The 57,671-nt window shown below is 57.1% G+C and carries 49 protein-coding genes and 3 tRNA genes (1 of these 52 running past the window's edge); 42 read left to right on the top strand and 10 right to left on the bottom strand.

Features of this window, described 5'->3' with window-relative positions; translation table 11 throughout:
- From pyk to Q4P78_RS07005, 3 genes are all read left to right on the top strand, one after another.
- Window positions 1-99, top strand: partial view of a pyruvate kinase gene (gene pyk / locus Q4P78_RS07015; protein WP_303339650.1) — the end only. Its footprint begins 1,383 nt before the window's first position; only the last 99 of its 1,482 coding nucleotides appear in the window; its start codon lies beyond the left edge, outside the window; the stop codon is at window positions 97-99.
- 154 nt (window positions 100-253) lie between these two features.
- A tRNA-Leu gene (locus Q4P78_RS07010) sits at window positions 254-333 on the top strand.
- Window positions 334-475: 142 nt separating this feature from the next.
- Window positions 476-1,090, top strand: coding sequence for an ANTAR domain-containing response regulator (locus Q4P78_RS07005; protein WP_303339649.1), 615 nt, complete (start codon window positions 476-478; stop codon window positions 1,088-1,090).
- A gap of 117 nt (window positions 1,091-1,207) precedes the next feature.
- Here the strand turns inward: Q4P78_RS07005 and Q4P78_RS07000 are convergent, their stop codons facing one another.
- Together Q4P78_RS07000 and Q4P78_RS06995 are read right to left on the bottom strand one after the other, a co-directional pair.
- Window positions 1,208-1,447, bottom strand: coding sequence for a hypothetical protein (locus Q4P78_RS07000; protein ID WP_303339648.1), 240 nt, complete (start codon window positions 1,445-1,447; stop codon window positions 1,208-1,210).
- The gene (locus Q4P78_RS06995) at window positions 1,447-1,962 is read right to left on the bottom strand and encodes a PaaI family thioesterase (protein WP_303339647.1); all 516 of its coding nucleotides are present in this window, start codon (window positions 1,960-1,962) and stop codon (window positions 1,447-1,449) included. The genes Q4P78_RS07000 and Q4P78_RS06995 overlap by 1 nt, the downstream gene beginning before the upstream one ends.
- A gap of 331 nt (window positions 1,963-2,293) precedes the next feature.
- On the opposite strand from Q4P78_RS06995, the gene Q4P78_RS06990 reads away from it, so the two are divergent.
- The 15 genes from Q4P78_RS06990 to Q4P78_RS06920 all read left to right on the top strand — a co-directional run bounded on the left by Q4P78_RS06990 (window position 2,294) and on the right by Q4P78_RS06920 (window position 14,682).
- The gene (locus tag Q4P78_RS06990; protein ID WP_303339646.1) at window positions 2,294-3,577 is read left to right on the top strand and encodes a dicarboxylate/amino acid:cation symporter; all 1,284 of its coding nucleotides are present in this window, start codon (window positions 2,294-2,296) and stop codon (window positions 3,575-3,577) included.
- 221 nt (window positions 3,578-3,798) lie between these two features.
- Window positions 3,799-4,878: an acyltransferase gene (locus Q4P78_RS06985; RefSeq protein ID WP_303339645.1), complete on the top strand. Its 1,080-nt coding sequence runs from the start codon at window positions 3,799-3,801 to the stop codon at window positions 4,876-4,878.
- Window positions 4,879-5,103: 225 nt separating this feature from the next.
- Entirely contained in the window at window positions 5,104-5,673 is a 570-nt protein-coding gene (locus tag Q4P78_RS06980; RefSeq protein WP_303339644.1) for an NAD-dependent epimerase/dehydratase family protein, read from the top strand.
- A 21-nt stretch (window positions 5,674-5,694) separates the two neighbouring features.
- Window positions 5,695-6,171 carry an Rrf2 family transcriptional regulator gene (locus Q4P78_RS06975; protein ID WP_303339643.1) on the top strand — a complete coding sequence of 159 codons (477 nt, stop codon included), beginning with the start codon at window positions 5,695-5,697 and terminating at the stop codon, window positions 6,169-6,171.
- A gap of 111 nt (window positions 6,172-6,282) precedes the next feature.
- Window positions 6,283-6,729 carry an SRPBCC family protein gene (locus Q4P78_RS06970; RefSeq protein WP_303339642.1) on the top strand — a complete coding sequence of 149 codons (447 nt, stop codon included), beginning with the start codon at window positions 6,283-6,285 and terminating at the stop codon, window positions 6,727-6,729.
- Between the two features lie 311 nt (window positions 6,730-7,040).
- A complete protein-coding gene (gene rpsP, locus Q4P78_RS06965) occupies window positions 7,041-7,457 on the top strand; it encodes a 30S ribosomal protein S16 (protein WP_303339641.1) in 417 nt (138 codons plus the stop codon).
- 2 nt (window positions 7,458-7,459) lie between these two features.
- On the top strand, window positions 7,460-7,705 hold the full coding sequence (locus Q4P78_RS06960; protein ID WP_303339640.1) for an RNA-binding protein: 246 nt from the start codon (window positions 7,460-7,462) through the stop codon (window positions 7,703-7,705).
- Window positions 7,706-7,809: 104 nt separating this feature from the next.
- Window positions 7,810-8,475, top strand: coding sequence for a ribosome maturation factor RimM (gene rimM / locus Q4P78_RS06955; protein WP_303339639.1), 666 nt, complete (start codon window positions 7,810-7,812; stop codon window positions 8,473-8,475).
- A gap of 3 nt (window positions 8,476-8,478) precedes the next feature.
- Window positions 8,479-9,321 (top strand): tRNA (guanosine(37)-N1)-methyltransferase TrmD, encoded by an 843-nt coding sequence (gene trmD, locus Q4P78_RS06950; RefSeq protein ID WP_303339638.1) that lies wholly within the window; start codon window positions 8,479-8,481, stop codon window positions 9,319-9,321.
- Window positions 9,322-9,637: 316 nt separating this feature from the next.
- Window positions 9,638-9,838, top strand: coding sequence for a hypothetical protein (locus Q4P78_RS06945; protein WP_303339637.1), 201 nt, complete (start codon window positions 9,638-9,640; stop codon window positions 9,836-9,838).
- 33 nt (window positions 9,839-9,871) lie between these two features.
- Complete coding sequence (locus Q4P78_RS06940; RefSeq protein ID WP_303339636.1) at window positions 9,872-10,150, top strand: antibiotic biosynthesis monooxygenase; 279 nt, start codon at window positions 9,872-9,874, stop codon at window positions 10,148-10,150.
- Between the two features lie 408 nt (window positions 10,151-10,558).
- The gene (gene ettA, locus Q4P78_RS06935) at window positions 10,559-12,238 is read left to right on the top strand and encodes an energy-dependent translational throttle protein EttA (RefSeq protein ID WP_303339635.1); all 1,680 of its coding nucleotides are present in this window, start codon (window positions 10,559-10,561) and stop codon (window positions 12,236-12,238) included.
- A gap of 431 nt (window positions 12,239-12,669) precedes the next feature.
- On the top strand, window positions 12,670-13,236 hold the full coding sequence (locus Q4P78_RS06930; protein ID WP_303339634.1) for an HdeD family acid-resistance protein: 567 nt from the start codon (window positions 12,670-12,672) through the stop codon (window positions 13,234-13,236).
- Between the two features lie 152 nt (window positions 13,237-13,388).
- Complete coding sequence (locus tag Q4P78_RS06925; RefSeq protein WP_303339633.1) at window positions 13,389-14,249, top strand: aldo/keto reductase; 861 nt, start codon at window positions 13,389-13,391, stop codon at window positions 14,247-14,249.
- 7 nt (window positions 14,250-14,256) lie between these two features.
- The gene (locus tag Q4P78_RS06920) at window positions 14,257-14,682 is read left to right on the top strand and encodes an MmcQ/YjbR family DNA-binding protein (protein WP_303339632.1); all 426 of its coding nucleotides are present in this window, start codon (window positions 14,257-14,259) and stop codon (window positions 14,680-14,682) included.
- Between the two features lie 319 nt (window positions 14,683-15,001).
- On the opposite strand, the gene Q4P78_RS06915 is transcribed toward Q4P78_RS06920, so the two are convergent.
- Window positions 15,002-15,973 (bottom strand): acyl-CoA thioesterase II, encoded by a 972-nt coding sequence (locus Q4P78_RS06915; protein WP_303339631.1) that lies wholly within the window; start codon window positions 15,971-15,973, stop codon window positions 15,002-15,004.
- Between the two features lie 155 nt (window positions 15,974-16,128).
- On the opposite strand from Q4P78_RS06915, the gene Q4P78_RS06910 reads away from it, so the two are divergent.
- Together Q4P78_RS06910 and Q4P78_RS06905 are read left to right on the top strand one after the other, a co-directional pair.
- The gene (locus tag Q4P78_RS06910) at window positions 16,129-16,860 is read left to right on the top strand and encodes a transcriptional regulator (RefSeq protein WP_303339630.1); all 732 of its coding nucleotides are present in this window, start codon (window positions 16,129-16,131) and stop codon (window positions 16,858-16,860) included.
- A 27-nt stretch (window positions 16,861-16,887) separates the two neighbouring features.
- Window positions 16,888-17,379 (top strand): cyanoglobin, encoded by a 492-nt coding sequence (locus Q4P78_RS06905; RefSeq protein WP_303339629.1) that lies wholly within the window; start codon window positions 16,888-16,890, stop codon window positions 17,377-17,379.
- Window positions 17,380-17,495: 116 nt separating this feature from the next.
- Here the strand turns inward: Q4P78_RS06905 and Q4P78_RS06900 are convergent, their stop codons facing one another.
- Together Q4P78_RS06900 and pepN are read right to left on the bottom strand one after the other, a co-directional pair.
- Window positions 17,496-18,530 (bottom strand): GDSL-type esterase/lipase family protein, encoded by a 1,035-nt coding sequence (locus Q4P78_RS06900; protein WP_303339628.1) that lies wholly within the window; start codon window positions 18,528-18,530, stop codon window positions 17,496-17,498.
- A gap of 246 nt (window positions 18,531-18,776) precedes the next feature.
- Window positions 18,777-21,326 (bottom strand): aminopeptidase N, encoded by a 2,550-nt coding sequence (gene pepN, locus Q4P78_RS06895; RefSeq protein ID WP_303339627.1) that lies wholly within the window; start codon window positions 21,324-21,326, stop codon window positions 18,777-18,779.
- Between the two features lie 280 nt (window positions 21,327-21,606).
- Here pepN and Q4P78_RS06890 point away from each other — a divergent pair, with 280 nt between their 5' ends.
- The 8 genes from Q4P78_RS06890 (at window position 21,607) to Q4P78_RS06855 (ending at window position 33,828) form a co-directional block, all read left to right on the top strand.
- Entirely contained in the window at window positions 21,607-22,095 is a 489-nt protein-coding gene (locus tag Q4P78_RS06890) for a ribose-5-phosphate isomerase (protein ID WP_303339626.1), read from the top strand.
- 88 nt (window positions 22,096-22,183) lie between these two features.
- Window positions 22,184-23,095 (top strand): Fpg/Nei family DNA glycosylase, encoded by a 912-nt coding sequence (locus tag Q4P78_RS06885; RefSeq protein WP_303339625.1) that lies wholly within the window; start codon window positions 22,184-22,186, stop codon window positions 23,093-23,095.
- Window positions 23,096-23,149: 54 nt separating this feature from the next.
- Window positions 23,150-23,220: transfer RNA gene (locus Q4P78_RS06880), tRNA-Gly, on the top strand.
- A gap of 180 nt (window positions 23,221-23,400) precedes the next feature.
- Window positions 23,401-23,475: transfer RNA gene (locus Q4P78_RS06875), tRNA-Pro, on the top strand.
- A 95-nt stretch (window positions 23,476-23,570) separates the two neighbouring features.
- Window positions 23,571-24,860 carry a trigger factor gene (gene tig, locus Q4P78_RS06870; protein ID WP_303339624.1) on the top strand — a complete coding sequence of 430 codons (1,290 nt, stop codon included), beginning with the start codon at window positions 23,571-23,573 and terminating at the stop codon, window positions 24,858-24,860.
- Window positions 24,861-25,605: 745 nt separating this feature from the next.
- The gene (gene ileS, locus Q4P78_RS06865) at window positions 25,606-28,941 is read left to right on the top strand and encodes an isoleucine--tRNA ligase (protein WP_303339623.1); all 3,336 of its coding nucleotides are present in this window, start codon (window positions 25,606-25,608) and stop codon (window positions 28,939-28,941) included.
- 138 nt (window positions 28,942-29,079) lie between these two features.
- Complete coding sequence (locus tag Q4P78_RS06860; protein WP_303339622.1) at window positions 29,080-30,675, top strand: folylpolyglutamate synthase/dihydrofolate synthase family protein; 1,596 nt, start codon at window positions 29,080-29,082, stop codon at window positions 30,673-30,675.
- Between the two features lie 234 nt (window positions 30,676-30,909).
- A complete protein-coding gene (locus Q4P78_RS06855; protein WP_303339621.1) occupies window positions 30,910-33,828 on the top strand; it encodes a DNA methyltransferase in 2,919 nt (972 codons plus the stop codon).
- 217 nt (window positions 33,829-34,045) lie between these two features.
- Here Q4P78_RS06855 and Q4P78_RS06850 read toward each other — a convergent pair whose 3' ends face one another.
- The 3 genes from Q4P78_RS06850 to Q4P78_RS06840 all read right to left on the bottom strand — a co-directional run bounded on the left by Q4P78_RS06850 (window position 34,046) and on the right by Q4P78_RS06840 (window position 35,866).
- Window positions 34,046-34,183, bottom strand: a complete 138-nt coding sequence (locus Q4P78_RS06850) for a hypothetical protein (protein ID WP_303339620.1) — start codon at window positions 34,181-34,183, stop codon at window positions 34,046-34,048.
- 528 nt (window positions 34,184-34,711) lie between these two features.
- The gene (locus Q4P78_RS06845; protein WP_303339619.1) at window positions 34,712-35,431 is read right to left on the bottom strand and encodes a hypothetical protein; all 720 of its coding nucleotides are present in this window, start codon (window positions 35,429-35,431) and stop codon (window positions 34,712-34,714) included.
- Window positions 35,432-35,614: 183 nt separating this feature from the next.
- A complete protein-coding gene (locus Q4P78_RS06840; protein ID WP_303339618.1) occupies window positions 35,615-35,866 on the bottom strand; it encodes a nucleoside-diphosphate sugar epimerase in 252 nt (83 codons plus the stop codon).
- Window positions 35,867-36,280: 414 nt separating this feature from the next.
- Here Q4P78_RS06840 and rpsD point away from each other — a divergent pair, with 414 nt between their 5' ends.
- From rpsD to nusB, 3 genes are all read left to right on the top strand, one after another.
- Window positions 36,281-36,913, top strand: coding sequence for a 30S ribosomal protein S4 (gene rpsD / locus Q4P78_RS06835; RefSeq protein WP_303339617.1), 633 nt, complete (start codon window positions 36,281-36,283; stop codon window positions 36,911-36,913).
- A 274-nt stretch (window positions 36,914-37,187) separates the two neighbouring features.
- Window positions 37,188-37,751, top strand: a complete 564-nt coding sequence (gene efp, locus Q4P78_RS06830) for an elongation factor P (RefSeq protein WP_303339616.1) — start codon at window positions 37,188-37,190, stop codon at window positions 37,749-37,751.
- The gene (gene nusB / locus Q4P78_RS06825) at window positions 37,751-38,167 is read left to right on the top strand and encodes a transcription antitermination factor NusB (protein WP_303339615.1); all 417 of its coding nucleotides are present in this window, start codon (window positions 37,751-37,753) and stop codon (window positions 38,165-38,167) included. Before efp ends, nusB begins: the two co-directional genes overlap by 1 nt.
- 92 nt (window positions 38,168-38,259) lie before the next feature.
- Here nusB and Q4P78_RS06820 read toward each other — a convergent pair whose 3' ends face one another.
- Window positions 38,260-38,910 carry a vitamin K epoxide reductase family protein gene (locus tag Q4P78_RS06820; protein ID WP_303339614.1) on the bottom strand — a complete coding sequence of 217 codons (651 nt, stop codon included), beginning with the start codon at window positions 38,908-38,910 and terminating at the stop codon, window positions 38,260-38,262.
- A 370-nt stretch (window positions 38,911-39,280) separates the two neighbouring features.
- Here Q4P78_RS06820 and Q4P78_RS06815 point away from each other — a divergent pair, with 370 nt between their 5' ends.
- The 11 genes from Q4P78_RS06815 to mltG all read left to right on the top strand — a co-directional run bounded on the left by Q4P78_RS06815 (window position 39,281) and on the right by mltG (window position 55,455).
- On the top strand, window positions 39,281-42,850 hold the full coding sequence (locus Q4P78_RS06815) for an Rne/Rng family ribonuclease (RefSeq protein WP_303339613.1): 3,570 nt from the start codon (window positions 39,281-39,283) through the stop codon (window positions 42,848-42,850).
- A 285-nt stretch (window positions 42,851-43,135) separates the two neighbouring features.
- Window positions 43,136-44,002 carry a shikimate dehydrogenase gene (locus Q4P78_RS06810; RefSeq protein WP_303339612.1) on the top strand — a complete coding sequence of 289 codons (867 nt, stop codon included), beginning with the start codon at window positions 43,136-43,138 and terminating at the stop codon, window positions 44,000-44,002.
- A 276-nt stretch (window positions 44,003-44,278) separates the two neighbouring features.
- Entirely contained in the window at window positions 44,279-45,496 is a 1,218-nt protein-coding gene (aroC, locus tag Q4P78_RS06805; RefSeq protein ID WP_303339611.1) for a chorismate synthase, read from the top strand.
- Window positions 45,496-46,371, top strand: coding sequence for a shikimate kinase (locus Q4P78_RS06800; protein ID WP_303339610.1), 876 nt, complete (start codon window positions 45,496-45,498; stop codon window positions 46,369-46,371). Before aroC ends, Q4P78_RS06800 begins: the two co-directional genes overlap by 1 nt.
- The gene (gene aroB, locus Q4P78_RS06795) at window positions 46,358-47,605 is read left to right on the top strand and encodes a 3-dehydroquinate synthase (RefSeq protein ID WP_303339609.1); all 1,248 of its coding nucleotides are present in this window, start codon (window positions 46,358-46,360) and stop codon (window positions 47,603-47,605) included. Before Q4P78_RS06800 ends, aroB begins: the two co-directional genes overlap by 14 nt.
- A gap of 229 nt (window positions 47,606-47,834) precedes the next feature.
- Window positions 47,835-49,040 (top strand): hypothetical protein, encoded by a 1,206-nt coding sequence (locus Q4P78_RS06790; RefSeq protein ID WP_303339608.1) that lies wholly within the window; start codon window positions 47,835-47,837, stop codon window positions 49,038-49,040.
- 210 nt (window positions 49,041-49,250) lie between these two features.
- A complete protein-coding gene (locus Q4P78_RS06785) occupies window positions 49,251-49,643 on the top strand; it encodes a DUF948 domain-containing protein (protein WP_303339607.1) in 393 nt (130 codons plus the stop codon).
- Window positions 49,643-50,116, top strand: coding sequence for a peptide chain release factor 4 (locus Q4P78_RS06780; protein WP_303339606.1), 474 nt, complete (start codon window positions 49,643-49,645; stop codon window positions 50,114-50,116). The genes Q4P78_RS06785 and Q4P78_RS06780 overlap by 1 nt, the downstream gene beginning before the upstream one ends.
- 65 nt (window positions 50,117-50,181) lie before the next feature.
- Window positions 50,182-52,860, top strand: coding sequence for an alanine--tRNA ligase (alaS, locus tag Q4P78_RS06775; protein WP_303339605.1), 2,679 nt, complete (start codon window positions 50,182-50,184; stop codon window positions 52,858-52,860).
- Window positions 52,861-53,221: 361 nt separating this feature from the next.
- On the top strand, window positions 53,222-53,818 hold the full coding sequence (ruvX, locus tag Q4P78_RS06770; protein WP_303339604.1) for a Holliday junction resolvase RuvX: 597 nt from the start codon (window positions 53,222-53,224) through the stop codon (window positions 53,816-53,818).
- Window positions 53,815-55,455, top strand: coding sequence for an endolytic transglycosylase MltG (gene mltG, locus Q4P78_RS06765; protein WP_303339603.1), 1,641 nt, complete (start codon window positions 53,815-53,817; stop codon window positions 55,453-55,455). The genes ruvX and mltG overlap by 4 nt, the downstream gene beginning before the upstream one ends.
- 876 nt (window positions 55,456-56,331) lie before the next feature.
- On the opposite strand, the gene Q4P78_RS06760 is transcribed toward mltG, so the two are convergent.
- A partial coding sequence (locus tag Q4P78_RS06760) for a DUF6287 domain-containing protein (protein WP_303339602.1) occupies window positions 56,332-57,671 on the bottom strand: 1,340 nt, incomplete at its 5' end.

Below are 57,671 nucleotides of genomic sequence, written 5' to 3'. Positions count from 1 at the left end.
ATGGTGAAGGTTCACGTCATTGGTGAGCGCGACCAGTACGGCAAGAAGCTACCGGAAGAGCGCGAGCAGTTGCGCCCCTACACTGATGATGAACAGTAATCAGCTCTAGCACATATATGCTCTGATACGGCGAGCCCCGACCTTCAATGGTTGGTTGGGGCTCGCCATTCTATTACTCCTTCTGGAGCATTTGACGCTGCGGGACGCCGGCTGGTACACTGGTGGCGTACCTTGTGTACATTATTGAATACAGGCCCAAGTGGCGGAATTGGCAGACGCGCCGCACTCAAAATGCGGTTCTTCGGAGTGTGGGTTCAAGTCCCACCTTGGGCACAGCTAACCGGTAGGTTCCTTTGTGGAACCTACCGGTTTTTTGGTGAGTTCAGCGATAAAAGAGGCTAAAAAGCTGAAAATTTTCCTATGCCTGCGGTAAGATGAAATACAGAGAAACGTATAGATTCTAAGGAGAAGAGTTATGTCAGAGCAGACCACTCCTGCCGTTGAAGAGGAGCAGGTTCCCGCGCGAACCGTCATCGTTGCTGAAGATGAGGCTCTCATTCGTCTCGATATTGTCGAGAGCCTGAAGGAGCGCGGCTTTGACGTCGTCGCAGAAACCGACAACGGCAAGACCGCTATTGAGCTGGCACAGAAGCACCGCCCCGACCTGGTTCTGATGGACGTGAAGATGCCCATTATGGACGGCATCACCGCAGCAGAAGAAATCGCTAAGGAACAGATCGCTCCCGTGGTACTGCTGACCGCATTCAGCCAGAAGGAACTGGTGGATCGTGCTGTTGAGGCGGGTGCAATGGCCTATGTTGTCAAGCCCTTTACCCCCAACGACCTGTTCCCCGCCATTGAGGTTGCACTCTCGCGTTATGAGCAGATCCGCTCCCTGGAGAAGGAAGTCCACACCATCCGCGAGCAGTTCGAGACCCGCAAGCTGGTGGACCGTGCAAAGTCCCTGCTGATTACCAAGATGAACCTGACCGAGCCGGAAGCATTCCGCTGGATTCAGAAGACCTCTATGGATCGTCGCCTGTCCATGCGCGAAGTTTCCGACACCATTATTAAGCAGCTGGCTGAGTAATGATCTCTTAGTGCCCGGTTTTATATACGGCATAGCAAAGCCCCGCACCGAATCATCGGTGCGGGGCTTTGCTGTGTATAGTGCACGTGCCTGACGCTAATAGAGCGGGGCGCGTTGTTAGCGCTTGCTATTATGCTGTTCCTCATCGTATTTCACGGGCTTTGCCGTGGGGGAGGAAGACCAGAGCAGCACAATGACCGAGACCATAAAGACCGGCCACCAGTACAATCCCGCCTTATTATAGGCGGCAATAAAGCTAATAATGACCATGCCAATGGCAATGGGGGAGACAATACGCTTGGCGCGCACGATCTTGGGGTAACGCAGATGGTACGGGGTTTTGGGCTTGGACGCCATTATGCCTCCTTGGTTTCGGTGTTCTGCTCGGCAGCGGGTTCCTGAGTGGCGGAGTCCTGCGGACGGGGGATGAGCATATTGGTAATGCGCGCGCTGCAGACGGCGCGGCCGGCTTCGTCTACAATCTCAATCTGATGTACGCACAGAGTGCGGCCGAGCCTAATAGCGGTGGCGGTGCCGGTGACCAGCCCGGAGACGGCGGGGCGCAGGTGGGTTGCATTAATGTCGACTCCGACAGCTACGGAGTGCCCGGCACCGTGGGCACCGGCTGCCATAGATCCGAGGGTCTCGGCGAGGACTACGGAGGCGCCTCCGTGCAGTAGGCCGATGGGCTGGGTATTTCCGGCGACGGGCATGGTGGCGACGGCGCGTTCTGCGCTCAGTTCGGTGAATTTAATGCCCATGGTGGGGATGAGTTCGCCCAGTCCAGTGGGGAAGTAGGGCTGCATATCGGCGGGGATGCCGTGCTCGGTGAGCAGATCAATAATCTCGGATCGCAGGGGTGCTTCAGTCATAGTCTCCATTCTACTCGTCCATCTCTATAGATAGTGTTGCTTCATGAGAAATGAAGAAAGGGAAAAGACCCCTATACAGCTAAGAGATAGACACTATTGAAAGACCTCATAAACTACACCAGAACAATGTTGTAGAGACGCTCATCGGTGCGGTGTGTATCCCATTCTACGGATAGCGGTAGATAGATTGTGGCGTAGCCGATAAAATAGCGAGGATACATTCACGCGCCCACCGGCGCATAGTGAGCATGCGCCCGCCACAGACACGGGCGCATCCGACTGGCGCGGGGTACCTCCTGCGCCGAATCAACCAAGTCTCAAAAGGAGACCTATGAAATTTCTGAAAAAGATTCCGCTGCTGGGCTGGATTCTGATCTCGATCGCCCTGGGCGTGCTGGTTGGCGCTACCACCCCCGGCATGATCGGCGGTCTGAACTCGGCATTCGGCTGGTCCGTACCGACCGATCTGATCGTTCAGCTCTTTGTGTCCTTCTCGACCGTCTTTAGCGCATTCCTGTCCTTCTCCATTCCGCTGATTATTATTGGCTTTATTGTGCCCGGTATTGGCGGTCTGGCAAAGGGTGCGGGTAAGATGCTCGGCATTACCGTGGGTCTGTCCTATCTTTCCAGCGTGCTGGCGGGTTTCCTGGCGCTAACCTGCGCGCTGCTGCTCTACCCGATTATTCTCAAGGGGCAGCAGCTGGCTGATTTCGACAACCCCGAGCATGCGCTCTCTGCCGGTTATATTACCTTCACCCTGGACCCGATTATGGGCGTGATGGGTGCCCTGGTGCTCTCCTTCATTCTGGGTCTGGGCATTACCGCGCTGAAGACCAAGGCAATGCTGAATCTTTTCGTTGACTTCCAGACCATTATTGAGGGTCTGCTGGCTCGCGTGATCATTCCGCTGCTGCCGGTTCATATTCTGGGTGTGTTTGCGAATATGACCCTTGCCGGCCAGGTGGCTAAGATCCTTTCGGTCTTCGCCCTGGTGTTTGTCATGGTGATTGTTCTGCACTGGGTGACCCTACTGCTGCAGTACAGTGTTGCCGGTACCCTGACCGGTCGTAACCCCTTTAAGATGCTCAAGACCATGCTCCCGGCGTACTTTACCGCTATTGGTACCCAGTCTTCGGCAGCGACTATCCCGGTGACCGTGGATTGCGCCAAGAAGACCGGTATTGCCAAGCGCGTGGTGAACTTCGCGATTCCGCTGTGTGCAACCATTCACCTCTCCGGTTCGATGATTACCATTACCTCCTGTGCGGTGGCTGTGCTGTACATGACCGGTGGTAACCCGACCTTCGGTTCCCTGGTGCCCATGGTTCTGGTGCTGGGTGTCATGATGGTTGCTGCTCCCGGTGTTCCCGGTGGTGGCGTGATGACCGCTATCGGTCTGCTGCAGTCCATGCTGGGCTTTAACGAGGCAATGATTGCTCTGATGATTGCCCTGTACCTGGCTCAGGATTCCTTCGGTACCGCAACCAATGTCACCGGTGACGCGACCATTGCTGCTCTGACCGAGAAAGGTGCGAAGGCTCTGGGTCTGGATCCCGATAAGGATATTAGCGATGAGGATATTGAGCACGCTGAGGCTGTCTCGGTAGACCACTAAGCGGTATCTGCTCAGATGGTTACGCTGTGCTCGCATGGCGTTGAGCTAAAGGCCCCGGAGAGTTTCTTTCCGGGGTCTTTGCTATACCCCGTGTGCGGCTCTTAGCTCTAGTCTGCTGGGGTACATGAGTGCTGAGGAACACGAATAGGGAATAGGGAGCCCCCGTGACCTGCTCTGATACACTGAAGAGACTCATCTCATTCACGTACAAGGAGACCTTTATGTCTTCAGAGGTAACGTCCTCTACGCTCTATCATTCTCTGCTGGTTGACCGGAACAATTCACTGAACTTTCTCCGTTTGGTTCTGGCAGCGCTGGTGATTATTAGCCACGTTGTTCTCTTTTTCCCGACCGGCAGCGCCTCGCTCAACGAGCATGTTGACAGTCTGGGTGATTTTGCTGTGAACATGTTCTTCTGCATTTCGGGTTTTTTGATTGCCCATAGTGCTTCTCGGGCGGCTCTCTCCTCATATCTTTTGCGTCGTTCCTTGCGTATTTTCCCGGGCTATTGGGTTGCACTACTTTTTATTGCCCTGATTGCTAGCCCTATTGCCTATATGACAGGTCATTCTGTGGAGGATTGGTCCTGGGGTTCTGTGTTTGGGTATGTGACCAATAACTTCTTCTTGGCGCAGAATCAGTCGGTGACTCTGGGCGGTTTCAAAGGCGTGGATCTGTTTACCTGGAACCTGCCCTTCTGGACTCTTGCTTATGAGTTCACGGCATATCTGATGCTTATCCCGATGTTCTATATCCGTGTGATTCGTGAGCGCTTGCATATTATCCTGCCGATTCTATTCGTGGGCGTTATTGTGGGTATGCGCGCGTATATTTCCCTGCGTGGTTTCCCGGCGGATGCCTGGATTTTCTTCCGCCTTATGATGATGTTCATGGCGGGTACTCTCCTGTACTTATTCTCGAAGAAGATCAAAGCAAATCTGTGGATTGCCCTGCTCTGTGTTGCTTTGGGCTTGGGATTGCAGCTTTTCGCAACGACCTATATTTTCTACGGTGCTCAGTTGCTCTTTGCCTATGGCATTCTTGCTCTGGGATCTACGCTGAGTGTGCCGATTGGTCAGAAGAACGACATCTCGTATGGTGTGTATATCTACGGTTTCCCCGTACAGTGCATTTTGCTTCTGCTGGGTTCTGCGGTACTCGGACCGCTTGTAAACCTGGCATTGGATGTTGTGCTGACCTTTGCCCTGGCATGGTGCTCCTGGCGACTGATTGAGAAGCCCGCGATGACACGTGGTCGTTCTCTGGATCCTAAGAATCGTAAGCTAGCGAAGGCCGCTTGAGTCATCTAAATACGTGATACACAAAGGCCCCGGAGGGTTTCCCTCCGGGGCCTTTGCTATGCCTTCCTGAGAGGTGCATGCCGTGCTGTGAGGTAGGGGGAGATGTACATCATAGAAGTATCTTTTGACTTTTATTTTCCATGGATGTAGTCTTGAGTTATCTTGGGAAATAAAAATTCCTTGGATTACTGATAGTGCTCCGGGGGCAGATAGAAAAGGATTGACATGACTACCATTATCATGCTCGGCGGCAACGGCTATCTGGGACGCGAAATCAGTCGCCAATGGCTCGCCCTCGACTCTCAGGCACGCATCTACACCCTTTCTCGTAGCGGAAAGAACAGTCTGCAGGATGAGCGCATTATCAATATTGCAGCTGACCTGCAGGAAACCGAGGCAGTACTCGCCCAGCTACCCATGCAGGCTGACTACGTACTGAATCTCGTGGGTGCCCCGGCAAAAACCGAGGAGCAAGAGCAGCAGATCAACGTCATTCCCGCGCAGGCGGCAGAACGCATTGCTCGCGCAACCGGCGCCCGCGCTATCGGTTTCATTGGTGGTCTGCTCGGCCCCAAGGCGTTCCTTGAGACTAAGAAAGAACTGACCGAACAATTACGTGCTAGCGGTATCCGCGTTGAGGTCGTAGAGCCAACCCTCATCTACGGTGCTGACCGATCCGACGCGCTGGCTAAAATGGTGCCTCTCTTCAAATTTCTCGGCCTCTTTGCAGCGAATATGAAGCCCGTACTCGTGCAGGATGTTGCCGCAGAACTTATTGAGAAACTCACCCGCTAAATCCGGTACTCTGAGATAGCTATGAAGATTAATAAAAGCGCAGAACAGGGTGTGTATGTGTTGACCATGCTAGCCCTGCAATCCGGTCACACGCCCGTCAAAAGCCAGGTGCTCAGCGATATTATGGGCGTTTCGGACTCCTCCCTCAAAAAGGTGCTGGCTAAGCTCAGTGCCGCCGGGCTGGTCACCGGTAGCGCCTCCAAAACTGGTGGCTACACTCTGACTCGACCCATTGCTCAGATTACTCTCTACGATGTTTTTGCGGCATTGGGCGTGCACGATAATGCCATTGAACTCAGTGGCCTGGAGCAGCGTATTTATCCGGATGCTCAGCACACCCGCGAGAGTGCCCAGAAGGTGCGCGCCACCCTGGAGAGCGCCCTGCATGCTTTTGATGAGCAGCTCAAGACTCTCTCCCTGGGTGAGTTGGTGATTGAGCAGGCTCATAGCGTGGGTGTTGTTGACTGGGCTGCTCGCGCTAGCCAGTCGCAGGAGTAGGCTCATGATTCGTTCACTATCCTATGTGCTCATGGCTGCCCTGACCTATGCACCCTATATCTTTCCTGCCTCTGGAGGCGGAAAAACCCGTAGCCCCCAAGGGATCTAGATATGATTCAGAAAGTTGTACTCACACGCTTTATTAATGCTCCAGTGCAGCGAGTCTACGATTGGTTTTACCACTCGGAGAATTTCACCGCTTCGCCCATTGTCTTTATCTCTCGCTGGAATACCGGGCGCTGGGAGTCGGGCAGTATTCGCGATGTTGTCATGATCGCCGGATGGTATCGCGAGGAGATTACTGCCGCGGTGCCCGGCAAACATATTGACTATAGGGTGGTGCGTTCAATTCCCGCCGTGAGTCAAGAGTTCACGCGCATTCACTGTGAAGCGCAGGGGAGTGGAACTCTGGTCACCTGGACTATTGAGCTGCAGGTGCCGCTTCCCGCTATACTGCCTGCCGCGCTGGGGTCTGCGATGACGAAGGCTGGCGCTCGCATGGCGGGTATTCTCTACGGCAGCATTATGGGTGCTGCTGCCCGGGCTCTGGAAACCTAACCTCTAGCACCACAAAGCCCCGCATTCACGTACCGAATGCGGGGCTTGCTCGCACCCGGGGTGTTCCATCCGACTCTGAAAATCATGGGGGAGTAGCGGCAGGGCTTAAAATCACTGTCTTTATGGGGTAAAAGCCCGTGTGGCGCTAGCTTAAGACGGGTTAATTTGCTAATCTATCTGAGTACTCGGCGTGCGTGCGCCCCTCTCATGCACGTGGCGCTGTGTCCACAGGGATACTCGCGGATGGCCCGCCCCACGGGAGCTGAACCGAGAATTCCGCATAATACTATGAAACAGGAGTAACCACTACAGTGGCTGTTAAGATTCGTCTGAAGCGTATGGGTAAGATCCGCGATCCTCGTTACCGCGTGGTCGTGGCTGATTCTCGCGTTAAGCGTGATGGCAAGACCATCGAAGAGATTGGTCTGTACCACCCGACCGAGCACCCCTCGCGTATCGAAATCAACTCTGAGCGTGCTCAGTACTGGCTCTCTGTTGGCGCACAGCCGACCGAGCAGGTACTGGCTCTGCTGAAGCTGTCCGGTGACTGGGCTGCTTTCAAGGGTGAGAAGGCTGAAAACGCTATCAAGGCTGTTGAGGCTAAGGCTGAGTTCGTTGTTCCCGAAAAGGGTTCCGTGATCCTGCCCGAGGCAATCACCAAGGCAGAGGCTAAGGCTGAAGAGGCTGTTGAGGAAGCTGCAGAGGCAGCTGAGGAAGCAGCTGAGTAATCATGTTGGCTGACGCACTCGAACACTTGGTTCGAGGGATTGTCGAGCATCCGGACGACGTGAAGGTGCGCGTGCGCACCCAGCGTCACCGTGAAACCCTGGAAGTCCGCGTACATCCAGAAGACCTGGGTCGAGTCATCGGCCGTTCGGGTCGCACCGCCAAGAGCATCCGCACCGTTATGGACGCGGTAGCCGGCGGTGAGCAGGTTCGCATCGACATTATCGACACCGACAAAAAGCGACGCTAAACGCTTCAAAGCACCCCGACCGTAGAAATACGGGCGGGGTGCTTTTCTGCGCCCCTTCAGGATAAAATAGGGGAAGTATGTACCACACTCTATAGGGGAGATTTATGCAGGTTTTGGTTGCGCGCATCGGCAAGCCGCACGGTATTCGCGGTGAGGTCACCGTACAGCTCTACACCGACACCCCCGAAGAGCGCTTCGCGGTTGGTGAGCGCCTGAGCATTGAGAACTTCACCGCCAAGAGCCCCGCGGCTGCCATTGCGCCCGCCGGTGAGCTGACCGTGGCATCAATCCGCTGGAATAAGAAGATTCTGGTGGTGCGCTTTGAAGAAATTTCGAACCGCAATCAGGCGGAAGAGCTGCGCGATACCCGCCTAGTGTACGATGTGCCCGAATCCAGCGATGATGAAGAGGGCTTCTACGAGCAGGAGCTGCTGGACCTGCCGGTTTTCCTGGGCGAACGCCTGGATGACGATGTGCACCCTCTGATTGAGGAGAACCCCGAGGCACTGGTTGGCACCGTCAGCGGCCTGCAGACCATGCCCGCCCAGGATCTGCTGAACATTACCCTGACCGCCGAGTACGGTGGCGAAGAAATCCTGGTGCCCTTCGTGGAAGAAATTGTCCCCGAAATCGTGTTGCCCACCGAGGAAGACGCCGGATATATTATTCTCACTCCGCCTCCCGGCCTGATTGACCTCTCCCAAGCAGAATCCGCCCACAGCGACGCTGACCTGCCCGAAGGTTCGGCAGAGGAAGAAGCGGGGGAGTAGCCTGTGCGCTACGATGTGATCAGCATTTTCCCCGAGTACCTGGCACCTCTGGAACTCTCCCTACTGGGTAAGGCACGCGATAACGGCCTGGTGCAGCTGCACCTGCACAATCTGCGTGATTTCACCAGCGATAAGCACCGCACCGTAGATGACACCCCCTACGGTGGTGGCGCCGGTATGGTCATGAAGCCTGAACCCTGGGGTTTGGCGCTGGATGCTGTGCTGGAGCAGGCGGCAGCTGAGCGTGCAGCACAGGAAGCGCCCGATGCGCCCGCACTGTCTGAATCCTCTGCCGTGCCAGCACGAGACGGCCGCCCCCTGCTGGTGGTGCCTTCTCCCGCAGGTGCTGTTTTTGACCAGGCAATGGCATACGATATGGCAACCGAGGAGCATATTGTCTTCGCCCCGGCACGCTATGAGGGCATTGATGAGCGCGTCTTTGAATGGGCTGCCGGCCCCTTCCGCGTGATGCCCGTATCCCTGGGGGATTATGTGCTCTACGGCGGCGAGGTTGCGGTTATGGCAATGATCGAAGCCATTACCCGCCTGATTCCCGGCGCTATGGGCAATCCGCTCTCTCTGGAAGAAGAATCTCATACGGGCGGTTTGCTGGAGTACCCCGTGTATACCAAACCCGCCGTATGGCGTGATTTGGAAGCACCCGCCGTGCTGCTCTCGGGCAATCACGGTGCGGTGGATCGTTGGCGCCGTGACCGTCAGATTGAGCGCACCTTAGAGCGTCGCCGGGATATGTTTGATGCCTACCCGGTAGAACTCTGGGATAAGAAGGATCGTCGTTTCCTCGCAGAGCGCGGTATTCACTTCCACAAACCCAAGAAGGACTAGCTAGTTCTACTCTCAAGCCCCGGTACCTGTTCTCTAGGTATCGGGGCTTTGCTATATCTCATCTGGGCTGATGACGCCCCGGAATGGGGGATAAAAGTTACTCGTATTATGAGGTCATACAAGCACTTAGAGGGCACTTCTACCCGCTATATGACGGGTATATTGCGATTAGCTGACAATCCCCTGAAAACTGAATGGGAAAAGCCTCAAACCCTCTAAAAATACTTGAATCATGCCCTATAGGCTCCTAGAATGAGAACTACCACAAAGGTTGTGGTGCACCCCACTGCGGGTGCCATTCGAAAAGGAGCACTCCATGAGCGCCAAGAAGAATCAGGAACTGCACCTCAAGGGCGAACACCGCGATATTGACCGCCACGTTCAGCCCGCCACCGCAAGCCTGCCCATCGTGGCAGAAAACCAGAAACGCAGCCGGAACCTCAAGGGGAACCAGTGGTTCTCCAAGACCAAGTCGCATATGCACCCCGAACATCGTCACGGCTACGGAAACCGCTAAAGCACAACACAGCGCATATCAGAGGAGACGTCTATGAGCATTATTAAGATTCACAAGCTGGCAGTCGCCCCGGCAGACCACGCCGAACTCGAGAAGCGATTCGCCGCACGCATTGGCGAACACGCACCCGGGTACGAAGGCTTCGAACTCTGGCGCCCCTATGAAGAAGGCGCCGACTACTACGCCATAACCCGCTGGGCGGATGAAGAAAGCTACCGAGCATATGCTGCAGCCCGCGGCTCCAAAGACCCCTCCACCGTGGTCTCCCACGACGACGGAGTTGAGAGCTTTGAACTGGTTTTCAAAGGCTAAAAGCTTGTGATCTACGCGGGAGTTATCCCGCAGCAATCACCGAACACACTCCACAAAGTACGTGAACCACGTACACCTAACCATCATGAGGGTGGGTAAACCACCGGATAGGGATACCCACCCTCTTCCTATCACCAAGGAGATGAATACTGTGCGTATCATCAAGACCTTGAGCCGCCCCGCCCGCACCCGAGGGTAGCGGGAACAGCTAACTACGATTCTTGAAAGAGCAACGCACCGGGTAACCAGGGACACCAAGGAATCTCGCGCGAGCATATGCCGCTCACCCGAGATTCCTTGCCCCTTTTTTCGATTACACTGCCCAAAGCGGATCGAATCGTCCAGACATGAGACAGAGCACGCCCCAACCTTGAACAGGCACCTGCACATCACGGTAAAATAGAGAGCATGGCAGAATTTATTTATCAGATGATCAAAGCCCGCAAGACCGTGGGCGACAAAGTCATCCTCAACGACGTCACCATGTCGTTCTTCCCCGGCGCCAAGATCGGTATGGTCGGTCCGAACGGCGCAGGTAAGTCCACCATCCTGAAAATCATGGCGGGCCTGGACCAGCCCTCCAATGGTGAAGCACGCCTCTCCGAAGGCTACACCGTCGGTATCCTCATGCAGGAACCGCCCCTGAACGAAGAAAAGACCGTCCTGGGCAACGTTGAAGAAGGCGTAGGCGACATCAAGTCCAAGCTCGACCGTTTCAACGAAATCTCCGCTGAAATGGCACAGCCCGACGCTGACTTCGACGCGCTCATGGAAGAAATGGGCAAGCTGCAGGAAGCAATCGACGCAGCAAATGCATGGGACCTGGACTCCCAGCTGGAACAGGCAATGGAAGCCCTGCGTTGCCCCCCGGCAGATATGCCCGTCACCCACCTCTCCGGTGGTGAACGCCGCCGAGTAGCACTGTGCAAGCTGCTGCTGCAGAAGCCCGACCTGCTGCTGCTCGACGAGCCCACCAACCACCTGGACGCAGAATCCGTGCTCTGGCTCGAGCAGCACCTGCAGTCCTACGAAGGCGCAGTCATCGCGATTACTCACGACCGTTACTTCCTCGACCACGTGGCAGAATGGATCGCTGAGGTTGACCGCGGTAACCTCTACCCCTACGAAGGCAACTACTCCACCTACCTGGAGAAGAAGCGCTCCCGCCTGGAAGTTCAGGGCAAGAAGGACGCTAAGCTGGCTAAGCGCCTGAGCGAAGAACTCGACTGGGTCCGCTCCAACGCTAAGGGTCGCCAGGCAAAGTCCAAGGCACGACTGGCACGCTACGAAGAAATGGCTGCCGAAGCTGAAAAGACCCGCAAGCTTGACTTCGAAGAAATTCAGATTCCGCCCGGACCCCGCCTGGGTAATGTGGTGATTGAGGCTGAAAACCTGCAGAAGGGCTTTGATGGCCGCTCCCTGATCAACGGCCTGTCCTTCTCCCTGCCCCGCAACGGTATTGTGGGCGTGATCGGTCCCAACGGCGTGGGTAAGTCCACTCTGTTCAAGACCATCGTGGGTCTGCAGGATCTGGACGGCGGCAACCTGAAGGTTGGCGAAACCGTCAAGATCTCCTACGTTGACCAGAACCGCGATAGCATCGACCCCGAGAAGAGCCTCTGGGAGGTCGTCTCCGACGGTCTGGATTACATTCAGGTCGGCCAGGTCGAAATGCCCTCACGCGCATACGTCTCCGCATTCGGCTTCAAGGGCCCGGACCAGCAGAAGAAGGCAGGCGTGCTCTCCGGTGGTGAGCGCAACCGTCTGAACCTGGCACTGACCCTCAAGCAGGGCGGTAACCTGCTGCTGCTCGACGAGCCCACCAACGACCTCGACGTGGAAACCCTCGCATCCTTGGAAAACGCGCTGCTGGAATTCCCCGGCTGTGCCGTGGTCGTTTCCCACGACCGCTGGTTCCTCGACCGCGTAGCAACCCACATTCTCGCGTGGGAAGGCACCGAAGAGAACCCCGACCAGTGGTACTGGTTCGAGGGTAACTTCGAGTCCTATGAGAAGAACAAGGTAGAGCGATTGGGCCCTGAGGCTGCGAAGCCTCACCGTGTGGTTCATCGTAAGCTGACCCGCTAGTACTAACTGGTACTGAGGTTATGGACGAGCTGCTGAATACTATTAAAGTGTTTGGCAGCTCGTTCGTTGTACTACGTTGAGGTACCGCGCTGCGCATAGGATGCATGCTAAACGGTAGTCATGACGGGTTGCGGGATGCCATAAAGGCGTTCCGGCAGCTCGTCCCGTCCTTACGGCGCTGGGGTGCCTTCAGCCCTCTTTTAGGCTGCCTCAACTTTTATAGCGTTCAGCACCCGTTGCATCTTCCTGGAGGCAGGGGAGAGCGGCGGGTGTTTTTGTGCACCCCGGTGAGGCTTCTCAGTCTGGCAGAGTGCGGCGGATCGAGATACTTTCCACTGTGCTTAGGCAAGAGGGTTGAATAGACTCTCTGTGCAAAGGGGCAGGTCAAGCGTAGAATAGAAAAGCTAGAATAAACACAGATAAGGACGTATATGTCGACCAATATTCGTTGGTTCCCCCTGGTACTGGGCCTGCTCTTTGCGGGTTCGGCTATTTTTATGTTCGCCACCCCCGGCCTGCAGCTAGCAGCCCTGGGCTTCTTCATTTCCCTGCTGATTCTGGGTAGCGGTATCGTCAGCCTCATCGGTTATTTCACCACGCCCGCACCGGTACGTAGCGGCTGGGATTTGGCAAACGCCATTATCACCCTGCTGCTGGGTGTGGTATTGATGGGCAACACCGCCGCAGAGCAGGCAGCTCTGGTGCCCACCGTGATCGGTATCTGGCTGATTGTTGACGCTATCTTGCGCCTGATGGTCGGTCAGCGCGCCAAGTACCTGGACTACCGCGCCGGCAAGAGCATCCAATGGACCGCCTGGCTGCCCCTGATTCTGGGTGTGCTCATGGTGATTTTCCCGCTCTTCTTCGGTACTGTGGGTGTGTGGCTGGTTGCTTTCGGTTTCTTGGCCTTCGGCGTGTTCAACCTGGTAATTTTTGCCTCCTCCCTGGGCTCCAAGAAGAACTCCTCGCAGAGCCCGAGCGAAATCATCGATCTCTAAACCTAGAGAACGCACAAGCCCGGCGGGAATACTCGCCGGGCTTTGCAGCGCCCGGGCTTTTGGCCTACCCGGGCTCTATACCGAACAGCCTGGAGCACCAGCCACACACATCATGGTTGTCTAAGCCCGGACCAACCCGGTAGGGTAGAAACATGGATTATGTAACTCTCAACAACGGGGTGCAGATGCCCCAGCTGGGCTTCGGCGTCTACCAGGTGCCCGACGCAGCCGAATGCGAACGCGCCGTCACCGACGCACTTGCCGCCGGGTACCGTCTGCTGGACACCGCCGCCATCTACGGCAATGAGCAGGCGGTGGGTGCCGCCATCGCCAAGAGCGGCGTGCCGCGTGAAGATATCTTCCTCACCACTAAATTATGGGTCTCTGATTTCTCCTATGAGGGCGCCAAAGCCGGTTTTGAACGCTCCCTGCAGAAGCTGGGCACCGACTACCTGGACCTGTACCTGATTCACCAGCCCTATAGCGACTACTACGGTGCCTGGCGCGCCATGGAAGAACTCTACGAACAGGGCCGTATTCGCGCCATTGGTGTGAGTAATTTCTTCCCCGGCCGCCTGGCAGATTTGAGCGCATTCAACACGGTCACCCCGGCCGTTAACCAGATTGAACTCAACCCCTTCCACCAGCGGGCCGACGAACTGGCATATATGGCCAGCCGCGGGGTACAGGTAGAAGCCTGGGCGCCCTTTGCCGAAGGTAAAAATAACCTCTTCACTAACCCTGTACTAACCGCCATTGGTGAACGCTACGGCAAGAGTGCAGCGCAGGTGGCGTTGCGCTGGTCGCTGCAACGCGGAGCTGTGGTGATTCCCAAGACCGTTTCTGCAGAGCGCATGGCGGCCAATATTAACGTATTCGATTTTGAGCTGGATGCAGCCGATATGCAGGCTATTGCAGCCCTGGATACCGGGGAATCTCAATTTTTTGATCATGATGACCCGCACCGTGTGGAATGGATCGCCAGCTTTAGCCGTCGCAACACCGAACACTAGGGCACGGATGGTTGAAGAAGAACCCCTCACCGCCGGCACGCTACACGAGGTGGCGGCTGCCCTGGCGATGGAGCATCCCCTGGTCACTGTTGACTCGCCTTTTGGGCGCCACCCGGAGGTGACCGTCTACCGGGTGGGTGGAAAGATTTTCGCAATGACGGCCTTCCGGCCGACACCAGACGGGGCGGCTGAACCGATCGTGAATCTGAAAACCGATCCGGACGAGCTGGCGGTGCTGCTGCGTATCTACCCGAGCGTAAGCCCCGCCTGGCATATGTCGAAAAGGCATTGGATTTCGGTGGCGGCCGGCCCCGGAATGGACAGGGACGCGTTAGCTGCCCTGGTAGAAGACGCCTACCTGCGGATTATGTATGCGCTGCCCAAACATGCCCGCCCGGTGGAGTTCCGTGCGTACACGCCACCCACAGTGTAGAGGCACATTTGCAGTGTTTCTCGCGTGCTCTGGTGCGTGGTGCTGTGGCTGTATGCTATAGTGACGGTAGATAAACGGGGTGACCCCAGTGGGAGTGCTGAAATAAGGCATCCGCTAGAAACCGCTGGCACATATCCCCGTTTTTCTATGCCCGCAGGCAGGTTCTATGCTCACTATCACGGCGAAATCTGCTCTATAAACCATAGAGAAAATGCGTCTGCCAGCAGGTGAAAGAAATAGTCACCTGCGTGCAGACGCATTATTGTCGGTTCAGAGGCTATGAGCTCAGAGTGTCTACGCTATAGCGCAATGTTTGCCCCTAAGACGACGTCGGCGCGAACTCCGGCAGGCGGAACATCATCTCCTGAGCCACCGTAGCCACCAACTGCCCGTCAGCGGTAAAAATAGAACCGCGAGAAAGCATACGGCCACCTTGAGCGCTGGGCGAATCCAACACATAGAGCAGCCACTGGTCAGCCCGCGCCGGACGATGAAACCACATGGCGTGATCCAGCGACGCGCTCTTCATACCCGGCTGCAACCAGAACTTCGAATGCGCACGCAGAGCCGGCTCCAGTGGCAAATAATCCGAGGCGTACGCAATGGCCGCCTGATGGTACACCGGCGGTACCGGCGAACCATCAGGGTTGAGCAGCTCGTCAAAGGTCTTAAACCACACCACAGCCTGCGGCTCAGTCGAAGAATCATCCGGCTGAGTGTACAGGGGAGCACTCACATAGCGAATATCAATCGGGCGTTCCCACGCCACCGCCTGCGCCACCGGGTGCTGAACCTGCCCCAAATAATCACTCACACGCGGCAGAGACTCCGGATCGGGAAGACCCCGCGGCATCACCGGCAGCTGATGCTCCACGCCCGCTGCGGGCAGCTGAAAAGACGCAATTGCCGAAAAAATAGCCTGAGGATCCTCATAGACCTCCGCACCCGGCGCAAACACAGGACGCTCGCCCGGCTCCTGAAAAGCCTGCACACGACGCGTCGCAAAAGAACGACCATCATTCAAACGCTGAGAAGCATAATATAGCGGCTTCGTAATATCACCCGGACGCAAAAAATAACCGTGCACCGAGTGCAGCTGCTTACCCTCCACCGTACGCTGAGCTGCCACCAAAGCCTGCGCCAACACCTGACCACCAAAAGTACGCGGAGACTCACGCGTGAGCGTCACAGCGCTAAAACTATCATCCCCACCCAAAGAAGCAGCGGGAGTCAGATCAAGCATGCGCACCAAATTAGCGGTCGTATCAGCAGAAATATGGGGAACAGTCATGCTTCTATTGTACGCAGAGTGCGCACAAGCCATCACGCCCGCTGCGAAATACACCTGGCAAACACCCTGCGCGCGCGGTAGTCTTGAAAAGCAAACACGCAGCATCGGCGCACCCTGCCGGCACAATAGGCAGGGCGCAGCAGCGAAGGAGAACCATGGCAGAGCGCATTGAGCTCAAATACAACCCGCACGAAGGCATCGACGAACCCTACCTGATCCTGCCCGACACACCGGCAGGACGCGCCGCCGCCGCAGACTTTGCCACCTACATCTCCCGCGCCAAAGCTATCGACCCCAACGCCGCTATCCGACTGAGCGCACGCGGAAATGTTCTCGCGGCATTTGCCTGCTCCCTGGCACCCGAGGACCTCTTCGACACCACCCCGATCATTCTCGGCATGCGCGCCCTGCACCTGGGCGCCCCCTCAACCCTGGACATTGTGGTGCAAGCCCAAGCGCTCCTCGACCGCCTGGCACGCATTGAAGACTCCGGCATGGTACTCTACCTGCCGCCCGTTACTATGAACGCCCCCTGGGCAGGACAGGCAACCCCCATGACCGGCTGGCAGAAACTTGCCGACGTAGACGCCGAAGAATTCCAACGCGCCAGCCGCGAAGGCATCGCCGCGGTCGAAAAAGCACTACCCGAGAACCCCGGGCACGCGGTGCTCGCCACCGTGCGTTCGCGTATCTGGTCCTCACCCATGATCCTGGAACACCTGCCGGAACTCGACGGCATCAACGTGCCCACCGGCGCCGCTTTCGCCCTGACCGCCTTCGGGTTCATGACGGGTACTCAAAACACCCTGCCGATATATGTTGCGGGGGATCGCAGCGAATGGCTGCGTATTGCAGCACCCGGCGGCCACGTGCTGGTACGCCGCTAAAATAACGGCAGAGGAGAACAATACATCATGAGTGAACACCGCAGCGCCGAAGAAAATGCGCGCGCAAACCACCCCGGAGAACAGCACAGCATCTATGCGCAGCTGGGTGGTGAAGAATTCTTTGAGCAGCTCACCCGAGAGTTCTACCGCAGGGTGCAGCAAGACACCGAGTTTGCCGCCATGTACCCGGAAGAAGACCTCTTCCCACCGGAGCACTTGAGCGCCCAAGAACGAGAAGCCATTGATTCTCGCTATGCGGATCATTTTGAAGCATCGGCGCGCCGACTCAAGCTCTTTTTGATTCAGTATTTCGGTGGTCCCTCCACCTACCAGGAGGAGCGTGGGCACCCCCGCCTGCGCCTACGCCACAACCCCTATGTGATTGGCGTTAAAGAGCGCGATATTTGGCTCAAACATATGCGTGCTGCCATGGACACCATGGATATTCCCATGATGCTCGATGACGTAATGTGGGATTATTTCGAGCGCGCGGCGCGTGCCATGCAGAATAGCTACTAGATTTCTAGCTGCAGCACAGACTATAGGGCTGCGCAAGGAATATAGCGAAAACATATAAGAGCCCGTCTGAATGATTCAGACGGGCTCTTATGTGTTATAGAGGCGACGTACAGGCTTTAGCGTGCTGCTGTATTCTGCGCACCGCGCGCCGGAGTAGTGCGCTGAGTCGGAGCAGGTGCCTGCGTGGTGGTACGTACCGGAGCCGGAGTCGTCGTGGTAGAAGGAGTCGGGCTTGGAGTGGGAGAAGAGGTGGTCGCCTCCGGGCTCGGGGACTCACTGGGCGTCTCAGACTCGCTCGGCTCCGGGGTTGGGGACTGGGTCTCCTCAGGGCTTTCGCTCGGCTCCGGGGTAGGAGACTCCGTTTCCACCGGGGTGGGTTCAGTCGTCTCGGCGGGTGCCAGACCCAGCAGCTGCTTAATCTTACGTGCCAGGGGGTCTGCTAGCTTATGCTGCGCCTCATCAAGCAAGTGAACATTATCGATCAAATCTTCACTGCTCAGGAACAGGGACTGCCAACCGGTCACGTCAACGTACTTGACGTTCATTTCCTCGGCGACCTTCTGGGTTGCTTCGCTGTACTCTCGACGTTTAGCGTGAGTGTCATTATTCGAAGAGACCACACCCGCCAGCAGAATCGTGGAATTGGGGTAGCGTTCTTTCAGAGCCGTAATCACAGCGCGCTGAGCATTGGAGACTTCTTCAACACTATGGTTCAAGTCATTGCCGGAGGCGTTAATGTAAATTGCGCGCGGGGTGCCGGTGGGCAGTGCCCAATGCTTATTCACAATGCCTTCGTAATAGGAGTAGCAGTCCTTGGTGCTGGTCACAAAGCCCACGCCATTGCAACGGTACAGACGAGGGGTGAAACCTGCTTCCTTAATACCCAGGCTAACCCACGACTTCGCCCACACCTGGGAGTCACCAATGGTTAGAATATCTTTCTCAGTCAGAGCCTCGGTAGAGGGCGCCTGAGTCTGCTTACCTCCCGGCGGAATGGCAGTGGTAGCCGCAGTTGCGCTCGTAGACGCTAGCGGAATATCAGCCACCGGCGAAGTAGAAGCAGGACGGTAGAACAGGGTCGCGCCCATAGCAAAAACGGCAGCCGCACCAATGGCTGAACCGGCAATAATCTTGGAGTGTTTGGGATCCATAAATCAATCAGTGTGTTTGATGAGAGTGTTTCTTCTTATTCTACGCCATGGATCGCACCCATGACCATCTACCCATAATCGTACTCTGCGCGGGTCTTTGGAGGGAAGAAAACACGCCCAAAAGGCAAAACATCCTCATACCGGCATTCGAAGCCTCTCTGAGCAGGGCCTGCAGAAGGCGCAAAACCCGGGGTACTCGCAGCATCGTGCAAGCACCCCGGGTGTTGAGCTCAGCGGCTGAAGGGACTAGATATCCGCAGCCTGAACGCGCAGCGAACGTGCCACGTCATCGCGAGCCTCAGCAATCTGACGCTTCAGAGCTGCAGTGTCCTCCGGCAGAGAAGCGAGATATGCCTCGGTACGCTCCAGCAGAGCCGCAGTGTACGGAACCGGGTACATACCGCCAATAACCTGCATGGAAATCTCATGGCTGCGCGAGCGCCACACACCCTCAACCAGCTCGAAGTAGGGCTCAATGTAGGCTGCAATATTCTCCGGCTTGCCAGACTTGAAACCTGCAATGGTGTAACGCTGAATATGGTTGGACTGATCGCCCTTTACCATCACGGAATCCCAGGCTGCTGCCTTCGCCTCGGCGGAGGGGAAGGACGCGCGCGCCTGAGCTGCGTACTGAGCACCGGTGGAGGTATTGTCCTTCTCCAGCTCCGCATCAATCAGAGCGTTGTCAATGCGGTTGGCAACCGCCAGACGGCACACCAGAGCCCAGCGCAGATCGGTATCAATAGCCAGACCCTCCAGAGCCAGCTCACCCTTAAAGAGCTGCTCAACAATATCGAACTGCTCATCGGTGCGGGAAGAACGAATAAACGCCTGAACCAGCTGCAGCTGAGCATCCGAATCAGCTTCGGCTGCGGTAGCCAGCTGCCAGAGACGGTCAGCAGCACGGTTGCGGGTCTCTTCAGCAGCCTCGGGAGCCACGAAGGAGAAGAGAGTAGTTGCCAGATTACCCAGCTGGGTGCGCATAGCGGTGGAGTTGGTCTCCTTGCCGATATTGTTCAGCACCAGGTCAACATAGCTGCGGGCGGGCAGCTCGCAATCGCGCACGCTATCCCACAGGGAGCCCCAGACCACGCCGCGAGCCACGGAGGAATCAATATCACCCAGGTGAGCGATAGCGGTCTGCACCGAACGCTCATCCAGACGGACCTTCGCGTACGCCAGGTCTTCATCATTGAGCAGCAGCAGATCCGGGCGCACCTTGCCGGCTGCCTCGGGAACCTGAGTCAGTTCGCCGTCAATATCCAGCTCAATACGGTCGGTGCGGGTCAGCTTGCCGTCCACCAGGTTGTAGAAACCGAGCACCGCGCGGTGCGGGCGCAGGGTCTCATAACCCTCAGCGTAGGACTGGCGAATAGCCAGGGACTCAATGGTGCCGTTAGCGCCCTCAACCAGCTCGGTGCGCAGGGTGTTCACGCCAGCGGTCTCAAGCCACTTGGCGCTCCACGCGCGCACATCGCGGCCGCTAGCAGCCTCCAGCTCAACCAGCAGGTCATCCAGCACGGTGTTGGAGTAGGCGTGCTTATCGAAGTATGCCTTCAGCGCCGCCATGAAGTTCTCCTGTCCAACCCACGCCACCATCTGGCGCAGCACCGAAGCACCCTTTGCGTAGGTAATGCCGTCGAAGTTCACCTGAACATCCTGCAGATCGCGGATGGGTGCAACAATCGGGTGAGTGGAGGAGAGCTGATCCTGGTGGTACGCCCACGTCTTCTCGGATGCGGAGAAGGTAGCCCACGCCTCGGGAGCGAAGCGGGTGTTCTCAGCAGCAGCCAGGGTGGACATGAACTCCGCGAAGGACTCATTCAGCCACAGGTCATTCCACCATTCCATGGTCACCAGATCGCCGAACCACATGTGCGCCAGCTCGTGCAGCACGGTAATAGCGCGGCGCTCAACCATAGCTTCGGGTACCTTGGAACGGAAAATGAAGCTCTCCAGGTAGGTCACGCAGCCCGCATTTTCCATAGCGCCCGCGTTGAATTCGGGCACGAAAAGCTGATCGTACTTCTCGAAGGGGTAGGGGGTCTTGAACTGCTCTTCGTAGAATTCGAAGCCCTGACGGGTCAGCTCAAACATATCCTCGGCGTCCACAAAGGGCATGAGGGACTTGCGTGCGTACACGCCCAGGGGGATCACGCGGCCCTCGGAATTGGTCAGCTCGCTGGTGACCTTCTCATAGGGGCCGGCAACAATAGCGGTGATATAGGAGGACATGCGCGGGGTGGGCTTGAAATGCCAGGTGTTTGCCTGACCACAACCGCATTCCTTGGGCTCCACACTGGTTTCGGGCTGGTTGGAAACAACCACCCAGTGCGAGGGTACGCGCACATTGAACTGGAATTCAGCCTTCAGATCGGGCTGCTCAAAGACGGGGAATACGCGGCGGGAATCGGGCACTTCGAACTGGGAGTAGAGGTACACTTCACCGTCGGCGGGGTCAACGAACTTGTGCAGGCCCTCGCCGGTGTTGGTGTAGAACATTTCTGCTTCAATGCGCAGGGTGTTCTCAGCTGCCAGGGAAGGAATCTGGATGCGCTCGCCGTCCGCCAAATCTACCGGCAGTTCTTCGCCGTTGAGGACAATGGACTTCACGCTGGAGGTAATGGCATCTAGGAAGGTGCTTTCGCCAGCCAGCGCGTCAAAACGAATCTCGACGGTGGAGGAGAAGGTGTCCTTATCCTTGGGCAGATCCAGGTCTACGCGGTAGCTGTGCACGCGGGTAATAATGCGTGCGCGCTCGCGTGCTTCATCGCGGGTTAGGTTCAAACCGGGCATGGGTGCCTTTCGTCTGGGGTGCCGCGCCGCATATACAGGTGTATGCGGTGCGCTGTGCAGTCCCGTGGATTGATGTGTTTCTCACTATCGATTCTATCCTAGATAGCCCGCTGTTCGGGGTGCGGTGCTCTCTATGGAAAAACTGCACGGGGTGCGGGGTGTGGACAGAAACATATTTTTATGCTCTCAGCTATGAAAATGTGCACCCTGTAAGCTAAAGTTATAGCTGTGCCCGCCGTATGGTTTTTATGGCACACGCCCATTGTCTAAAGGAGTACCCATGCGCGTACATATCGCAACCGACCACGCTGGTTTGGAGCTGAGCCACTACCTGATTGAGCAGCTTGGTGCTGCAGGCTATGAGATGGTGGATCACGGCCCCGCTGAGTACGATCCGTTGGATGATTATCCGAGCTTCTGCATTAATGCGGCTCTGGGAGTCAAGCGCGACCGTGAAGCCGGTCTGGATTCTCTGGGTATTGTGCTCGGTGGCTCTGGCAATGGTGAGCAGATGGCAGCTAATAAGGTTGAGGGTATTCGTGCCGCTCTGGCGTGGAACCACGACACCGCTGCTCTGGCTCGTGAGCACAATAATGCGCAGGTCGTCGCAGTGGGCGGCCGCCAGCACTCTAAGGAAGAGGCGCTGGAAATTATTAAGACTTTTCTTTCCACACCGTGGACGGAAGAGGAGCGTCACGCCCGCCGCATTGCGCAGCTGGGTGAATATGAGCAGACCGGTGCTATCACCGGAAAGCACATTGACGCATAAATAAGGGACAGGTAGGTGGTGCGACTAACGTAAGCTAGGCGCACCACCTACTTTATTAACCGCCTTCTATCAGCAGTCAGGAGTTAGTGTGCCCGAAGGTCATTCCATTCACCGCCTCGCCCGTCAATTCAATGATGTTTTCGCCGGTGAGCGCGTGCGCGTATCCAGCCCGCAGGGTCGTTTTGAGTCGGGTGCAGCCCTGGTGGACGGTGCCACTCTTAGGGGCGCTTTTGCCCACGGCAAGCATCTCTTTATTAGCTTTGACAATGGCCTGTGGGTCAATGTTCACCTGGGTATTTACGGCTCCTGGAGCTTTGGTGGGGATGAAAGCTTTGTGGGCGCCTCCTCCATTGGCGCCCCGCGCAAAATTGGCGAAAAAGAATACGGCGCCGAGGATGCGGGGGAGTACACCGGCCCTCCCGCACCTAAGGACACCGTGCGCTGCCGTATTGTTTCTGAGCATGGCTGGGCGGATCTGGTGGGTCCGACGATTTGCCGAACCCTCAATGATGAGGAGGTGGCGGTGGTGCGTTCCAAGCTGGGACCCGACCCGCTCAACGATGACGCCAACCCGCAGGATTTCTATCGTGCCCTGGCTAAGAGCTCCCGCCCGGTGGGTGTGATTCTTATGGATCAGGCTGCCATTTCTGGTGTGGGTAATATTTTCCGTGCCGAGTCCCTCTATCGTCAGAAGGTTGATCCTTTCCTGCCGGGTAAGCAGGTGAGTGAGGATCAGGCGCGCCGCCTCTGGGAGGATAATGCCCACCTGCTGCGTATTGGTGTGCGCGTGGGTCGTATTATTACCACCGAAGCGGAGGACCGCCCCGGTGTGAGCGAGTATGAGGCGTGGCCCGATCACGCGAACTATGTGTATATGCGTCAGGGGCAGGAGTGTACCCGCTGCGGTGAGATGATCCGCATGCAAGAGGTGGCGGGGCGTAAGCTCTATTGGTGCCCGGGCTGCCAGTCTTCGAATGGTGCGAGCTCAAAGACCATATGACAGTGCACAAATTTGACAGTGCGCAAGTGGGTGGGGTATTATTATCAAGTTCACGGGGACGTAGCTTAATGGTAAAGCCTCAGTCTTCCAAACTGATTACGCGGGTTCGATTCCCGTCGTCCCCTCGTGCAAGCCCCCGATAAAGGTTCCATCGGGGGCTTATTTGTATCTTCAGCATCTGCTCTGTGCCCTCACGTGAAGACCCCTTAAGAAATAGAGCGCCTCTATTGGGCTTTTGGGCACGGGCGCGTTACACTAGATGTATCTGTGTGCACATAGCTATCTATGTGCGGGCAGTAAAGGCACGGGGCGTGGCGTAGCTTGGCTAACGCGCCTGCTTTGGGAGCAGGAGATCGCAGGTTCGAATCCTGTCGCCCCGACGTGAAAGGGGCGCCGGTACACGCCGGCGCCCTATTCCATTATTCATCACGGCTCACCACTGAGCCGTCAACGACTATCGAGGAGATCAACGGACGTGAAGACCGCCGTCGAGAAGCTCAACCCGACCCTGGCTAAGATTGAGGTCGAGGTTCCCTTCGCTGAATTCAAGCCTTACCTGGAGCGCACCTACAAGAACCTGGGCGAGCAGATGAGCGTGCCCGGTTTCCGTAAGGGTAAGCTGCCCAAGACCCTGATCGAGCAGCGCGCAGGCTTCGACTACATTGTTGAGGCATCCCTGAACGAAGCACTGAACGACTACTACGCACAGGCGCTGGGCGAGAACGACCTGTCCCCGCTGGCACGCCCCGAGCTGGACGTTCAGTCCCAGCCCACCACCGACGCTCGCGAAGCAGACGTCAAGCTGACCATCGAGGTTGTTGTTCGCCCCCAGATCATCCTGCCCGCATACGAGGGTCTGGAGATCGAGGTTGAGGCTGCAGAGGTTACCGCAGAAGATGAGGCACAGGCACTGGACGCCCTGCGCGAGCGCTTCGGCACCCTGGTTGCAGTGGATCGCCCCGCAGCTGACAAGGACTTCGTGACCATCGACATCACCGCCTCCATCGACGGTGAAGAGGTTGACGCAGCAAACGACCTGTCCTACCAGATCGGCTCCGGCACCATGCTCGAGGGCATCGACGAGGCACTGACCGGCCTGTCCGCAGGCGAGGACGCAACCTTCGAGACCAAGCTCTCCGGCGGCGACCACGCTGGCGAGCAGGCTGTTATCAAGGTCAAGGTTTCCGCTGTCAAGGAGCGCGAGCTGCCCGCAGCTGACGACGAGTTCGCACAGCTGGCATCCGAGTTCGACACCCTGGATGAGCTCAAGGAAGACATCAAGAAGCAGGTTGCTGAGGCTAAGGTTGCCGAGCAGGGCTCCAAGGCACGCGATAAGGCTCTGGAGATCCTGGTTGAGAAGACCGAGGTTCCCGTACCCGAGTCCGTCATCGAAGAGCAGATTGAGCAGCACTTCTCCGCTCCGAGCGCTGACGCTGACCACGACACCGAAGAGCACCGTGCAGAGGTTCGCGAGAACACCATTAAGGCGTTCAAGAACGAGATCATTCTGGACGACATTGCTGAGGCTCTGGAGGTTCAGGTTGACCAGGCTGAGCTGATCAACTACATCATCACCATGAGCCAGCAGTACGGCATGGACCCCAACCAGTTCGCACAGATGCTGGACGGCTCCGGTCAGGCTGGCATGCTGGTGGGCGAGGTTCGCCGCTCCAAGGCACTGGGCGAGGTGCTCAAGTCCGCTAAGGTTAAGGACACCAACGGCAAGGCTGTTGACCTGTCCAAGTTCCTGGGCGACGAGGCATAAGTCTAACGCTGTAGCGTAGAAGACGCCGTGACAGAGAAGGGGAGTTCCCCACTCTGGCACGGCGTTTTCGTTTACTCTCTCTGGTGGGGGTAAGGGCTTTATCTCATATATCCTTGTTATCTTCCGCATTCGAATTGCAGGCGTGTAAGTTAAGATCTCATAGTTGGGGCAAGCGCTAAAGATGCCTATATCTGGGTGCGGGCTTAAAACCGAACCCCATTATCTTGTGTGCGCTCTATGGGCATGTTGGTTATTCGAAAAAGTGTTTGTTCGAATATGTTTCAATAATTCCTGGCAATGCCGGAGTGTTGGGCGTGTTTCCGGGCTTCTTGAGCTTGCATAGTGCTTGCGTAAGCACTTAAAATATAGATGTTTGCAAGGACCCGGCCATCACCGGCGAGCAATTCGGAAGAACGGACCGCACCTGCGGGCTCTCATAACGCTGCGGCGGAGAGTCTTAGCGGAACAGATGTAGTCCCAGTAGAACCGGACGGATAAGCCCGAAATAGCTGTAAATAAGCGATTGATACTCGCGAAAAGCACCGCCTCCTGCACCCTCAGGGTGCGGGATGGTAGGTGCTCTTCGCCGTTTCAATAAGCAAGGTGGTACCGCGCCTTTACCCTCGCGCCATTGCGCACGATATTAGGCGTCCTTGCACCCGTTGAACCCACCGCGTTGGTGAGTGTTCCGGGTGCTTTTGTGCATCCGGGGCATAAGCTAAGCACGATCAAAGGTAAACGTACCGTGACTGAATCTATCTACCCGAAGGCAAGCGCGCTGAACGCCTCCGCTGTTCCCGCCTCGCCCTCCTTCCCCAAGCTGGAAGAAGCCGTCCTGGACTATTGGAAGAATGACGGCACCTTCAAGGCATCCGTAGACGGCCGCCCCGCCGGCGACAATGGCGAGAATGAATTCGTCTTCTACGACGGTCCCCCTTTCGCAAACGGCCTGCCGCACTACGGCCACCTGCTCACCGGCTACGCTAAGGACCTGGTGGCACGCTACCAGACCCAGCGCGGCCACAAGGTTGAGCGTCGCTTCGGTTGGGACACCCACGGTCTGCCCGCAGAGCTGGAAGCTATGAAGCAGCTGGGCATGACCGATAAGAAGGAAATCCTGGACATGGGCATCGACAACTTCAACGATGCCGCACGCGCCTCCGTGCTCAAGTACACCAATGAGTGGGAGCGCTACGTGACCCGCCAGGCACGCTGGGTTGACTTCGAAAACGACTACAAGACTCTCAATGTTGAATACATGGAGTCCGTGATTTGGGCATTCAAGCAGCTGCACGAAAAGGGCCTGACCTACCAGGGTTTCCGCGTGCTGCCCTATTGCTGGAATGACGAAACCCCCCTGAGCAACCACGAGCTGCGCATGGACGACGACGTGTACAAGGACCGTCAGGACCAGACCGTCACCGTCGCTTTTAGCATTAACTCCGATGACTCCCTGGCAAAGGACAAGGCAGTAGCTGCAGCCCTGCAGGGCGTTGAGGCACTGGCATGGACCACCACTCCCTGGACCCTGCCCACCAACCAGGCACTGGCTGTCGGCCCCGAGATTGAATACGTGGTTGTACCCGGCGCAGGCGATAAGGAAGGCCGCTCCTTCCTGCTGGCAGCCGACCTGCTGGCAGGCTACGCTAAGGACCTGGGCTACGCGGGCGAGAACCCCGCCGAGGACGCTGTAGCAGCTGTCACCGCACGCTACACCGGCTCCCAGCTGGAGGGTGTACGCTACACCCCGATCTGGGACTACTTCACCGACGCTGAGAAGTGGGGCACCGAGAACTCCTGGCAGATCCTGGTTGCCGACTATGTTTCCACCAGCGATGGTACCGGTATTGTTCACCAGGCACCCGCCTACGGTGAAGACGACCAGAAGGTCTGCGAAGGCTACGGCATTCCCGTGGTTCTGAGCGTGGACGAGGGCGCTAAGTTCCTCTCCCTCTTCGCAGAGCCCTCGCCCAGCGGCTCCACCGCCCTGGCAGAGATTGCTGGCGTGCAGGTCTTCGAGGCAAACCGCACCATTATTAACGCTCTCAAGGCTGACTCCCGTCTGATTCGTGAGAAGTCCTATGTGCACTCCTACCCGCACTGCTGGCGTTGCCGCACCCCGCTGATCTACCGCGCGATCACCTCCTGGTATGTGAAGGTGACCGAGTTCAAGGATCGCATGAGCGAGCTGAACGAGCAGATCAACTGGATCCCGGAGAACGTCAAGCACGGCCAGTTCGGCAAGTGGGTTGAAAACGCACGCGACTGGTCCATCTCCCGTAACCGTTTCTGGGGCTCGCCCATCCCCGTGTGGGTTTCGGACGACCCGAACTACCCGCGTGTGGACGTCTACGGCTCCCTGGAAGAGCTTAAGGCTGACTTCGGCCGTCTGCCTCTGAATAAGGAAGGTCAGCCGGATCTGCACCGTCCCTACATTGACGAGCTGACCCGCCCGAACCCGGACGACCCGACCGGCAAGTCCACCATGCGCCGCGTAGAAGACGTGCTGGACGTATGGTTCGACTCCGGCTCCATGCCCTACGCGCAGGTTCACTACCCCTTCGAAAACAAGGAATGGTTCGAGAACCACTACCCGGCTGACTTCATTGTGGAATACATTGGTCAGACCCGCGGCTGGTTCTACACCCTGCACATTCTGGCAACCGCGCTCTTTGACCGCCCGGCGTTCAAGAACGTGGTCAGCCACGGTATTGTGCTCGGCTCGGACGGTCAGAAGATGTCCAAGTCCCTGCGCAACTACCCGGACGTTTCCGAGGTGCTCGACCGCGACGGCTCGGACGCTATGCGCTGGTTCCTGATGTCCAGCCCCATTCTGCGCGGCGGTAACCTGATCGTCACCGAGCAGGGTATCCGCGAGGGCGTGCGTCAGGTCATGCTGCCCCTGTGGAATGTGTACCACTTCTTCGCCCTGTACACCAACGCCGCCAATAACGGTGCCGGTTACGAGGCGAAGCTGCGCTACGACTCTCAGAACGTCATGGACCGCTTCATCCTGGGTAAGACCCGCGAACTGGTCGCACAGGTCACCGAGGCAATGGATTCCTACGATATTTCCACCGCCTGCGACTACCTGCGCATCTATGCGGACGCCTTGACCAACTGGTATGTGCGCCGCAGCCGTGACCGCTTCTTCGAAGAGGATCACGACGCATTCGACACCCTGTACACCGCCCTGGTGACCGTCACCAAGGTAGCGGCATCCTTGCTGCCGCTGACCGCCGAGGAAATGTACCGCGGTCTGACCGGCGAGCGCTCCGTACACCTGGCTGATTGGCCCGTAGTTGAAGACTTCGCGGATGAATCCGAGCTGATTGCTCTGATGGAAACCGTGCGTGAGGTCTGCTCTACCGGTTCCTTCCTGCGCAAGAGCACCAAGATGCGTGTACGCCAGCCGCTGAGCCTGATGACCGTCGCCATTGCTCCCGAGCAGTACGCTTCCCTGGATGCAGCCTTCGGCGAGGGCGGCGCTGAGTACTTTGCGCAGATTGTGGCCGATGAGCTGAACCTGCGCGAGGTTAAGCTGCTCTCCTCCGAGGACGCTGACCCGGCAGAGTACGGCATCTCCCAGCAGCTGAAGGTCATCCCCCGTGAAATCGGTGGCCGTCTGGGCAAGCAGATGCAGGTGGTCATTAAGGCATCCAAGTCCGGCGACTGGTCGGTGGAGAACGATAAGGTGCTGGTGGGCCTGCAGGCTGTTGAGGGCGGCATTGAGCTGCTGCCCAACGAGTACGAGCTGGTCACCGTGGTGGACGAAAACGCCGAAGGTGCCGAGCACAATGCGGCAGCCGTTCTGCCTGGCGGTTTCGCGGTGCTGAACATTGCTCTGACCGAGGAACTGATCGCTGAGGGTATTACTCGCGACACTATCCGCGCGGTACAGCAGGCACGTAAGGACGCCGACCTGAACGTCTCCGACCGTATTGCACTGCGCATTGTGGCAGACGCGAAGACTCTGGAGGCTCTGCGCGCCCACGAGCAGCTGCTGACCGGTGATACCCTGGCAACCAGCCTGGAACTGGTGGAGGGTGAGCCCCTGGAGATTAGCGTGGCTGTTGCTTAGTCATGAGCTGGTAGAAGAGTGTGAAAACCCACGCTGACAGCTAAGAATGAACGCACCCGGTGCGTACGGCTTGACCGTATGAACCGGGTGCGTTCATCATTAAGAACAGATAGTTTTGGACCTTAACCGAAGGACACCATGAGCGAGAAGAATTTCCCCGCCATTCCCGACCCCGAAGGCGTAGCACGCGTCTACGGCGAGCTGCTGGCGCGCGCACCCGAAAATAAGATGGCGCCCCGGCTGGACGCCGTACAGCAGGCGGTGGAAATCCTGGGCGATGTGCACCGCGCAGCCCCCGTTATTCACATTACCGGCACCAACGGTAAGACCAGTACCGCCCGCATGATCGAGTCCCTGCTGCTGGCACACGATGTGCGCACCGGCCGTTTTACTAGCCCGCACCTGGAGTCCGTGACCGAGCGTATCTGCATTAATGGCCGCCCGGTTGCCGACCGCACCCTGGTGCGCATTTGGGATGAAATCGCCCCCTACCTGGCGATTGTGGACGCCCGTATGGAAGAAGCCGGCCAGCCGCGCATTACCTTCTTTGAGGCAATCACTATCCTAGCGTTCGCTATTTTTGCCGATGAGCCGGTGGATGTTGTGGTGCTCGAGGTGGGCATTGGTGGCAGCTGGGATTCGACCAATGTCGCCGACGGCACGGTGTCTGTGGTGACCCCGATCGATTTGGACCACACCGATATGCTGGGCGATACCCTGGCAGATATTGCTTCGGAGAAGTCCGGCATTATTAAGCCCGAGGGTTTCCTAATCTCCGCTGCGCAAGATCCGGAGGCAGCCGATGTGCTGCTGGCGCGTGCCCGCGAGGTGGGCGCTTCTTTCGCCTTTGAAAATGTGGAATTTGGTGTGCTGGATCGTCAACTGGCTGTGGGCGGTCAGCTGCTGAGCCTGCGCGGTTTGGCGGGGGAGTATAGCGATATTGCTCTGCCTCTGCACGGCGCTCACCAGGCGGAAAATGCTGCGTGCGCTCTGGCGGCGGTGGAGGCGTTCTTCGGTTCGAAGAAGCTCTCGGAAGAACTGGTTCGTCTGAGCTTCGGTACGGTGCGTTCGCCGGGCCGCCTGGAAGTGGTGCGCAGCGAGCCGACCGTGATTCTGGACGCCGGCCATAACCCCCACGGTGTGCGCGCCTCGGCGGTGGCGATTAAGGAAGCCTTTGATTTTGCTCATGTGCACGCCGTGGTAGGTATTTTGGGTGAGAAGGATGCCGCGGGCATGTTCGAGGCAATGCGCCAGGAGTATGTGGATTCGGTGGATTCTTCCTTCCGCCTGTACCTGGCGGCTTCGGATTCTCCTCGCGCTATCCCCGCCGAGCGTCTGGAAGAGTTGGCTCTGGATGCAGGCTTTGATGCCGAGAGCGTGACGGTGTTTGAGCACCTGGATGAGGCTGTGGCGACCGCTATGGAAAACGCGGTCTTTGATCAGGAATCTGCCGGTGTGCTGATTACCGGCTCTATTACGGTCATTGGTGAGGCACGTACCCTGCTGGGTGCTGCCGATACTGTGGAGCAGCTGGGCGTGGAGTCTGAGGAGATTCTGCCCGAGACCACCGATTCCTTTGGGGAAGAGGGGGACGAGCTGATGTCTTCGATTATGGCTGAGCTGGCTTCTGATGCTGAGCAGCCGGGCGAGCAGCACCCGCTGGAGGATACTCTGGGTCTGCCCCTGGACGATCTGGATGACGACACTGTCCCGGACGAACTGGATGAGGTCTAGCCGGTAGGTGCGTCAATTCGTATAGGTGCCCTGAATGTGAGTTCGGGGCACCTTTTGCTTTTTAACTCTCGGTATCTGGGGAAGATATGGTGCCCTGAGAAGTGGGGTGACTTAAGCGTTTAAAGTGCGGACTGTGCGATATAGAATTTGCGTTATACTGAACTTTATGCTCACACACACACACACACACACGATAGCTTCGTCAATGCTTTAACTCCGGAATTTCGCGCTCGGGTGCTGGCGCGTCTGCAGCATTTTAGCGCCGACTGGGGTGTGCGTCTGCAAGAATACACGGATCAGCGGCAGACCGGTAGCATGGAGTCGAAGGAGACCCAAACCTTCTGGAATGAGCTGCTGGCGTGTTTTGGTGTTGATCGTAAATCAAATGCCCACTATGAGCGTAGCGCTCGCCGTGCCTCCAATAGTAGTGAACGCGGCCGTATTGATATGTTCTGGCCGGGTACTGTGCTGGTGGAGCAGAAGTCTCCGGGTAAAGACCTTGAGGCTGCTCTGGCACAGGGCTTGGAGTATCTGGAAGATAGGGACAGTATCCCGGAGCGTGAACAGCCGCGCTTTGTAATTGCCTGCGATTTTGGGCGTTTTATTCTGCTTGATTGCCAGCAGCAGACGCGCGATGAGTTCGCTCTGTCTGATGTGCCGGAGCGTCTTGATTCTTTGCTCTTTTTGGCGGGTGCGCAGAGTACTCAGCACCGTATTCAGCGCGATTTGAATGCTGAGGCGTCGTTAATTATGGCTCGCCTGTATACCGCGATGGCGGGAAACGATGCTGATTCCGACCCGGAAGCTGCTGAGCCGGAGGAGTTTGACCCCTCAGATGCTGAGGCACGGACGGATGATATTTCTATTTTTCTGACTCGCCTGCTCTTTTTGCTCTTTGGTGATGATGCGGGTCTGTGGCAGCGTAACCTTTTTGAACGCTATGTTGAGCAGGAGACTTCCAGCGACGGTATTGATTTGGGTCCGAAGATTCAGGCTCTTTTTGAATGGTTGGATAAGCCGTTGGCTGCCCGTAAGCGCACGCCGAATGTGCCCGAGATTTTCCATTTATTTCCGTATGTGAATGGTTCTCTCTTTGCTGAGCGCCGCGGTATGGAATTTTTTAACCGTCAGTTGCGCGATGAGCTGCTGAAGGCATGCCGTTTTGACTGGTCTCAGATTTCTCCCGCTATTTTTGGCTCGATGTTCCAACTGGTGAAATCGAAGAAGGCACGCCGTGAAAACGGTGAGCACTATACCAGCGAAGAGAATATTTTGAAGACTTTGGAGCCTCTCTTTGTGGATGAGTTGCGCCAGCGTGCCCGTGCGCTGGTTGATTCCAGCCATGCGGAGAGCACTAAGCGTAAGAATATTATTGCTTTGTTGAGGGAGCTGCAGGGTATTCATTGTATGGATCCGGCGTGCGGTTCGGGTAATTTCCTGCTGGTGGCCTATGCTCAGGTGCGTGCTATTGAGACTGAGCTGCTGGTTGAGTTGCGCCGTCTGGATGGCTCTTTGGGGCAGATGTCGCTGGATGCTACCTTAGAGACCTATGTCTCGGTGGAGCAATTCCACGGTATTGAGCTGGGGTGGTGGCCGGCACGTATTGCCGAGGTTGCCATGTATTTGGCGGAGTTTCAGGCGGATAGGCAGCTGGCTGCTGCTATTGGTCAGCTTCCTGAACGCCTACCGCTCAAGAGCAAAGCGCATATTGTGCACGCGGATGCGCTGACGAGTGATTGGCGTGCTATTGTGCCCGCGGATGCTCAGAAGGTCTTTATTTTTGGTAATCCGCCGTTTTTGGGTCAGGCTCAAATGTCGAAGGCTCAAAAGGAATCCATGAAGGCTGTCTGGGGTAAGGACTATGACGGGTACCTGGATTTTGTGACCGGCTGGTTTAAGAAGAGCATGGATTTCTTTGTACCTGCGCCCGGCTCCGCCTATGAGGGGCAGGAGGTTGAAGGCGAGTTTGCTTTTGTATCTACAAACTCTATTACGCAGGGTCAGCCTGTTCCTGCTCTCTTCGGCCCGCTTTTTAGAGCGGGGTGGAATATTAAATTTGCCTATCGTACTTTCCCGTGGTCTTCTCAGGCTCCGGGGCAGGCAGCGGTGCATTGCGTGATTACTGGTTTTGCCCGGGGTTTGGTGAAGAATCCTCAGCTGCGGGAGTATGACTGGCAGACGGAGCAGAGTGTTCCGGTAAAGGTAAAGGCTATTAACGCTTATCTTTTGGATGCTCCGAATGTGCTGGTGACGAAGCGAATGAAACCGCTTGCTCAGCAGCTGCCGGTGGTGGAACGAGGCTCTCAGCCTACCGATGGTGGCAACCTGATTGTTGAGGTGGAACAGTACACCGAGGTAATGGCTGATCCTATTGCTGCCCGCTATGTGCGCCCTTTTACCGGGGCAAAAGAGTTGGTGCGTGGTTTGGATCGCTGGTGCCTGTGGCTGGAGGATGCAACCCCTGCGGATAGATCCAAGAGCCCTGTGTTGAAAGAGCGCATTGCCAAGGTTAAAGCTATGCGATTGGCAAGTTCAAAGGCGGCAACGCGCGAGAAGGCAGAGATTGCCCATCTCTTTGATGAGCGTCGTCAGCCGGTGCAGGATTATGTGTGTATTCCGAGTGTAGTGTCAGAGAATCGTAAGTTTTTTACAGCTGCACACTTCTCAGAAGATGTAATTTGTAGTAATTTAGCTTTTACTGCGATAGACCCCGATGGTTTCCTTTTTGGTGTGGTGAGCTCGTCTATGTTTATTACCTGGCAGAAAGCCGTAGGTGGGCGTTTAGAATCTCGCCTGCGTTTTGCCAATACCCTGGTGTGGAATAACCTACCTCTGCCCAAGGTGCCCCAGAAGCTACACGATCAAATCTGCGCGGCCGGTCAAGAGCTGCAACGGGTACGGGAGAGCCTTGCCTTCAAGTTTGGGGGTCGCGTATCTCTTGCGGATATGTACAATCCGTGGGCTATGGATCCGGAGCTTCTCAAAGCCCATCGTGCACTAGACCGTCTGGTGGATAAGGCATTCGGTGCCTCTAAAACCTGCGCGGATAATACGGAGCGTTTAACGATTCTCTTCAAACGCTACGCCGAGCTCACCGAGGAAGAACGCGCCGCCTCCGCTCACGCTAAAGGCACTCGCACAGCGAAGAAGTAGCCTCTAGATCGCATTTCTTATAGTGCGCTATGTTGGTGCGTGAAAGCTCCGGGCTTGGACTCTGTTTCTTGTGCACGGCGCAATGCTTCGGTTTCACCCCTCGATACCGGGTTTATACCCTGCGTGTCGAGGGGTGAGGTGGTTTAAAGCTGGAGAGGAGACCTGTAACCGTGGTAGCTCCTCAGATATCTCTGCTGGACTTTCGCCTAGCTATCCTCTACTTGAGTCCTAGTTCTTCTATCGCTGACTTATGGGTTTTAGCTTTCCTGTCGCCGGCAAAGAACGCATCTAGCTCTTTGCATGCTGCCAGCAGGGCATGATACTCTTCAGTATTTTCTGCGGGGTTCGAAGACATTGAAGGGGGCTCCTTAAGGGCAAAGTGTAGGTGTCATATAGCGTCATCATGGCGATATTTCATCCCTGACTCATACTCTCATTCTAAGATGAATATATAGATTCACTCACGAATGGCCGGTAGAGAATAGGGGCACCTCTATGAAAGCTCGTAAAGCGTGGATAGTCTATACGGTGATAGCACTGGGTATTCTGGTGGGCTGTTTACTCTTCTTCAGGTCTGAAACTAGCAGTACTGAGCGCTCGCCGGATACTACCTCGACATCAGCACCTACCGCGAGTGTGTCCGGAGAAGACTACTGGACTGACGAGCGTAGACGTGGTGCGGATGGAGCCATTATGCCCACCGTACGACCATAAGTATCTTCAAATTTATGGTAATGTAAGCGACTACTGCCTTTTGTATGATATAATATTTCACGAAAGCTCCGGGCTTGGACTGGGGTGCAATACTTCGAATCACCCCTCGATACCGGGTTTATACCCTGTGTATCGAGGGGTGAGGTGGTTTAAGACCAACTTTGGTCTCCTAGATAGGGGATATGCGTGGATCGGCTTTTTCCAGCTCACGTAGCCTTGCAAAGGGACCGAGAGTTTTCGGATAGTGGGTATCCAGCTTATTCAGAAGAGACAGGATGTCGTTCCTACGATGCTCAATATTGACTTTGAGTAGGTTCTCCCGATGTGAAATACGATTGCGCAACTCAAGGAGGCGGCTCACTTGCTTACCCGTTTTAACTCGTTGCTCATTACTTTGAGGATCCGTGGAAAGGTAGGGGAATCCATGGTGCAGGCAAGTAGACCATAAAGCTTGATGGTGAGGTTGTTCCCATTTGCTGCCAATGAGGTAATGCCAGAAGCCAAAGGAAATTTGACTAAGTATATCATCGTGGACCGGGTCTGAATGATGGTACGACGAGCGTGCTCGAGCGCGTGAATCTTTAAGGGACTTTTGGCCTAAAACTGCGTATAGAAGAGGGAAGCTGTTCTTCTCGAGAGTCCAATCAGCTGTGTAGCCGTAACGTTCATTTGAATCTTTGAGAACAGTGTCTATATGGTTGCGAAGGGCAACTTCTGTGTACTCCAGGGCTGTATGAAACGCTTCGCTTACATTATCTGCCCAGCGGTATAGTTTGTAAGCTTGTTCGAAATCCCTGTTGCTAGCCTCGAGATAGGGTTCAAAACGTGGCTGGCTCATGGCTTGCAGAAAAGCCTCTTGATCTAGGGGGTTCTGGGCTAGCTTACTCATCGTTATCCTTGTCGCCTTCGAGGAATTGTTCTAGTAATTATATACTATTTTATGGTAAAAGAGGATGTGTAAGATATTTGTGTCCGTGTTACAAGTACTATGTGGATGTCTTAGAGTGGCGGGTTAAATAAAAAGGCGGGGCTGTTTGTATCAGCCCCGCCCCTTGTATACGAGTAGAAGTGTTTAGTCCAAGCCGAGTTCGGCGTCGCGACGTTCACGCTCCGCCTGAGCCAGCTTAGGGTCGGTCGGCAGGTACTCCGGGCCAGAACCGGTTGCAAAAGGAATACCCAGCATAAAGATAAAGGGGGAGAGCAGTAGAAGAATGACCCAGATCAGGGTCACGCCGGTGCTAAAAAGCCCGCCGGTTAGCGCCAGGGCAGAAGCAGCAAAAACCAGGGCGGAGATGCCCATCATTGCGGTGCCGACAGCCTTCATGCTTTTCTCCTTCAAAGATCCCGACCGATAAATAGTCCCACGCCCATGTCGGGGCGTTATATATTGGTGTTAATACTCCCACCATTATACCCCGCCCATATCTTGCCCGGATATCCTGCTCGGACCTCCCACCCCGGAATGCGCTCACTTAGGCTGCACCCTTCGAGCCAGCCAGGGACATTCCATGTTGCACACTACCGGCACACACTAGCCCCAACGCTAGATTTAAGGGCGAGAAACCGGTAGACTGGGGGAGTCTGGCAATTACGTGCGCCTCAAAACGCTGCGTAATGTAGCTGACGGGACTCTGCCCTCAGCTCTCCGCCTCGCCCACTCCAAGCGCGAGGTCGCAAGGAGGCCAGCTCCGACAGATGATAAAGACTCCACACCTGTGGGGTCGATGAAAGGTAGATTGTGGCTAAGCACAACCGCACCCGCCGTACCGTTCGTCAGTCCCGTGCCCTGGGCATCGCACTGACCCCGAAGGCAGAAAAGTACCTCGAGCGTCGCCCGTACGGCCCCGGCCAGCACGGTGCAGCACGCAAGAAGGCTGACTCCAACTACGCAACCCAGCTGAAGGAAAAGCAGCGTCTGCGCGCACAGTACAACATCCGTGAAGCACAGATGCGCCGCGCATACCTGGAAGCAAAGCGTACTGAAGGTCAGACCGGTAAGAACATGATCGAGCTGCTGGAGCGTCGCCTGGACGCACTGGTTCTGCGCGCAGGTTTCGCACGCACCATTGCACAGGCTCGTCAGATGGTCGTTCACCGTCACATCATGGTTGACGGCGTTCGCGTTGACCGCCCCTCCTTCCTGGTCAAGCCCGGCCAGCTGATTCACGTTCACCCCAAGGCTGAGAAGACTGTTCCCTTCCAGGCAGCAGCAGCTGGCGATAACCAGGCAGTTCTGCCCCAGGTTCCCGCATACCTGAACGTTGAGATTGAGAAGCTGCACGCAAAGCTCGAGCGCAAGCCCGAGCGCGCTGAGATCCCCGTGATCTGCGACGAGCAGCTGGTCGTTGAGTACTACTCTCGCCTGGCATAATCTCGACTATATGTCGATACGGCGACCCGCCTTCCTCTCGATTCTTCGAGCGGAAGGCGGGTTTTCCGCTTTTAATGCGCGCTCACGCCCGCGCCACGACGCTATCGTGTACACTAGAAACTAGCCCCTCGATAGGTTCTGTGCGCCCAAAAGCGGTAGCGCGAACCGCCTCATCATGCAGGTAGCGGGGGAGAAGAACACGTATGCACCGCACGCCCCGCCCACTCCAAGCGCGGATTTCGGCTCAAGCGGTGACTCAACGAAGGAGAGCCTGATGGCATCTACCACTGATATTAAGAACGGTGCAGTCCTGAAGATTGACGGCCAGCTCTGGTCCGTTGTTGAATTCCAGCACGTGAAGCCCGGTAAGGGTGGCGCATTCGTTCGCACCAAGCTGCGCAACGTGACCTCCGGCAAGGTCGTTGACCGTACCTTCAACGCTGGCGCAAAGATCGAGACCGCAACCGTGGATCGCTCCGACTACCAGTACCTGTACCAGGACGGCGACGACTACGTGTTCATGGACATGAAGACCTACGACCAGATCACTGTTCCCGCAGCAGTGGTGGGTGACGCAGCAAACTACATGCTCGAGTCTCAGGTTGCAACCATTGCACTGAACGAGGGTACCCCGCTGTACATTGAACTGCCCGCATCCGTGGTTCTGGAAATCACCTACACCGAGCCGGGCCTGCAGGGCGACCGCTCCACCGGTGGCACCAAGCCCGCAACCGTGGAGACTGGCTACGAGATTCAGGTTCCCCTGTTCCTGGAGACCGGCACCAAGGTCAAGGTTGACACCCGCACCGGTGACTACCTCGGCCGCGTGAACGACTAATGAGCGCCTCCCGCACTAAAGCCCGCCTGCGCGCCGTTGAGGTGCTCTTTGAAGCGGAGCAAAGTAAGGACGAGATTAACGAGGTGCTTGCCCGCCGACACAAGCACACTGTAGCGCAGATTTCCGCATACGCTGAGGATATTATCCGCGGCGTGCGCGACCACGACGACGAGATTCGCGAATACATTGAAACCTATTCGCGTAACTGGTCTTGGGATCGTATGCCCGCCGTGGATCGTACCGTGCTGCGTGTGGGTACCTGGGAACTGCTGTACAACGACGACGTACCCGACGCCGTTGCTATTTCGGAGGCTGTGGGTATTGCCCGCGTGCTTTCCGGCAGCCCCGAGTCGCCCAAGTTTGTCAACGGCGTGCTCGATAAGTTGCGTCAGGTCAAGCCCACTCTGCTGGCTTAAACCGCGCTCTAAACAGCTGATAAAAGATATCGCCCCCGATACTTGCTTGAAGTATCGGGGGCGATTCTTGTAGGTTTGAGCTGCTTGGGTATCTAGGCGAAAAGCTGCACAATCACCGACATGAAGTGAATCAGTACGGTACCGAAAATAATCAGCAGCAGAATGCTAATAGTGAACCATTCCCAGTTCTTGGAAGCATCGCGCAGAGTCGCGGGGAGTCGAATCAGACCCGCCTGAATATTACGCACGCTCACCTTCACCAGCATAATCACGGTCATAATCCACACGATCATGCAGAATAGGCACAGGGCACCAATAATAAAGGTGGTCTGGAACCACAGGTACACCACAAAGCCCAGAGCGAAGGTTACGCCCGCCTGCACACACCACCAGAACCACGGCTTGAAACGAGCGCCGGCAAGCATTGCCACACCCACGGTCAGCAGGGCAGTGTATGCCATGAGGCCCACGAAGGGGTTCGGGAAGCCGAAGAAAGTCGCTGCCTGCGGGGTTCGCATTACTGTGCCGCAATTGAGTAGGGCGTTAATATCGCACACGGAGCTGTGTCCGGCATCAATGTAAATAGCCATACGCTCATAGGAGAGGATGAGCGAGGAAGCCAGGGAAATACCGGCGGTAATGACCAGCCACCAACCCAGGGTGCGGTCTATGCTGCTAAGTTCCTTGGATATGGGCGTATCCTGCGGGGTGTCTTCGATAGTGTCTAGGCTCTTGGTTGCCATGGCTTCCTTGAAGTCGGGGATATATTCGGTTGAGTCGCCTGCTGGCGGTTCTTTAATATCCTAGCGTTTTCCGTGTTTGCCTTCATCTTTAAAGGTGCATATGACTTACTATGACGCGCCGCGGTGCCGTATAATAGGGGATTGAGTGTGTGCTTTCCCGCGGATAGGCCACGCTCCCACCACCGTAGACGACCTGCCGGTACCCGGTAGAAGCCCGGATGCAGCGCATAGCGCCCGGCAGGCAGCTCGCCACCACAACACGCACCATAAAGCGTGGGTGCGCTTGTAGCACGGTGCCTGGTCAGAGACTTTTTTGAGTGCGCAATGCACACGGCACGCCCGCGGACAGTGCCCAGACGAAAGAAGAGACGTGGCAGAAGAAACCAACGCCAATAACCCCGGTCTGAATGTAGACGTTCTTGCCGACATGCTCTCGCTGGCAAGCAAGAACAACCGACCCGACACCCTCGAAGCCCTCAGCAAGCAGGCACGCGAACTGCCCGAAGAAGCAAGCGAAGAGCTCAAGACTCGCCTGCGCCCGGCAGCTCCCGCACGCCGTAAGGTTGTGCGCCCCAAGGTTGTGAAGGAAAAGACCCCTGAGCCTCCGCTGGAAGAGGCTATCGCCTCCGGCCTGTCCGCGCTGAAGGCTAAGAAGGCTATTCACGCGCCCGCGCCCAAGAAGGCGCCGGCACAGCTAGATGATGTTGCACCCGAACTGGATCAGCTCATGGAGACCGGTCTGCAGGCTGCCGCTGCGGCACCCGTTGAGGAACCGGTTGTTGAGATTGCCGAGCAGGAACCTGTGAGCGAGGTGCTGGCTCGTGTTGAGGCAGCTGTCCAGGTTCCCGCCGAAGCGCCGGTTGAAGAGGCTGCAGAGTCTGCCGCTGAGGAATCTGCTGTTGATGCGGCAGACGCACAGGCTGTAGCGGCTGAAGCTGAGGTTCAGGCAGAACTGGCTGAAGCAGCAGCAGAAGCACCCGTAGCTGAGGCTCCCGCAGCTCCCGCAGCAGAGGCCACCGCACCCGCAGAAGCAGCTGAAGAAGCACAGACTGTAGTAGAGAGCGCCTCTGAAGAGAGCACCGAGATCATTATTGACCTCGAAGCCCTGAGCGACGAAGAGTCCGAGCAGACCGAAGAAGAAGAGCCCGCAGAGCCCGTCAAGACCCTGCGCGATATCCAGGCTGAAAAGCTCGCCGAAATGCGCGCCCAGGTCGGCATGGGCTCCATGCCCCTGTTCTACTCCCCGAACCTGACCGAGCTCTCCGCAGCGGCAACCATTGAACGCGAACAGTTCAAGGCAGCCCGCCTGGAAGCAGCCCGCAAGGAGCGCATGGAGCGCCGCCGCGAAGAAGTTGCCGCCGAAGCTGAAGTAACCAGCCATCGCCGTCGCCGCCGTCGCCGCGGAACCGAAGACCTCGAAATTGAGGGTACCGAAGATAACGTCGAGACCGTGACCAAGGTGCGCGCACCGCGCATCTCCGACTCGCACGGCTCCAACACCGTTACCGGCGTGCGCGGCTCCACCCGCCTGGAAGCTAAGCGCGTGCGCCGCCGCGAATCCCGCTCCCTGGGCCGCCGCCGCCATATTGTGACCGAGGCTGAATTCCTAGCACGCCGCGAATCCGTAGACCGCCAGATGCTGGTGCGTCAGAAGGACGACCGCGTGCAGATCGGCGTGCTTGAAGACGGCGTGCTCGCTGAGCATTTCGTGTCCAAGACCCAGCAGGACTCCCTGATTGGCAATGTGTACCTGGGCAAGGTGCAGAACGTGCTGCCCTCCATGGAAGCAGCCTTCGTCGATATTGGACGCGGCCGTAACGCCGTGCTCTACGCCGGCGAAGTCAACTGGGACGTCTCCGGTCTGGACGGCGCACCCCGCAAGATTGAAAACGCCCTCAAGGCGGGCGATTCCGTGCTCGTGCAGGTCACCAAGGACCCCATTGGCCACAAGGGTGCACGCCTGACCAGCCAGGTCTCCCTGCCCGGCCGCTACCTGGTGTACGTGCCCGGTGGCTCCATGACCGGCATCTCCCGCAAGTTGCCCGATACCGAGCGTACCCGCCTGAAGAAGATCCTCAAGGACAAGCTGCCCGACGGTGCAGGTGTGATTGTGCGCACCGCCGCTGAGGGTGCCTCCGAAGAGGAACTGGCAAACGATATTAACCGTCTGCGCGCGCAGTGGGAAGACATCCAGGAAAAGGCGAACTCCCGCAAGGTCCTCGCCCCCGAAATGCTCTACCAGGAGCCGGACCTGATGATCAAGACCGTGCGTGACGTCTTCAACGAAGACTTCACCACCATGACCGTTCAGGGCGACCAGGCGTGGGACTCCATCCAGGCGTACGTGACCTATGTGGCGCCCGATTTGGTGGCACGCCTGCAGCGCTGGGATGGCGAAGACGATCTCTTCGACCACTTCCGTGTCAACGAGCAGCTGGCAAAGGCACTGGACCGCAAGGTTTACCTGCCCTCCGGCGGCTCCCTGGTGATTGACCGCACCGAAGCCATGACCGTGGTGGACGTGAACACCGGTAAGTTCACCGGCAGTGGCGGCAACCTCGAAGAGACCGTCACCAAGAACAACCTCGAAGCGGCAGAAGAGATCGTGCGTCAGCTGCGCCTGCGCGATATCGGCGGCATTATTGTCATCGACTTTATCGACATGGTACTCGAATCTAACCGCGAGCTGGTGCTGCGCCGCCTGATCGAGTGCCTGGGTCGCGACCGCACCAAGCACCAGGTCGCTGAGGTAACCAGCCTGGGCCTGGTGCAGATGACCCGTAAACGCCTGGGTACCGGTCTGCTTGAGGTCTTCTCCGAGCCCTGTGAAGAATGCGGTGGCCGCGGCCTGATCGTGCACGACGCACCCCTGTCCGGCCGTAGCTCCGGCGCCTCGGACTTTATTCACCGCCACGACCGCACCGAGCGTAAGCGCGCCCGCAATGCGGCTGTACGCCCGGCAGAAACCGAGCAGGTGGATGAACAGTCCTCCCAGCGTGCCCACGCCATGGCTGATATCGCTGCAGCTTCTACCCGCACCGAGGAGAGCGAAGCAGCAGAGCAGTCCCGCAAGAAGCGCAAGCGCCGCAAGCGCACCCGCCGCGCCGAGGTTGAGGCTGCTGCAGTGGTCGAGTCCGTGGAGTCCGCACACAATAGCGAAGACCCCGCACTGGACGCACCCGAAGCAGCAATCGACCCCCACTGGAGTGGTGAGCAGGGCGACTTCGAAGCCGGCCAGTTCGACCACGTGGACCCGCAGGCAGACCCGCGATTCACCCGCGGTTCCGCACTGGGGGATGTCATTGCGGCGGGCGAAGCAAAGGCACGCGCCTCCCAGAAGGCAGGCCGCATTGCCCGCAGCGAAGACGGCGGTTTCCGCAGCAACCGACGCAACGAGCGCCGCGAAGATTCCCGCCCGCAGCGTGACGAGCGCGTAGCTCGCACCGAGGGTAAGGGCATTCGTGAGCAGAAGCGCGCCGATCTGCGTGTTGAGGATGTGCACGAGCTGCCGCGTAAGCGCCGCACCCGCCGCTCTGAGGAGCAGGGCAGCGCTCGCAGCGAGTCTCGTGGCGAGCGTAGCCATTCGGCTCCCCGCGTCTCGGGTGTGATTGGTGGTGCTCCGCGAGTTTCCGGCGTGATCGGTGCTCCGGCTCCGGTGGCTGAGGTTGAGAGCGTTGAGAAGACTGCTGCTCCCGCTGCTTCCGTAGCGACTGTTGAGACTGTAGCTCCCGTGGCTCGTAAGCGTCGTGTGCGTCGCGCAGCCTCCTCTGCCGGTATTGGTTCCGGTGTGGTTGCAGCTGACGTTCAGGCTAGCGCGCAGGGTTCTGTGGTGGCTTCGGCTTCTATGGCTGATGTGGTTGCACCGAACCTCTCTGAGACTCCGACCTTGCTGGGCACCGGTGTTGCCGCTGCCGATATTAAGCGAGTCGGTAAGGACTAATCGGTGACTGGTTCACCGCGATATAGCGAATAGTCAATGAGCTATTAGTGATGCGACGCTGAGCTGATATATTGTCGGTGACCTGAGATAAAGAACCGGTCTGATAGGTACCTATCAGACCGGTTCTTTTCATACGCGTCTCACGCCGCGAATAGTATTTTTCGTCGCGAGGGGTGACATCCCTCGCGAGGAAAAATACTATTCGCGAGGCAGAAAGGCTAATGAGACACTCAAGCCGTACACTGGTAATGTTGCTAGTTACCCCTAAGTGAAAGAAGAGTAGTGATGAGTTCTCGCGCGTGGGTTTTGGGTCATCCGATTGATCATTCTCTGTCTCCGTCTCTGCACTCTGCAGCCTATGCGGTTTTGGATGCGGATATTGTCTATGATCGCCGCGATACGCTGCCTGAGGATTTACCCGCTCTTTTTGAGCTGATTGAGCGTGATGGCGATTGTGCGGGGCTGTCGGTGACTATGCCATTGAAGACAGCTGTGATTGATTTTTGCACCGATATTAGCGATGTGGCTCGTGTTACTGGTGCCGTTAATACGGTGTATTGGCGTGACGGTCTGCCCTACGGTCACAATACGGATGTGTACGGTATTACAGCTGCATTAACCCATGCAGGCCTAAAGATTCAAGAAGGGGATAGGGCAGCTATTGTGGGCGGTGGCGCGACCGCTATTTCAGCTCTGACTGCACTATCTCAGCTGGGTTATAGACGTGTTGATATTTTTGCGCGCTCTGTGCATAAACTGGACCCTCTGCTGCAGGTTGCCGATCAGCTGGGTGTTCAGGCATATCCTCGTGACCTGAATGAATTCCCGGTAGGTGCCTTTGCCTATCCGTGCATTATTTCCACTCTTCCGGCACATGCTGCCGATGAGTGGGCGCCGCAGATTCAGGCTTTGCATCCGGCAGCGATTCTGCTCGATGTTGCCTATAATCCCTGGCCTTCGGTACTGGCTGAGCGCATTCAGGCCCTGGGCGGTACGGTGGTTTCGGGTAAGGAAATGTTGCTCTATCAGGGCGTTGAGCAGGTTCGTCTTTTTACGGGTATTCAGTCTCGCCCGGGGGATAGTGCGCCACTACCCAATGAGCGCCAGGTTATTAATGCTATGTGCGCGGCGTTGGATTTGCCTGCACGATAAATCGACACAATAAACCGCGGCACGATAAACCGACACGATAGAGCCTTGAAGAAAAGCCCGTAGGGCGGGTGTGTCTCGTATTGAGTAGTACGTGTATACCCGCCCCTTTTCTATACCTTTCAGGTCTATATCTTTGAGCGGAGAAAGTGCCCTCATTGGGTACCCTCGATGACCGTTACATATCGCGTTTAGTGTCCCTATCCTTTAGACTTATAGAAGGCTTATAACTCGCGTCTCGGGCACTGATGGGGCGCACGGGTAGCAAAGGAATGAATCATGGCTCTACGATGGCTGACTGCTGGCGAATCGCACGGCGAAGCGCTGGTTGGCGTAATTGAAGGCATCCCCGCGGGTGTGGAATTGACGAGCGAGATGGTGCGTGATGCGCTGGCTCGCCGCCGCCTGGGCTATGGTCGCGGCGCCCGCATGAAGTTTGAGGAAGATAAGGTGCGCATCCTGGGCGGTGTGCGCCACGGCGTGACTCAGGGCGGCCCGGTGGCGATTGAGATCGCTAATACCGAGTGGCCTAAGTGGGTTGATGTGATGAGCAGCGACCCGGTGGATCCGGCTGTTCTGGAGGGTCGTGCGCGTAATGCTGCGCTGACTCGCCCGCGCCCCGGTCACGCTGATTTTGCGGGTATGCAGAAGTACAATTTCTCTGAGGCTCGCCCTGTGCTGGAGCGCGCTTCGGCTCGTGAGACCGCGACCCGCGTGGCTCTGGGCGTGGTGGCTGCTCAGGTGCTCAAGGCGCTGGGTGTGCAGCTGGTGTCCCACACTATTGCTGTTGGTGGCGTGCATTCGCCCGAGGGCGCGCCGGTTCCGCTGCCTTCTCAGGTTGATTATTTGGATGCTGATCCGCTGCGCTGCCTGGATAAGGCTACCAGTGACGCTATGGTGGCTCGTGTAGACGAGGCCCATAAGGACGGCGAGACTCTCGGCGGTGTGGTTGAGGTTCTGGCATACGGTATGCCTCCGGGACTGGGTTCCTATGTGCATTGGGATCGTCGTTTGGATGCGCGCCTGGCTGCTGCACTGATGGGTATTCAGGCTATTAAGGGCGTTGAGGTGGGCGATGGTTTTGCGACCGCTGATCGTCCGGGTACTGCCGCTCACGATGAGATTAGCATCGGTGCCAATGGCGTGGTGCGCGATTCGAATCGCGCTGGCGGTATTGAGGGTGGCATGAGCATTGGCGATCTGCTGCGTGTTCGCGCCGCTATGAAGCCCATTGCGACCGTTCCGAAGGCGCTGAAGACCATTGATACGTCCACCGGCGAGGTTGCGACCGCGCACCATCAGCGTTCGGATGTGTGTGCTGTGCCTGCTGCCGGCGTGGTGGCGGAGGCTATGGTCGCTCTGGTGCTGGCGGAGGCCGCGCTGGAGAAGTTCGGCGGTGACTCCATTGGTGAGACTCGCCGTAATATGGATTCTTATCTTGAGTCGATTCCCGCTTCGCTGGCGTGGGAGTCGAATGTTGCCGGTTGGGATGCTTAGTGTCTAAGATTCCGTTGCCTTCGCAGGTGCGTTTGTCATCTGCGCGGGAGCTGGCGGCGTCAGCCCGCCCGGTGGGGGAGTCTGCTCCCACCGGGTCGGGCGTTTCTTCGCGCCTTGTCTACTCTTCGGATTCTTCGGGGGAGTTTTCGGCGTCGGTTCGTTCTCCGTTTGAGATGTTGGTGCAGGCGGCTAAGAGTGTGCAGGTGGCTCATGCTGCCGCTGAGTCTGTAGAGCCTTCGCGTGCGTCCGAGCCTGCCCCGTCGAGCCGCGCGGGTGCGCCTGATTCGCTAGCGCATCCTCAGCGTGTGCGTGAGCTGCAGGAGGGGTTCGCGACCCTTTCGCGCCCGATTGTTTTGATTGGTCCGATGGCTGCCGGTAAGACCTATATTGGTTCGCATCTTGCTCGTTTTTATGGGTATGAGTTTTTGGATGCTGACCATGTGATTGTGGAGCGTTACGGTGAGGTTTCGGATATTTTCGAGATCTTTGGTGAAGCGCATTTCCGCGATCTGGAGTACCGGGTGATTAAAGAGGTTCTGACCAGTCCGGCGTATCGCAATACGGTCTTTTCTCTGGGTGGCGGCGCACCCATGACTGACGCCGTTGCTCAGCTATTAAAGGATGAGCAGGTGGTGTATATCCTGGTGGATGCCGCCACGGTTGAGCCTCGTATCACGGGTAATAAGTCCCGCCCGCTGCTGCAGCCCGACCCGGTCACCCGCTGGCAGCAGATTTTTGACCGCCGCTCCGCCCGCTATGAAGAGCTAGCGAAGTTCACCCTGGATGCGCGTGGCGGCCGCCCCATTTCCGAAATGACCGCAGAAATTCAGTCTTTTATTGTGAATTCTCGAAAGGATAGCAATGAGCCCGCATAATGGCCACGGCCACGGACATCAAAAGCTCAGCACTGCGGAGGGCCCGCACACTCAGCTGAGCGAGTCGGATTACCGCAGCGTGGATGAGAGCCCGGCGCCCAGCTTCGGTGCATCGGGAGAGCAGGATATTACCGTCATTCCCGTGACCGGTGAGCGCCCGAGCGAGAATTACAATGTGCTGGTTGGTCACAATCTGCTGGGCACCATTCCTGAGATTCTGGGCAAGCGCACCAAGAAGATTCTGGTGATTCACCCTCGCGCCCTGCGTGCTACCGGTGAGCTGGTCATGGAGGATCTGCGCAAGGCTGGCTTTGAGTCCTTTAGCGCCGAAATTCCGGATGCTGAAGAGGCTAAGCACCACCAGGTGGCGGCGTTCTGCTGGCAGGTGCTGGGTCAGAACGATTTCACCCGCACCGATGCGATTATTTCGGTCGGTGGCGGCGCGATTACCGATCTGGCTGGTTTCGTGGCGTCCACCTGGCTGCGCGGCGTGCGCATTATTCATATTCCGACCACTTTGCTGGGCATGGTGGATGCTGCCGTGGGTGGCAAGACCGCTATTAATACTGCCGAGGGTAAGAATCTGGTGGGTACCTTCTGGCCGCCGGCTGCTGTGCTCTGCGAGCTGGGTACTTTGCGCACCCTGCCGGAGAATGAGCTGCTGACCGGCATGGCTGAGGTGGTCAAGTGCGGTTTCATTGCTGACCCGCAGATTCTGGATCTGATTGAGCAGAACCCGCAGGCGATTCGCGATTCGCAGTCGCCGGTGGTGAGTGAGCTGATTGAGCGCAGCATTCGCGTTAAGGCGGAGGTTGTCTCTGAGGATCTGCGTGAGAGTGGTCGCCGCGAGATTTTGAACTACGGTCATACTCTCGGTCATGCGATTGAGCGGGCGGAGCGTTATCAGTGGCGCCACGGTGCCGCTGTTGCTGTGGGTATGGTCTACGCTGCGGAGCTGTCCCTGGCTGCCGGCTACCTGGATGAGCAGACGGTGGATCGTACCCGCCGTATCTTGGAATCTTTGGGTTTGCCGACCGGGTACCGTCGTGATCGTTTCCAGCAGCTTTTGGAGACTATGCGCCGCGATAAGAAGTCGCGCGGTAATCTGTTGCGCTTTATTGTGTTGGAGGGTGTGGGTCGCCCGCGTGTCTATGAGGTGCCCGATGATTCCATTCTCTTTATGACGTATCAGGAGATTGCTGAGGACGCGGATACTTCTCGCGTGGTTCTCTAAGTACTGAATCTGATTACCCCTGTTTGGGACGCCTTAGCGAGTTTGGGATGTATGAGAGACATCCCAAACTCGCTAAGGCGTCCCAAACGTGTATGTGGGGAAGAATGTAAAGGTTGTCTAAACCCTCGCTTTAAGCTGTGGTGTGTGATACCTTAGGAAGGTCAATACTTTTGCTAAGGCTACCCTAAAGCCTGTGCAGACTCCGGCGAGACAGTGAAAGAGTGCAACGGTGTCCCTCACGCAATATAACCAGTACCTGCAGAGCATCGACTTGGATCATCAGACCTTCATGTCGATTGTGGATGCGTACCGCACTCGTAATATTAACGCCCTGCTCAGTGCGCTCTCTAAGCGGCCTATGCTTTTTGCGCGTCAGTTGGCGCGTGTGATTCGTGCTTTCCCTGATCAGATTGAGCTAACGGCTGGGTCTTTTGCTGTGGCTGGTCGTCAGTTGCCGGCGCCGGTGCTGGTTCACCTGCATAATCAGTTCGCGAATGCTCAGCGTGGTGTGGGTGTTCATGTGACTCTGGATCATCAGCGCCATGTGCAGGCATTGGCGGCTCCTCTGGTGAGCCCTGAGCAGGCGTCCCTGGTGTTATGGGCGATTGAGTGTTGCCTGTCGGGTCGTTTGCGCGGTCAGAAGTTTTGTTTTGCGGTGGCTGATTATTCTCGTGTGATGCCTGTTGAGGATATTAGCGCGCAGTGCAATCCGAGTTTTGATGGTGCAGTGAATCTTTATAGCGCACCGCTGTGGGAGGATTTCCCGCTGGGTGAGGGTGAACTGCTGTGGGCTTCGGGTGTGCGTCAGCATTTCGGCGGCTATGGTTTAGCTCTGCATTTTTATGATGGTCAGTTGCGCCGTGTGGGTGGTGCGGATCGTTATGCGCCCACTACTGAGCATTCCTGTTTTTGGGATGGTGTGCATCGTCCGGGTGAGTTGCGTGAGCATGCGGAGGTGCAGCTGCGTGCCGCTGTAGAGGCCGGCATCCGCTATGTGCTGCTCTCCGCTGAGGTTGAGCTACCCATCCCGGGCGTGACAGCTTGTGAGCATCATAGTGTGCATAGCGCGGCAGAGGATGTTCCTGAGCGTGTGCAACCGTATTTCCGTGCCCTGCGTGGGCATGCGACCAAGGGTGTTGAGTTGACTCATCAGGGGGATAAGTATCGCCTGGTGCCGGGTGCTGCGCGTACTGCGTGCGCTCTGCTGGATCTTTATACTCAGCGTGTGTGCACCCTGGAAGCTGGTTTGGGCGTGGGACCGGAACATGATGCTCATTTGCGCGGCCTGGTGGCCCAGAATGTTGAGTATAAGCCGATGACTGTCCGCCAGTATTTGGATGTGACGGGTGCTAGCGTGGTGCAGGTACCGGTGGGGGTTAAGATTGTGGCTCGTAGCGGCGAGCGTTTTGACCCGGCAAGCCTATATGAGCTGTAGGTGTCGGTACACCGTTTGATATATACGTGAATCTATTACTCCTCACCGTTAGCGGGGCGCGGGTGTTAGTGCGGGGTGTGACCTCGTAATAGCGCCCGCGCCCCGTTTGCACTAGAATAGGGGTGTAGTGTGTCCATGACTCTATCCTGCCCGCGGCGCGTGGGCGGGGGATGCACATGTGCAAAGGACCTATAGCTAGAGGGGGAGAGCATGACCGGTGGCGATATTGCCGGCCTGATTGCGGCGGGCGTTTTCGCAATTCTGGTGGCACTCTTGGCGCTGCCCATTCTGCGTCTGACTAAGCTCTTTGAAGAGCTGATTGTTACGGTGCGCTCGTTGAATCAGAGCACCACTCCGCTGCTGGAGGAGGTCACGAAGACCGTTATTACCACCAATGAGCAGCTGGAGAAGGTTGACGATATTACCTCCAATGTTTCGGATGCATCGGCGAATGTTTCGGCTCTATCTTCCCTGGTGACCTCCACCGTGGGTCAGCCTCTGATTAAGGTTGCCTCCTTCTCCTATGGTGTGCGTCAGGCATTCCGTAAGGGTGGCACTCATCCCAGCAGCGAGTACACTACCGGCCCCGGCGGTGAGAACTAGTGGGCGTGTTGCGTAGCGCCCTGCTTTTGGGTGCCGGTGCGGCGGTGGGTTATATTGCCTCCCGTCGTGCATCGACCCCGAGCGCTGATGTGGCTATCCGTTCTTCTCAATCTTTAATGGTGGCAGGTAATTCTCAGGTGGCTAAGTTTTTCGATTCCCCGATCGGCAAGCAGCTGCAGCCCTATGCGCTCAAGGCTGTTGAGTTCGCTTCGCGTGTGCGCGAGGGCATGAGCGAGAAAGAGGCGGAGCTGCACGCCCGCGTGGAGCGTGCCCGTCAGGATGTTCGCCCCGGGTCCTTGGATACCTGGGATAAGCCCATGTCTGCGAATCAGCAGGAGCGTTTAGAGCGTGATGCTGCTGAGCGTGAGCTGCGCGAGCTGGAGCTTGAGATCGCTCTGGAGGAGCGCCGTGCCGGTGTTGCTCAAGTGATTGATACACCGGCTCCGAAGCCTTCCGGTACTGACCACCCCTAAACCGGTCACTATATACCCCTAAGTTTTCAACCCACAGATTTATTCATAACCTACGAAGGAACACGATGCTTTCACAGGAAATCTCAAAGCGCTGGATCGAATTCTTCGAAAAGCGCGGCCACACCGTGGTGCCCTCGGCATCCCTCATCTCCAATGAGCCCGGCGCGATGTTCACCATCGCCGGTATGGTGCCGTTCATTCCCTACTTCCTGGGTCGTGAAACCCCGCCCTTTAGCCGCGCAACCAGCGTGCAGAAGTGCATCCGCACCCTCGATATTGAAGAAGTGGGCAAGACCGCTCGTCACGGTACTTTCTTCCAGATGGCTGGTAACTTCTCCTTCGGTGACTACTTCAAGGAAAAGGCGATCCCCTTCGCATACGAGCTGCTGACCACCAGCCAGGATGAGGGCGGCTACGGCCTGGATCCCGAGCGCCTGTGGGTGACCATCTACGAGGGTGACGACGAAGCTTTTGATATCTGGACCAAGACCGTTGGTTTCCCCGCCGAGCGCATTCAGCGTATGGGCATGAAGGAAAACTACTGGTCCACCGGCCAGCCCGGCCCGGCAGGCCCCGACTCGGAGATCTTCTACGACCGCGGTCCCGCCTACGGTAAGGAAGGCGGCCCGGCAGCTGACGACGACCGCTACATCGAAATCTGGAACCTGGTGTTCATGCAGTACCAGCGCGGCGAGGGTCGCGGCAAGGACGATTTCGAGATTCTGGGTGAGCTGCCCAAGAAGAATATCGATACCGGTATGGGCGTGGAGCGTATGGCTCTGCTGCTGCAGGGTGTGGAGAACTTCTACGAGACCGACCAGGTACGCCCCGTGCTGGATGCCGCTTCTGAGCTCTCCGGCAAGAAGTACCACGGTGCTGAGTCCCCCGAGGATGAAGGCTACGAGAACGACGTGCGTATGCGCGTGGTGGCTGACCACATCCGCTCTTCCCTGATGCTGATTGCGGACGGCGTGACCCCCTCCAATGAGGGCCGCGGCTACATTCTGCGCCGCCTGATGCGCCGCGCTATCCGCGCAATGCGTCTGCTGGGCGTGACCGAGCCCTGCCTGCCCGTGCTCTTCCCGGCCTCCCGCGACGCTATGAAGGGTGCATTCCCCTACGTTGCTGAGGACTTCGAGCGTATCTCCCGCATTGCATACGCTGAGGAGAAGGCGTTCCTGCACACCATTGAGACCGGTACCGAGCGCCTGGAAGAGGCTGTTGCTGCCGCTAAGAGCGCCGGCGGTGCGGTGAGCGGTGCCGAGGCATTTGCTCTGCACGATACCTACGGCTTCCCGATTGACCTGACTCTGGAAATGGCTGCCGAGGCCGGCGTAAAGGTTGACGAGGCTGCATTCCGCTCCCTGATGGAGGAACAGCGCACCCGCGCCCAGGCAGACGCAAAGGCTAAGAAGGGCGCATTCGCTGACCTGTCCGAGCTGCGTAAGCTGGTGGACGAGCGCGCCTCGATCTTCACCGGTTACGATGAGCTGCGCACCGAAACTAACCTGCGCGCAATCCTGGTGGACGGCGTGTCTGTTCCCGCCGCCAAGGCAGGCGACAAGGTTGAAATCGTGCTGGATGAGACCCCCTTCTACGCTGAGGGCGGTGGTCAGGCAGCTGACACCGGCGTGATCTCCGGTAACGGTTTCGTCATTGACGTTCAGGATGTTCAGCAGCCCGTTAAGGGTCTGAGCGTGCACCGCGCCATTGTCCGTGAGGGTGAAGTAACCCCGAACGTGCCCGTGGTGGCTCAGGTGGATGTGCAGCGTCGTCGTGACGGCGAGAAGGCACACTCCGGTACCCACATTGTGCACGCAGCCCTGCACCAGGTGCTCGGCAAGGAAGCAACTCAGCGTGGCTCCTTCAATAAGGAAGGCTACCTGCGCTTCGACTTCGCATGGGGCGAGGGTCTGAGCGAGGCAGCTAAGCAGGAAGTTGAAGAGGTAGCAAACACCGCTATCCGCGATAACTTCCAGGTCATTGCCCGCGAAATGCCGCTGGACGAGGCGAAGGCACTGGGTGCTATGAGCCTGTTCGGTGAGAAGTACGGCAATGTGGTGCGCATGGTCGAAATCGGCGGCGAGTTCTCCCGCGAGCTGTGCGGTGGTACCCACGTTGGCTCCTCGGCTGAGATTGGCTCCCTGACCCTGCTGACCGAACAGTCGGTGGGTTCGGGCAACCGTCGTGTTGAGGCTCTGGTGGGTCTGGATTCCTTCAACCACCTGGCTGCTGAGCGTACCCTGGTGAACCAGCTGACCGGCATGATGAAGGTTCAGTCTTCGGCTGAGCTGCCCGAGAAGCTGGCTCAGACCCTGGCTAAGCTCAAGGCTGCCGAGAAGGAATTGGCAACCCTGCGTCGTGCGCAGCTGCAGGCTGAGGCTGGCAAGCTGCTGGAGCAGGCTGTGACCATCGGTGATGTGCGCGTGCTGACCCACCACGCCGGTGAGCTTTCCGCGAACGATGTGCGTGATTTGGCTCTGGATCTGCGCGGCCGTTTCGGTTCCGAGGCTGCTGTGGTGGCTGTGACCGGTGTGAACAATGGTCGCCCCGTGGTCCTGGTTGCTACCAATGAGGGCGCTCGTGAAGCTGGCGTGAAGGCTGGCGCTCTGGTGCGCGTTGCTGCCGGCGTGCTCGGCGGCGGTGGCGGCGGTAAGGACGACGTTGCTCAGGGTGGCGGTCAGGACGCTACCAAGGTCAACGAGGCACTGGATGCAATCCGTGCCGCAATCGCCGGCGCCTAATAGGTGTTGATGAGTACCCCGTACGGTGCCTCTCCTTACGTGTGAATGCATAAGGAGGCGTGCCGTGCGGGGTACCGTATCTTTTTCACCCCGTATTTCCCCAACACGTATGTGACGCGATCTGCTATAGCCCCGGTCATAGCCCAGCGCTATATACAGGTCGAGTCGTAGACTTTGCCCACAGAGTGCATAGTTTCACAGAGCACAATACACGGGTCCTATAAGCCCGTGACGGGCACTTATACACTCCATGCATACTTTTCGGCTCATGAGGAGAGTATGCACCACCTCTCACAGAGAGAACGATGAGTGTTCAAACTATGTGTTGGGGGCTCAACTAAGCTAATCTAAGGTATATACAATGACTGACGGTTTTCAGCGCGGTGTGCGCATGGGCGTTGACGTAGGCAACGCGCGTGTGGGTACCGCCCTGTCCGACCCGGACGGTATTTTGGCAACCCCGCTCAAAACGCTGCGCCGCGACGCGAAGAAAAACTCCGACCGCCGCGTGCTGCGTAAACTCATCGAGGTGAATAACGTCGTTGAGATTTTCGTTGGGCTGCCCAAAACCATGCGCGGGGGAGAATCCGCCTCCACGATCATGGCGCGTGACTACGCAACCGCCCTGCGAGCAGAACTGAACGCCGAAGGTCGCGAACACATTACCATCTGGCTGGTGGACGAACGCCTCACAACCGTGAGCGCGCATCGTGCGCTGCATGAAGCTGGAGTATCCAGCCGAGACTTTAAAGCCGTCGTGGACCAGGTTGCCGCAGTCAACATCCTGCAATACAGCCTGGACGCCCTCAAAGCGGGGCAATCCGTCGCCGGCTTCAAAGTAAGCGACCCGGCCCACGAAGCACCCTCGGCAGAGGAATGGACCGCGGAAACTGCAAACGCAGAACCGCGAGAGGAAACCGATACCGAGTCCGTCGCAGAAACGGAGAATCTTCAGTGACCGATAAAAATAAAGCGGAAACCCGTATGGAACGCCGCAAAAGGCAGCAGGAAGAAGCAGAACAGAAGCTACGTCAGAGCGAAAACCCCGCCACTGACGAAGCGGATACTTCCGCACCCGAAAACGCTGACCCTGTAGAGGGTTCAGAAGCTAAGGCAGCAGAAGCGGCAGAGGCAGAAGCAGAAGATACCAACGCCGAAGCTGATAGCACGGACAAAAACGCGGAAGAACCCGTCGCCGAACCCGCGCACAGCGACTACGAAGGCGAAGAACCCCTGCTTGTACAGCGCTACGAAGAGCACATCGATGACGCCGAAGAAGGCGAAATGATCGTTGCCGCCTCCGCACCCGTCAGCGGCGACCTCATCGTAGACGACGTACCCGAAGACATTGTTGAGGCGCTGACCGAAGCTGAACTCGAATCCACCCTCGTCAGCGCCCATGATGACGACGAGCACGAAGAAGGCGGCCTGAGCGCCCTCTTCGCGCCCACCGAAGAAGAACACGAAGCAGGCCTGGACGGCATCCTCATCGAACAGGAAACCGTCAGCGAACGCACCGTCGTCAACCGCGAACGCAAACGCAAAGCGGTCCTCGGCACCGCCATCACTCTGTTTATGGTGGCAATCCTCATTATTGGTGCCGTCATTGTCCAAAGCTACGACCTGTTCAAAAAGCGCGACTACGCCGGCAATGGCAACGGTACCACCGTCACCATTGTGATCAAGCAGGGTCAGACCACCGCCGAAATCGCCAAGGAACTCGAAGCTCAGGGCGTGATCGCAGATTCCGCCACCTTCGTAGAAACCTACACCAAGGAACGTGAATCCAACCAGTACCTGGTGCCCGGCTCCTACGATATGCAGAAAGAAATGAGCAGCTCCAGCGCGCTCCAAACCCTGTTCAATGCCAATAAGAACGTCTTCTACCTGGCAGTACCGCAGGGCAAACGAGTCAGCGAAACCATCCCGCTCATCCTTGAAGCAGCAGGTGACAAGATCAGCGAAGCTGATCTGAAGGCAGCCCTGGCAAACCCTGCAGACTACGGCATCCCCAGTAAATTCCCCAGCATGGAAGGCTGGCTGCACCCGGGTGAATACCGCATCCCGCTCGATAAGGTTAATGCGAAAATGGTCGTCCAGACCATGGTTGACCGCACCAAGGCAGACCTCAAGGAAGCCGGCGTGACCACCCCCGATAAGATGTTCGAGGTGCTCACCATCGCCTCCATTATCGAGATGGAAGCGCAGCCCAAGGATTACGCGCAGGTCTCCGGCATTATTGAGAACCGAATCAACAATCCGCAGGGTGAAACCAACGGTCTGATTCAGTCCGATGCGACCGTCACCTACGGTCTGGGAGTACGCTCCTATCATCTGACCGAGGCGCAGAAGGCTGACAAGTCCAATAAGTACAACACCTACGCCAACCCCGGCCTGCCCAAGGGTCCGATTGACTCGCCCGATCTGAAGGCAGTCAAGGCCGCGGCGGCACCGGCGAAGAACGCGTACTACTATTGGGTGACCGTTGACCTGGACTCCGGTGAGACCAAGTTCTCCAAGACCTACGCTGAGCACCAGCGTTACGTTGAGGAATACAACCAGTGGTGTTCTAACCACAAGAACCGTTGCTCCTAAACGGCTGAGTGTATAGAAAAGAGTGTGAGAGTGAATTATTCACTCTCACACTCTTTTTAATATTCGCTGGTTGCATTTTGGGAGGCGAGACCAGAGAGGCCGTGGCTTGAGTTGCTGGTTCTGGCACTGCTGCGGAGATTGAAACTTTGCGGGTGCTCAAACATTGCTCAGCTCGCTGAGTTTATGGGATGGGCTTGAGTTGGTGAGATTGAGCGAGCTTCGCAAAACTGCGCGCCGACGCTCGTTTCTTCTCCTTGGGGTTTATGAGCGCACGTCGCGTTCCTGAGATGGTTGGGGCTTGCTCATGCAGTCCTGAGGGGGCTGCGAATAGGGTTCTCGACTGATCACGTTTCGCACGCGTCTCTCGCTCTTTTTATCCCGGCTTCGAGACGGTACTGACCCCCTTGCTTCTCCCGTATCCCAGACTGAGATACTCAATTACCTTCCCCATAGGATCGCGCTCTCAAGCAATCCGGCTAGGCTGCGGTCATTGCACCTAAGGTGAGCTTGCCTCGGGAACGAACCGCAGCCTATGCCTGATTGCGACACTTTGCGACAGCCTGTCACCACCCGCATGGGATGAGCCTCTTTAGCTCAGGTAAGAAGCTCACGCAGGCGACCTCAGAAACGTTACTGCCGGGTGGGCTCGTCCCATGCGCCGTGCAATAGAGTCTGATACTTGGAATCTTCATCTTTTACCCCCGCCTCGCGAGTAGTATTTTTCGTCGCGAGGGAAGACATTCCTCGCGACGAAAAATACTATTCGCAACGCGCACTGTCTCACAAGAACAAGCAGGTATAGGGTACACTCAAGCCGCCGGTACATCCCCATACGGGGTATATCCGGCGGCTTGAGTATATACAGGGTAAGTGCGCCTAGTTCACAAACTCACTATTGAAGTAGTTCAGCTTATTCTGAACAGGCAAGCTCACTGCACCGTGCGGGGAGACAATAAAGCCGAGGCTGCTTTCGTCAAAGCACTGAATCGTAGCGGTATCCAATACAGAGCAGGTGAAGCCGTTCGCGCTAATCTTCTGACCCGGCTCCAGAGTCTTCGCGGTACCACCGGCCGGAGGGGCAGATCTAACACCGCCCAGCATCGCAGAGTAATAAGCGCTGACGGGGCGACCTTCCGCGGAAGGACGGTAAGGCGCAAGAACCGCTTTATAAGCACCGATGATACGAGTATCAGACTGTGTTTCAGATACAGAATGGCAATCTACGCGATCAGCGCGGATAGCGCACATGGTAGGGCTGCCATTGATTCCTTGCGCTTGGAATGCGAAAGCATCACTGCCGCTTGCGTAATCTGCAGCGTCGACCGGAATGCCCGCGTTCTTATTAATCTTGGAGTACGCGGGCGTATCGGTAACACGCATCATAATGCTATTGTCCAGGTCGTCCATAAAGCTTACTTTGCCCGAGACAATACGGTCTTTGGAGAGATCGGTTGCTACCGGAGTAACGTTATCGTAAGGAATCTTCACACCTGCAGGGTAGAAGGAGAGAACCTCACCACTGGGCCAGGTGAGATAGAGTGCCCCGCCCTCGGTGCGTGCGGTGGCAGTTCCACGCAGGCTACGGCTCTGAACACCGTAGATCTTAGTGCCGTCTAGCTCAGCGTAGACTCTTGTACCTACATTCCACTCCGCCTTGTTACCTTCAACGTAGAGGGTTCGTCCACCGGACTGCCATGCGCCCTGAATGCTGGAGAAATCGCCCTGTGCAATCTGATCCAGGTTCATCTTCTTTGAGAAAGCGAGGGGCTTCTTCTCCTCAGTCTTGGATGTTTCTTCGTTACGGCTGGGCTCCGCGCTGGGGCTGGGGGAGAAGCTCATGGAAGAGCTCGGTACGGCACTTGCCGAGGCACTTGTGCTTGCACTTGCGGTGGTGCTTGGCAGTGCGGTAGAGACCTGTTTCATGATGTACTTGGTGTAGTCGGTGGTGGTCGTGTCGGGGATTGCTACGATACGTACCGTGGAGGTGTCGGAGTCTACTATGCTGCCGGTGGGGTTTTTGATGGCGACGCCTACGGGGTAGATAATCAGGCGTGCGCCGCTGGGGATTGAGGACTGTTCACCGTTAGTTGCCTGGGCATTGGCGGACGTGGTCGCTGAGGGTGCAGCTGAAGCGTTTGAGGCTTCGCTGCTTGCAGTGCTGCCTTCGGCAGTGCTGGAGGGTGCCGAAGATGCGGTTGTAGAAGAGGAAGTATCAG

The organism is Rothia sp. (in: high G+C Gram-positive bacteria) (assembly GCF_030540545.1).
Classification (GTDB): Bacteria; Actinomycetota; Actinomycetes; order Actinomycetales; family Micrococcaceae; genus Rothia.
Note: the sequence above shows the minus strand (reverse complement) of the source record. Positions and strands in the feature narration are given on the sequence as shown.

What these genes read in the sequence shown, in the direction of transcription:
- Q4P78_RS06980 (WP_303339644.1), top strand. Translation starts at nt 5,104, where the DNA reads ATGACTACCATTATCATGCTCGGCGGCAACGGCTATCTGGGACGCGAA.
- alaS (WP_303339605.1), top strand. Translation starts at nt 50,182, where the DNA reads ATGCTTTCACAGGAAATCTCAAAGCGCTGGATCGAATTCTTCGAAAAG.
- efp (WP_303339616.1), top strand. Translation starts at nt 37,188, where the DNA reads ATGGCATCTACCACTGATATTAAGAACGGTGCAGTCCTGAAGATTGAC.
- Q4P78_RS06940 (WP_303339636.1), top strand. Translation starts at nt 9,872, where the DNA reads ATGAGCATTATTAAGATTCACAAGCTGGCAGTCGCCCCGGCAGACCAC.
- Q4P78_RS06925 (WP_303339633.1), top strand. Translation starts at nt 13,389, where the DNA reads ATGGATTATGTAACTCTCAACAACGGGGTGCAGATGCCCCAGCTGGGC.
- Q4P78_RS06970 (WP_303339642.1), top strand. Translation starts at nt 6,283, where the DNA reads ATGATTCAGAAAGTTGTACTCACACGCTTTATTAATGCTCCAGTGCAG.
- Q4P78_RS06930 (WP_303339634.1), top strand. Translation starts at nt 12,670, where the DNA reads ATGTCGACCAATATTCGTTGGTTCCCCCTGGTACTGGGCCTGCTCTTT.
- Q4P78_RS06960 (WP_303339640.1), top strand. Translation starts at nt 7,460, where the DNA reads ATGTTGGCTGACGCACTCGAACACTTGGTTCGAGGGATTGTCGAGCAT.
- Q4P78_RS06820 (WP_303339614.1), bottom strand. Translation starts at nt 38,910, where the DNA reads ATGGCAACCAAGAGCCTAGACACTATCGAAGACACCCCGCAGGATACG.
- aroB (WP_303339609.1), top strand. Translation starts at nt 46,358, where the DNA reads ATGAGCCCGCATAATGGCCACGGCCACGGACATCAAAAGCTCAGCACT.
- Q4P78_RS06920 (WP_303339632.1), top strand. Translation starts at nt 14,257, where the DNA reads ATGGTTGAAGAAGAACCCCTCACCGCCGGCACGCTACACGAGGTGGCG.
- Q4P78_RS06995 (WP_303339647.1), bottom strand. Translation starts at nt 1,962, where the DNA reads ATGACTGAAGCACCCCTGCGATCCGAGATTATTGATCTGCTCACCGAG.
- Q4P78_RS06975 (WP_303339643.1), top strand. Translation starts at nt 5,695, where the DNA reads ATGAAGATTAATAAAAGCGCAGAACAGGGTGTGTATGTGTTGACCATG.
- Q4P78_RS06890 (WP_303339626.1), top strand. Translation starts at nt 21,607, where the DNA reads ATGCGCGTACATATCGCAACCGACCACGCTGGTTTGGAGCTGAGCCAC.
- Q4P78_RS06785 (WP_303339607.1), top strand. Translation starts at nt 49,251, where the DNA reads ATGACCGGTGGCGATATTGCCGGCCTGATTGCGGCGGGCGTTTTCGCA.
- rimM (WP_303339639.1), top strand. Translation starts at nt 7,810, where the DNA reads ATGCAGGTTTTGGTTGCGCGCATCGGCAAGCCGCACGGTATTCGCGGT.
- Q4P78_RS06910 (WP_303339630.1), top strand. Translation starts at nt 16,129, where the DNA reads ATGGCAGAGCGCATTGAGCTCAAATACAACCCGCACGAAGGCATCGAC.
- pepN (WP_303339627.1), bottom strand. Translation starts at nt 21,326, where the DNA reads ATGCCCGGTTTGAACCTAACCCGCGATGAAGCACGCGAGCGCGCACGC.
- Q4P78_RS06850 (WP_303339620.1), bottom strand. Translation starts at nt 34,183, where the DNA reads ATGTCTTCGAACCCCGCAGAAAATACTGAAGAGTATCATGCCCTGCTG.
- Q4P78_RS06905 (WP_303339629.1), top strand. Translation starts at nt 16,888, where the DNA reads ATGAGTGAACACCGCAGCGCCGAAGAAAATGCGCGCGCAAACCACCCC.
- Q4P78_RS06990 (WP_303339646.1), top strand. Translation starts at nt 2,294, where the DNA reads ATGAAATTTCTGAAAAAGATTCCGCTGCTGGGCTGGATTCTGATCTCG.
- Q4P78_RS06845 (WP_303339619.1), bottom strand. Translation starts at nt 35,431, where the DNA reads ATGAGTAAGCTAGCCCAGAACCCCCTAGATCAAGAGGCTTTTCTGCAA.
- Q4P78_RS06840 (WP_303339618.1), bottom strand. Translation starts at nt 35,866, where the DNA reads ATGAAGGCTGTCGGCACCGCAATGATGGGCATCTCCGCCCTGGTTTTT.
- Q4P78_RS06900 (WP_303339628.1), bottom strand. Translation starts at nt 18,530, where the DNA reads ATGGATCCCAAACACTCCAAGATTATTGCCGGTTCAGCCATTGGTGCG.
- Q4P78_RS06945 (WP_303339637.1), top strand. Translation starts at nt 9,638, where the DNA reads ATGAGCGCCAAGAAGAATCAGGAACTGCACCTCAAGGGCGAACACCGC.
- Q4P78_RS06985 (WP_303339645.1), top strand. Translation starts at nt 3,799, where the DNA reads ATGTCTTCAGAGGTAACGTCCTCTACGCTCTATCATTCTCTGCTGGTT.
- Q4P78_RS06860 (WP_303339622.1), top strand. Translation starts at nt 29,080, where the DNA reads ATGAGCGAGAAGAATTTCCCCGCCATTCCCGACCCCGAAGGCGTAGCA.
- Q4P78_RS06915 (WP_303339631.1), bottom strand. Translation starts at nt 15,973, where the DNA reads ATGACTGTTCCCCATATTTCTGCTGATACGACCGCTAATTTGGTGCGC.
- Q4P78_RS07000 (WP_303339648.1), bottom strand. Translation starts at nt 1,447, where the DNA reads ATGGCGTCCAAGCCCAAAACCCCGTACCATCTGCGTTACCCCAAGATC.
- Q4P78_RS07005 (WP_303339649.1), top strand. Translation starts at nt 476, where the DNA reads ATGTCAGAGCAGACCACTCCTGCCGTTGAAGAGGAGCAGGTTCCCGCG.
- aroC (WP_303339611.1), top strand. Translation starts at nt 44,279, where the DNA reads ATGGCTCTACGATGGCTGACTGCTGGCGAATCGCACGGCGAAGCGCTG.
- nusB (WP_303339615.1), top strand. Translation starts at nt 37,751, where the DNA reads ATGAGCGCCTCCCGCACTAAAGCCCGCCTGCGCGCCGTTGAGGTGCTC.
- ettA (WP_303339635.1), top strand. Translation starts at nt 10,559, where the DNA reads ATGGCAGAATTTATTTATCAGATGATCAAAGCCCGCAAGACCGTGGGC.
- Q4P78_RS06810 (WP_303339612.1), top strand. Translation starts at nt 43,136, where the DNA reads ATGAGTTCTCGCGCGTGGGTTTTGGGTCATCCGATTGATCATTCTCTG.
- ruvX (WP_303339604.1), top strand. Translation starts at nt 53,222, where the DNA reads ATGACTGACGGTTTTCAGCGCGGTGTGCGCATGGGCGTTGACGTAGGC.